The sequence below is a fragment of the Cyanobium sp. LEGE 06113 genome (assembly GCF_015207615.1).
Window position 1 is genome coordinate 719859 of sequence record NZ_JADEWM010000001.1, and the last position, 46109, is coordinate 765967.

Here is a 46109-nt window from a genome sequence, read left to right on the forward strand (position 1 = left end):
GCTGCACCCCGATCGGCCCGCTCTCAGCCCCCAGCTCCTCCACCTTCTGCAGGCCGTGGCCCAGCTCCAGGCTGGTGGCATTCACCATCTCGGTGAACAGCAGGGCATCGGGGGCCCAGCGCCGCACCAGCCCCCGGAAGATCCGATCACTCACCCCCGCCAGGGGCGACTGCAGCACCCGGCAGCGCAACCGCCGCGGCGTGCCGTGGCCGGCCAGCAGCAGCAGTTCAGGGGCAGGGGCGGCGATCATGGCGAGGATTCTGGGATGAGGCCGTGCTTCCCCCCGCCGCTCCTGCCCAGGCCGCCCCGACGGCCGAGGCCTACCCCCTCAGCCGGGCGCTGCTGGAGGCGGTGCTGGCCGACCGCCTCAGCGATCGCTTCGTGTGTGAGCTGATCTGGCCGCGCCTGGGGTATGGGCCCGATGGCTCCGGCACCTGGAGCGCGGGCCCGGCCACGGGGGCGGACTGGCGGGAGTCGTTCCCCCTCGCCCCGCAGCTGATCGCCGAGCGCCCCGCCAGCGTTCGGCTCACCCGCTCGATCGCCAAGCCCCACAAGCAGCTGCTCAAGCAGCAACTGGGCTTCGGCGGCTACCGCATCGGCGAGCTCTACCCGCGCCGCACCCGCCGCGCCACGGCGGTGACCTGGTTGCTGGCTCACCTGGCCGAGCGCGGCGAACCGCTGCCGGAGCTGGGGCCGCTGCCGCCGCTGCTGGACGCCCCGGCCGATCCGGTGCGCGGCCACCCCGGCGACCCGCCGATCTCCTGAGCGCCCTGCCGGCTGAGTGGCACGGTCAGCAGCCGACCTATCTGTACTGTCAAGGCAGGACAGTCGTTGCGATAAGACTCTTGGCCTTACCGGTCGTCGCCATCATCGGCCGCCCCAACGTGGGCAAATCCACCCTGGTGAACCGGCTCTGCCGCAGCCGCGAGGCGATCGTGCACGACCAGCCCGGCGTGACGCGGGACCGCACCTACCAGGAGGGCTTCTGGGGCGACCGCAGCTTCCGGGTGGTGGACACCGGCGGCCTGGTGTTCGATGACGACAGTGAATTCCTGCCCGAGATCCGCGAGCAGGCCAACCTGGCCCTGGCCGAGGCGGCCGTGGCCCTGGTGATCGTGGATGGCCAGCAGGGCTGCACCGGCGCCGACCAGTCGATCGCCGAGTGGCTGCGGGGCCAGGGGGTGCCGGTGCTGCTGGCGGTGAACAAGTGCGAGTCGCCCGATGCCGGCCTGGCGATGGCGGCGGACTTCTGGGGGCTGGGCCTGGGCGAACCCCATCCGATCTCGGCCATCCACGGCGCCGGCACCGGCGACCTGCTCGACGCCGTGATCGGCCACCTGCCCCCCACCGAGCAGGTGGAGAGCGAGGAGCCGATCCAGCTGGCGATCATCGGCCGCCCCAATGTGGGCAAGTCCAGCCTGCTGAACGCCGTGTGCGGCGAAAACCGGGCGATCGTGAGCCCGATCCGCGGCACCACCCGCGACACGATCGACACCACGATCGAGCGGGAGGGCAAGAGCTGGAAGCTGCTCGACACCGCCGGCATCCGTCGCCGCCGCTCGGTGAGCTACGGCCCCGAATACTTCGGCATCAACCGCAGCTTCAAGGCGATCGAGCGCAGCGACGTGTGCGTGCTGGTGATCGATGCCCTCGATGGCGTCACCGAGCAGGACCAGCGCCTGGCGGGCCGCATCGAGGAGGACGGCCGCGCCTGCGTGGTGGTGGTGAACAAGTGGGATGCCATCGAGAAGGACAGCCACACCATGCCGGCGATGGAGCGCGAGCTCCGGGCCAAGCTCTACTTCCTCGACTGGGCGCCGATGCTGTTCACCTCGGCCCTCAGCGGCCAGCGGGTGCAGGCGATCTTTCCGCTGGCCCTGCTGGCGGTGGAGCAGCACCGCCGCCGCGTCACCACCTCGGTGGTGAACGAGGTGCTCACCGAGGCCCTGAGCTGGCGCTCGCCGCCCACCAGCCGCGGCGGCCGCCAGGGCCGGCTCTACTACGGCACCCAGGTGGCGGTGCGGCCGCCCAGCTTCACCCTGTTCGTGAACGAGCCCAAGCTGTTCGGCGACACCTACCGCCGCTACGTGGAGCGCCAGATCCGTGAGGGCCTGGGCTTCGAGGGCACGCCGATCAAGCTGTTCTGGCGTGGCAAGCAGCAGCGCGACGCCGAGCGCGATCAGCTGCGCCAGCAGAATCGCGGCCGCTGAGCCTCCTGCCTTTGGACCTCCTCCGCCAGATGCCGATCGGCCAGTTCGTGGCCGAGGAGGGCGGTGAGGGCGGGCGTGGCAGCTGGCTGCGGCGGCTGGATCCCCGCCTCAAGCTGGCCTGGACCATGGCCTTCCTGGTGACGCCGATCCTGGCCGGCCCGATTTGGCGCCTGGCCCTGGTGGGGCTGCTGCTGCTGATCACCGCGGTGTGCGGCCTGCCCTGGCGGCTGTGGCGCCGCAGCCTGCCGTTGCTGCTGGCCCTGTGTCTGCTGGTGGGGGGGCTGGCGACCTGTTGCCGGCGGGTGGGGTGGGCGCAGCGGCCCTGCAGCGGCCTCCGGCCGAGGTGCGGCTGCTGCCTGGATCACCCCTGGAGCCACCACCGCAGCGGGCCGGGATGCCCTGGGAGCTGGTGCGCTGGGGGCCGATCAGCCTCGGCCCCGTGAGCCTCGGCCCGCTGGTGATCAACCGCCGCTCCGCCGAGCTGGGTCTCAACGGCGCCACGCTGCTGTTCACCCTGGTGCACAGCGCCAACCTGCTGCTGCTCAGCACCCCACCGGAGGAGCTGGTGTGGTCGTTCGGCTGGCTGCTGGCCCCCCTGGCGCGGCTGGGCTGGCCGGTGGAGCGGCTGGGGTTCACCCTGCTGTTGTCGTTGCGCTTCCTGCCGCTGGTGCAGGAGGAACTGCAGAACCTGGTGCGCTCCGTGGCCACCCGGGCGGTGAACCTGCGCCGGCTCGGCTGGCAGCTCTCCCTGGGGCTGGTGCTGGGGGTGGGGGAGAGGCTGCTGGCCAACCTGCTGCTGCGCTCCGAGCAGGGGGCCGAGGCCCTGCTGGCCCGGGGCGGAACCTGGCAGCCGCCCTGGCAGCTGCACCGCCTGGCGCCGCCGGCGCGGGCCGCCAATCTGCTGGTGAGCCTGGGGCTGGGATTGTTCCTGGTCTTACGATGGCGTGTCGGTGCTCTTTAATACCTGCAGATCAGAAGGCTGAGTGACCACCGAGCGCTATCTCAATCACCCCACCTTCGGGATGCTCTACCGAGTGGCGCCAGTGCCCGACGGCAGGGATCTCTACGCCACGCTGTATGCCCAGCGGATCTTCTTTGTGGTGACCCTGCAGCCCAGGGGCGCCAGTTTTGAGGTGGTGCCGTTGATGGATGCCCGTCACTTCGCCGAGCAGAACCTGGCCCGGGTGCGCCGGGATGGCGCTGAGGCCCATGCCCACTGGCGACAGCTCTTTGACCAGACCTTCATCTGAGCCACTGGCCTCTGAGCCTTTGGCGGCGCGGCTCGAGGCGATCACCGCTGCGTTGCCTCCCGGCTGCCGTCTGCTGGCGGTGAGCAAGGGCCATCCGGCCGAGGCGATCCGGGCCGCCGTGGCGGCGGGGCAGCGCAGCTTCGGCGAGAGCCGGCTGCAGGAGGCCAGCGCCAAGCAGGAGGAGCTTGCCGACCTGGCCCCACTCGACTGGCACTTCATCGGCCGGCTGCAGGCCAACAAGGCCCGGGCGGTGCTCCGCCGCTTCGGCACGATTCACTCGGTGGACAGCCTGGCCCTGGCGGAGCGGCTGGCCCGCATCGCCGGCGAGGAATCCCTCAACCCGGCGGCGCTGTTCCAGGTGAAGCTGCGGCCCGACCCCTCCAAGACCGGCTTCAGCCCAGAGGAGCTGCGCGCCGCCTGGCCACGCCTGGCGACGCTGGCGCCGCTGCGGCCGGTGGGGCTGATGACCATCGCCCCGCAGGGCCTCGGCCACGAGGAGCTTCAGGTTCTGTTTCAGGCCTGCGCGGCCCTGGCCACGCAGCTGGGCTTGCCCGAGCGTTCGATGGGCATGAGCGGTGATTGGCACGAAGCGGCGGCGGCGGGCAGCACCTGGGTGCGGATCGGCAGCGCCCTGTTTGGTGTGCGACCGTCCCAACGGCTTGCCATCACTGACGTGGGACGCTATTCAGGTTGAAAGCACCCCAAGAGGTTCGCTCCGTGTCGTTGTTCTCCCGCCTGCGTGCCGTCGTCTCCGGCGATGACTACCTCGAAGGCGATTACGACGAGGACCTCGATTACGACGGTGGCGACGCCCAGGACCCCCCTCCGATCCAGCGCAGCAGCGCCCTGGCGCTCAGCTCCGATTTCAGCTCCGACGACCCCTTTGCCGGCAGCAATGTGATCGGCATGCCGGGGCTCTCCTCCGCGGCGGCGGAGGTATCGCTGATGGAGCCCCGCAGCTTCGACGAGATGCCCCGGGCGATCCAGGCCCTGCGGGAGCGCAAGACGGTGATCCTCAACCTCACCATGATGGAGCCCGATCAGGCCCAGCGGGCCGTGGATTTCGTGGCCGGCGGCACCTTCGCCATCGACGGCCACCAGGAGCGGGTGGGCGAGAGCATCTTCCTGTTCGCCCCCAGCTGCGTCAGCGTCACCACCGCCAGCGGTGAAGAGGTGTCTGCCCCCACCACCATCTCCCGGGAGCTGGCCCAGGACCAGGAAGCCGCTCCCTCGCCGGCCTGGGGCCGCCAGGACAGCGCCCTCTAGAGCGTTCGATCACCCCGCTGCCGTTGCACCCGGTGCCGCTTGCTTCCGGTTCCCTGCTCCCCAGCCTCGGCGTGGTTGGATTCGGCACCATGGCGCGTGCCTGGTGCTCCCCCTGCTGGAGGCAGGGCTGCTGGAGGCCCCGGGCCTGAAGGCAGTGGTGGCCAGTCAGGCTTCCGCCGCCCGCCTGCAGGAGCGCCATGGCCTGGCGGTGGGCACCGATCCGGCGGCGGCCTGGGCGGCACCGGTGCTGCTGCTGGCCGTGAAACCCCAGCAGCTTGAGGCCGTGGCGGCCACGGCTCCGCCCGGGGCCTCGGGGCTGTTGATCTCGGTGCTGGCCGGCGTGAAGCTGGAGCGGCTGCAGCGCCTGTTCCCGAGCTGGCGCTGTGTGCGGGCCGTGCCCAACACCCCCTGCCAGGTGGGCTGTGGGCTCACGGGCCTGGCCCTGGCCCCCGAGCTGGAAGAGCCGGAGCGGGCGTTGGTGCGGCAGTTGTTTGCCCAGGTGGGGGAGGTGCATGAGCTGCCCGAAGTTCAGCTCGATGCCTTCCTGGCCCTCACCTCCTCCGGGCCGGCCTTCGTGGCTCTGGTGGCGGAATCCCTGGCGGATGGGGCCGTGGCCGCCGGCCTGCCCCGGGCCCTGGCCCACCACCTGGCCCAGCTCACCCTGGCGGGCAGCGCCGCCCTGCTGGAGCAGCAGGAGCTCCACCCAGCCCAGCTCAAGGACCTGGTGAGTTCACCGGGCGGCACCACCATCGCCGGCCTGCGCCAGCTGGAGCGCGGCGGGCTGCGCTCAGCCCTGATCGAGGCGGTGCTGGCGGCGGCGCAGCGCAGCCGCGAGCTGGGCTGAGCCCTCAGGAGCCAGCGGGCTTGCTGCCGAGGCGCGGTTCGGTGCCGGCCAGCAGGCGGCCCAGGTTGCTGCGATGGCGCCAGATCACCAGGGCACTGGTGAGCAGGGCCAGCAGCAGGTAGGGCCAGCGCACACCGGCCCCCTGGCCCTGGAACCAGCCCAGCATCAGCAGCGGCAGGGCCACGGCGGCCAGCACGCTGGAGAGCGACACGATGCGGCTGAGGCTGAGCACGGCGAGAAACACCCCGAAGCTGGCCAGCCCCACCGGCCAGGCCAGGCCGAGCAGCATGCCGAGGGCCGTGGCCACCGCCTTGCCGCCGCGCCAGCCCAGCCACACGGGCCAGCTGTGCCCGGCCAGGGCCGCCAGGCCGCAGGCCACCACCCAGCTGTCGATGGCCCAGGCGGCGGGCCCCAGGGGCTGGCCCAGGGGCTCCAGCACGGCCTTGGCGAGCAGCACCGCCGCCGTGCCCTTGAGCACGTCGATCAGGAACACCGCCAGGGCCGGGCCCTTGCCCACCACCCGCAGCACGTTGGTGGCGCCGGTGGAGCCGGAGCCCTCGCGGCGGATGTCGATGCCCTTCAGCCAGCGAGCGGCCAGGTAGCCACTGGGGAGGGAGCCCAGCAGGTAGCCCGCGAGCAGCAGGGGCAGGGCAAGGGGCAGGGTCATCGGATCGGCAGGGCTGGCTGGGGGAGGGAGAGGCGGCTCAGTAGATCTCTTCGTCGCGCATCAGTTCGCCCGGGCCGGGGGCAAAGGCCAGCCAGAGGGGGAACTGCAGGATCGGGATGTCCACCACCTGCTCAGCGGCATCCACCAGGATCAGGGGCAGCTCGCCGCGCTCCTCCAGCCGGTCGGCCCGCTCGATCAGGGCATCGGGGCGCTCGAACAGCACGATGCCGCTGCTGGGGCCGAAGTCTTCGCGGTCGAGTCCCAGGGCCTCCTGGAGGCCGCGGCGCCACTCGCCCAGCCGCTCGGGCTGACTGGCCAGCACCAGGGTCTGGAAGCGATCGCCGTAGAGCTCCCCGAGGATCGCGATCGCGGCGGCGCTCACCAGGGCATTGCGGCCGCGGCTGCCGCCGCTGGGCTGGGCGCCGCGACCGCCCTGATCCAGAAACCAGTTGTCGAGGCTGGCGGCGGCTTCGGCATCGAGGCTGCGGCGCAGCTTCCAGGCGGGCGCGTAGAAATCGGGCTGGCCCTGGAAGCCGGCGAGCTGCTCGCGGATCAGGCCCTCATCGGCGCTGAACTGGCCTGCGGCGGCCACCGCGGGACCGGGCGGCGGGGGGCTGGCCTGGGCCGCCTGCTCGGCATCGAGAGCCGAGGGGGCCACCAGCAGTTGCTGGGGCACCAGGTCCACCTGTTCGGCGGCCACGGCAAGGTCCTGCAGGGCGCCCACCAGGTAGTCCTGGAAGCCCTTGAGCCGGCGGGCCATCCCATCGGCCTGGCCCGTGACGCTGCTCTGAATCTCGCGGTTGATCTGCTCCTGGCGGCTCTCCAGCTGGTGAATCTCGTCCAGGAGCTGCTGGCGCCGATGACGCAGTTCCTCCAGGGCCAGCTCCTGCCAGGCCGGCGCGTCCGCACTGGAGCCGAGGGAGGCGCTGTCAGGGGGGCCGCTGGCCGCCTGCTCAGTGGGGGCGGGCTCAGCCGGGTCAGGCCCTGGCGGGGTGACGCCGCTCTCGGAGGCGGCGGTGGGGATGGGCTCCTCAGGCATCGGACGCGGAGAGATGGCTCAGGTGACGGTCCAGTTGTCGGCGCAGGGCCCCAGCATCGAACAGCAGGGGCAACAGGTGAATGCTGCGCTCCTCGCGGAAATAGAACACCACGGGCAGGCCCGGCCAGAACAGCTTCCAGGCCAGCCAGCTGGCATAGGGAAAGCGGCGCAGCTCGGTGTTCTGGCGCCACACCACCAGGGAGTCGGCCTGAAACTCGAGCCGCAGCAGAGCGGTCTGCAGCAGCAGGAACAGCCCCAGCAGGCCCACCCCCAGGCTCAGCCACAGGGCCCCACCCCAGAGGGGCAGCAGCGCCAGACAGCCCAGCGCCAGCACCAGCACGCCCCCGGCCACGCCGTAATGGCGCGGCAGGCTCGTGGCTTCAGGCTCTGGAGCTGGGGCCGAGGCCGCAGAAGGGGGAGTGGTCATGGCGGGGTCATTCGAGGCGGGGTCATCCAAAGAGCACTGAGGTGAGCACGCCGTCCATCAGCGCCACCGTGACCAGGATCATCACCACGGCGCCGGTGGTGGTGGTGCCCACCTCCTTGGGGCCGCCCCGGGTGGTGAGGCCCCAGCCGCAGGAAATCACGGCGATCTGCAGCCCGAACACGAGGGCCTTCACCAGCATGAAGGGCAGATCCTCCGGCTGCATCCAGGTGCGCACGGAGTTCCAGAACACGCTGGGGGGAATGTTGTAGAGGAAGGCACTGCTGGCCTGCCCCGACCAGATCCCCACCCCGAAGAACAGCAGGCACTGCACCGGCGCCATCACCACCATCGCCAGCACCCTCGGCACCACCAGGTACTGCACCGGGTCGGTGCGCAGCATGGTGATCGCATCGATCTGCTCGGTCACCTTCATGGTGCCCAGCTGGGCGGCGTAGGCGGTGGCCACCTTGCCGGTGAGCAGGGTGGCGGTGAGCAGGGGCGCGATCTCGCGGGAGAGTCCCATGGCCAGCAGGCCCCCCACGGCAGCGCTGGCGCCCTGCTTGGAGAGCTCGGCCACCACCTGGATGTTGAACACGGTGCCGGCAGCCAGGGCTGTGATCACCACGATCAGGAAGCTGCCCGGGCCGGCTTCCAGCAGCTCGTTCATCAGGTCGTTGACGCCGATGCGGCCGCGGGCGATGGCGCTCACCGCCTGGCCCCCGATCAGGCCGCTCACCGCCAGCCGCCGCAGCCAACGCGGGGCCCGCAGCCAGCTGGGCAACCCAGGCGAACGGGTCAACCGCAGGGAACGCACCAGGGCAGAAGCACGGGTCATGGCTGAAGAGGGAGCCGCTCCGGCCAGCGACGCATCACCACCAGCCCCAGCACCACCAGCACCGCTGGGATCAGGCCCATGCAGAGCCGGATCGCCACCAGCGCACTGGCGGGCTGAAGGGCATCGCGCACCGCCTGGTAGCCACTCAGGCTCATCATGTTGCCGAAGAAGAACAGGGCCAGACTGATGCAGATCTTCTGGGCCAGCACCATCCAGGCGCTGTACTGGCCGGCCGGTTTTTCAGGATCAGCGTCGATGGCATCCGGTAGGAGCGCCCAGGGGATCAGGTAGGCCGTCGAGGCGCCGAGGCCAGCCACCATGATCGTGGCCAGCAACGCCGCCAGGCGCAGACCGTTGGCCAGGGAGCCCAAGGGGGCGATGCCGGCTTGCATGGCCGGCAACACCATGGCGGAGAGGCAGGCGGCGATCCAGAGCCAGGTGCCCAGATGGAGGGCCCGCAGCCGCCCGGAGCGATGGCACACCGCCGTCCACACCCAGAGGCCCGCCAGGGTGCTCACCATGAAGGGCAGCAGGATCCAGTTGCTCCAGCTCTCCGGCAGACCGATCACCACCGGCAGGTAGATGAGAGCAGCGGTCTGCATGATCTGCAGGGCGCACCACAGCAGCAGGTAGAGGCCCAGAACGCGCAGGAAGCGGCCGTTGGCGCGCACCCGCTTCAGCAGGCGGCGGGTGGTGCCGGCGTGCTGCAGTGGCCGCTGGCAGTGGCGGGCTGCCGGGGCCAGGCCCCAGCCGCACAGCAGGGTGGAGCTGGTGACCAGCAGGCCGGTGAGCACGCCCAGCTGCAGGTAGCTGGCGGGGTTGTGGTGGTCGCGCAGCAGCAGGCCACCGAGCACGATGCCCACCAGGCTGGCGATGATCGAGCCGGTGAAGCGTGAGGAGTTGAGCCGCGTGCGCAGCGACACATCCGTGCTGAGTTCCGCCGCCAGGGCGGCATAGGGCAGGTTCACCCCGGTGTAGAAGCTGTTGGCCAGCATCGAGATCAGCAGGAACACCGCGAACTTCACCCACTGGTTGCCGGGCGGCAGCCACCACATCGCCGCCATCGCCACGCCCAGGGGCAGGGCACTGCCGAGGATCCAGGGGATGCGCGGTCCCCAGCGGCTCTGGGTCTTGTCACTGAGCCAGCCCACCACCGGGTCGTTCACCGCATCCCAGAGGCGGCCGATCATCAGCACAAGGCCCGCCATCCAGGAGGGCAGCCCGGCCGCTGCTGTGTAGAAGATGAACAGGTAAAAGCCGATCAGCGAGGCGGCCATGCCGGTGCCGGCGTCGCCCAGGCCGTAGGCCCAGAGCAGGCGCTGACGGGCCGCTCCGCGCAGATCCGCGGCATCCGTGAGGGGCACCGGTGGGGCTGGCGCTTCGCTTGCGGTGGGCGCCAAGGGCTGCAGGGGAGGGGACGCGGAACGCAGGCCATAATGGCGGAGCCCGACAGGGCCAGAAGCAGTACAGACGTACTGATGCGGGCGTAGTTTAGTGGTAAAACCTCAGCCTTCCAAGCTGATGATGCGGGTTCGATTCCCGCCGCCCGCTTGCCGCTCCACGCCTTGCCGCTCCACGCCTTGCCGCTCCACGCCTTGCCGCTCCACGCCTTGCCGCTCCACGCCTTGGTGATCCGTTCCCTTCCGCGCTGCTGGCTTCTGCTCAGTTCGGTGCTGCTCTGGCCAGCCCTGGCTCCGGTCGCGGCCCGCTCAGGAGAGTCTCCCCTGGGCAAGGCCTCCCCGGCTGAGGCGCCCGCAACTCAGAACAGCCTTCAGGATTCGCTGCGGCAGCGGCAGGCGTTTCCCTTCCAGCCCGACTGCGATGGCAACACCCAGGAGATCGTGGCCTGCCTCTGGCAGCAGCGCAACCAGGCCGATGTGAGCCTGGAGGGCCTGCTGGGCCAGGGCGCCATGCTCGAGCCGTGGCGCTCCAGCCGGCGCCAGGTGTGCGAGCAGACCACCCGCCCGGTCGAGGGCGGCAGCATCGGGCCGATCGTGTGGCTGGGCTGCGAAAACGCGCTCAACGCCACCTTGATCGAGCAGCTCAGCGGGGCGCCGGCGCCCTGAGTCCAGCGCTTGGCAGATCACGTCCTGATCCATGCCGTGACCTTCCCCCTGCCTGGCTCAGGCTCTACGCCTGATGGCCATGGAATCGGGCTGGTGTTCAGAGCCCGCTTCGGGGTCACGCGCACTGGCCTCTGCAGAGGCCATGGAAGACGTCATCACGCTGTTGCGATGCCAAGCAAAGAGTAGTCAGAGAAAGCGATATCGACTATGCCGCTGTCGAGCATTTGCAGGCTGTGCTGAGCCAGGAAGGCGGCCAGCTCGTCAGGGTTGGCAACCTTCTGAGTGGCCAGTATCCGGCTATCCTGCCTTACCGGAAGCCCAGTAGATGTGTTGACCGCCATAGTCTTTGGCCTGTGGCCGAGAAGGGTGGTCAACATTGCCTCCACAAAGTCGGCACAGCAAGATGGCTCGATAATCGTCTCGTAATCAGAAAATAAGATGCTGGTCTTGTGATCGATTGCCAGCTTCAGAGACAATGATAGAAAGTCATGGATGTGGGCCGAATAAGACTGAAACGAATCGGCAGAGAAAACCACGTGCTGGTCTGCGGTCTGCATGCCACCCCACGAACCAAGGCGGGTTGCAATCACATCCGAAAGAAACGAATGGAGCCGGTTTCGGGTATGGATCACCAGAGCGTCAGATCGCGCCACTACTCTCTCAAGCGCCTCGGCGGACAAGTGTGCCGGGAAAACCTTGAACACCAGTGCCTCGGAGTTGGGTTTCAACTCCGAAATGGCATCAATCAAGGCGAGAGGATCGTGACGATAGACCTCCCTTGAGTATCCTTGAATGAACTCAGAGCACGCCCTAAGGGCTCGATCACGTTGCAAATGGCGTGTTGCTATGGCCGGGTTGACATGGAAGATCTCAAGAAGAGCTGTTACTCGAAATTGTCCAATTTTGCGAATCAGCAATGAGGATCCCGTTCTCGGATACGAGATGACCGTGATGATCTTCATGGCCTTCGTTCAAGAAGTCGCTGTCCCCAAGCCAGCCAGTCAGCCCAGGCCATCCCGTTCAGACGTTGAGATTGGGACAGATGACGCTGGTGTTCGGCTGTGGATCGCTCTGCCAGTTTCCGAGCAGGTCCAGCAGTTCCGTTCTGAACTGGCGCAACTCCCGCAGGCGTTCATCCACCAGATCGATCTGGCGCTGGAGCTGCCGCTGGATGTCGCCACACGGGAGTTGGCCGGCATCGTGGACCGCCAGGCATCCCTGAATGTCATCAAGACTGAGCCCCAGGGTCTTGAGCCGCCGGATGAACTCCAGACGGCGCAGGCTGTCTTCTGCGAACAGCCTGTAGCCGCCGGTGCTACGGCCCACCGCTGGCAGCAGACCGAGCTCTTCGTAGTAACGGAGCGTCTTCACGGGCAGGCCGCTGCGGCTGGCCAGCGCGCCGATCTTCATGCCTGCAGGTGCCGGCGCCACACATGGAGAACGGCCGGCCCGTGGTGTGGTAGCCGCGCGGGAGGTGACGGGGGCGCAGGCCACAGGAAGCAAACTGTCCATCTCAATGGAGACTGTAGCCCTCGCTGAGCGGCTTTCCGCCCCTGGCTTTGAGCAGCCTGGCCTTGACTCTCCAGCCAACTAGAGCCCATAGGTTAAAGGCACTGTCACCCGCAGCGCCCCAGCCCTTCCTCCAGCCCCCGCGATGAGCACCCCGTCCGCCAGCCCTCCCTGTTGCCATGCCGAGGATCCAGCCGGCGCGGCCGATGGCATGGAGCGGGAGCTGGCCCGGGAACGCACCGAGCTGCGCCGCAAGGTGAGTGTGGCGGTGGTGCTCACCGCCCTGGTGATGCTCGCCAGCCTGCCCCACATGCTCGGGGTCCACAGCCTGCCCTTCCTGCCGGGCTGGTTCACCAGCCCCTGGACCCAGCTGATCCTCACCACGCCGGTGCTGTTCTGGTGCGGCCGGGGCTTCTTCAGCGGCGCCGCCTCGGCCTTTCGCCAGCACAGCGCCGACATGAACACCCTGGTGGCGGCCGGCACCGGCATCGCCTGGCTCACCTCGCTGTTCAGCACCGTGTTCCCCCAGCTGCTGATCGCCGAGGGCCTGCCGGCAGACGTCTACTACGAAACCGCCGCCGTGATCCTCACCATGGTGCTGCTGGGCAACCTGATGGAGGCCCGCGCCCGGGGGCAGACCTCCGAGGCGATCCGGCGCCTGCTGCAGCTCCAGCCCCCCACGGCCCGGGTGCTGCGTCACGGCCAGCCAGTGCAGATCCCCGTCTCACAGCTGGTGGTGGGCGATCTGGTGCAGGTGCGCCCGGGCGAGAAGCTGCCCACCGATGGGGTGGTGAGCGAAGGCAGCTCCTGGGTGGAGGAATCGATGCTCACCGGGGAGCCCACGCCTGTGGCCAAGGCGGTGGGCGATGCGGTGATCGGCGCCTCGATGAACCGCAGCGGCAGCTTCACCTTCCGGGTCAGCCGGGTGGGGACAGGCACGGTGCTGGCCCAGATCGTGGAGCTGGTGCGCCAGGCCCAGAGCTCCCGCACCCGGGTGCAGCGGGTGGCTGATCAGGTGGTGAGCTGGTTCGCGCCGGCGGTGATCGCCCTGGCCATTGCCGCCTTTGTGATCTGGTTCCTGGTGAGCGGCAATGCGGTGCTGGCGATGCTGTTTCTGGTGAGCGTGCTGGTGATCGCCTGTCCCTGCGCCCTGGGCCTGGCCACCCCCACCTCGATCATGGTGGCCTCCGGCAAGGGGGCGGAGAACGGCCTGATCTTCCGCAGCGCCGAGGCCCTCGAAACCGCCGGCACGCTGCGCACCATCGTGCTCGACAAGACCGGCACCCTCACCCGCGGCCAGCCGGAGGTGACCCAGTTCGAGCGACTCGACGGTGGCGCGCTGCCGGCTGACACCCTGCTGGCCCTGACGGCCGCACTGGAATCCCGCTCGGAGCATCCCCTGGCCGAGGCGATCGTGGCCTATGCCACACACCAGCTGCAGCCGGGCGATCTGCCGGCGGTGACGGACTTCGAGGCCGTGGCGGGACGCGGCGTGCAGGGGGTGATCGCCGGCCAGCAGGTGCGGGTCGGCACCCCCCGCTGGCTCCCCGAACTCGGCATCGACACCGCGGCCCTCGAGCCCCTGGTGGAGCGCCTGGAGGCCCTGGCCTGCAGTGTGGCGGCCGTGGTGGTGGACGGACGGATCGAGGCCTGCTTCGGGGTGGCCGATCCGCTCAAACCCAGTGCCACGGCAGCGGTGGCGGCGCTGCGGCGGCTGGGTCTGCAGGTGGTGATGCTCAGCGGTGACGCCCGCCGCACCGCCGAGGTGGTGGCCGCCCAGGTGGGGATCGAGCGGGTGGTGGCCGAGGTGCGTCCCGCCGACAAGGCCTCGGTGGTGCAACGGCTGCAGGCGCAGGGGGAGGGCCCGGTGGCGATGGTGGGCGACGGCATCAACGACGCCCCCGCCCTGGCCCAGGCCGACGTGGGCCTCGCCATGGGCACCGGCACCGATGTGGCGATCGCCGCCAGCGACGTCACCCTGATCTCCGGCAACCTGGCCGGCGTGCCGGCGGCGATCGAGCTCAGCCGCCACACCATGGCCAACATCCGCCAGAACCTGTTCTTCGCCTTCGCCTACAACGTGGCCGGCATCCCGATCGCCGCCGGTGTGCTGTTCCCCCTCACCGGCTGGCTGCTGAGCCCGATGCTGGCCGGCGCTGCCATGGCCTTCAGCTCCGTGTCGGTGGTGAGCAATGCCCTGCGGCTGCGCCGCTTCCGGCCTGCGCCCCTGCCGAGGGCTGCCTGATGACACTCCCAGCCCTGATGTCGCTCCTGCCTGGCCTCGCTGCCGCTGCCACCAGCGCCTCCACCGCCGAGCCGCTCTGGCGCAGCATCGAGCAGCCTGTGCTGCTGAAGGTCCTGGTGGCCGGCGCAGGGGTGGCACTGATCATCTGGGAGCTGTGGTGGTTCCTCGGCCGCCATGGTGGTGGCGTGGCGGCCCGCGAGGGGGAGCACGGCCTGCAGGAGATCACCATCACCGTGGACGGCGGCTATGCCCCCTCGCGGATCCGGGTGAAGGCCGGCCAGCCGGTGCGGCTCAGCTTTCACCGGATCGATCCGAGCGGCTGCGTGGCGAAGGTGATCTTCCCCGATTTCCACCAATCCCTCGATCTGCCCCTGGATGCCACCACCTCCGTGGACTTGCCGGCCAGGGCTGCCGGCAGCTATCCCTTCCACTGCGGCATGAACATGGTGCGGGGCAGGCTCGAGGTGGAGTAGTCAGCCAGGCCCACCATCATGACCAGCGCCACATGAACGCCCCCCTGCCGCTCGGCCTGGCCGCTCAGAGGGCAAAGAGCTTGTCGTACTGCGAGTACTCCGGCTTGCGCAATCCCTCCACCGCCAGCATCCGGCGCAGCTCGATGATCTCGGCCCGCTGGGCCACGATCACAGCCCGCGCGAAGCGCCGGATCGTGGTGTTGGTGCTTTTGGCCAGGGCGTCGTGGGCCATGATCAGCGCCCCGCCGTGGTGGTGGATCATGCCCTCGAGGAACCACACCACCCGGTTCTCCAGGGTGGGTCCGGCGCCCATCATCCGCATGCCCTCGATCTGGGCCTGGCTCATGCGGGTGAGGCCGGAGAGGCTGTTGGGATCGCCGCCAGGCGCCAGCGCCACGGGATACACCGGCGCCTGGGGATACCAGGCCTTGCGCCACAGCCCCATGGCGCGGATTTCGCTGGCCTGATCCCGCCAGATCGTGTTGCCCAGGGCCCCCACACCGGGCTGGTCAATGCCGAAGACGAATTCACTCATGCGCAGGGCGCCGGTGTGGTGCTGCACCATGCCGTCGAGGAAGCGCAGGTCGTAGGTGGCGCCGGCGGGGCCCACGTCATGGGCGTGGCCTGGGGTCGTCATGCCTGGCATGCCGTCCATGCCGTGATGACCCTCGTGGGGATCCACCTGGGCCAGGGCCGGGGAGGAGAGCAACGAAGCCAGAGCCAGTGCGGACACTCCGAACCGAAAGGCGGATCCAACCATGGGGAAAGGGGACAACGAAGCGGTTCAGTCCACCGTATGGTCTCCATCCAGCTGGAGAGTCAAGGGAGGCAAGCGCTCCACGCCAAGGCGCCTGCCCCCTTCGCCAGCGGCAGCGAGAATGGGCTGCTGAGCCGCTTCCCCCGATGACGCCCCTGCCCCCCGAGCCCGACGACCAGGATGCCGACGACAGGCTGGTGGATCGGGGCTTGCCCCTCGGCATGCGGCTGCTGGCCCTGGTGGGGGCGTTGTCGTTCGTGATGCTGGGCCTGAACAGCCTGCTGCCGGTGTTGCAGCCACCGCCCACACCGCCCTCAATGCCGGATCAGCGCGAGGGCAACCTCACCTGAGCGGATGCCCTCTGCCCCTTCGCCCCCTGCCGCTTGAAAGACCCGGCCGTCTGGGACCAGCTGCTGCAGCGCTATGTGGATGGCGACGGCAGGGTGGATTACGCCGGCTGGCAGAGCAGGGATGTGGCCACCCTCCGCGCCTGGCTGGCCGCCCAGACGGCCCACACCGAAGGGCCCCAGGAGCAGCTGGCCCACTGGATCAACCTCTACAACGCCTTCACGGTTCAGGCCGTGCTGGAGGCCTACCCGATCGCCTCGATCCGCCCCAGCCTGCTGGGACTGCCGAACTGGGTCGGTTTTCTGCGCTTCTTTCAGCGGCCGCTGCACCGGCTGCAGGACGGTTGCTTCAGCCTGGCCCAGATCGAAAATCAGCTGTTGCGCCAGCTGGGGGATCCGCGCATTCACTTCGCGATCGTGTGTGCCTCGGTGGGTTGTCCCTTGCTCCGCCAGCGCGCCTACCGCACCGACGCCGTGGAGCAGCAGCTCGAAGCTGACCTTCACCGCTTCATCCACAACCCCGCCAAGGTGCGCTTCGAGCGGGAGCGCAACATCCTCTGGGTCAGCCGGATCTTTCAGTGGTACCGGACTGACTTTCTGGCGGTGAACGCCTCTCTGCCCGGCTACATCCTGCCCCGGTTGGGAGATGGAATTCCCCCAGGTCCAGAGCCCCAGGTGCGGTTCCTGCCCTACGACTGGAGCCTCAATCAGCAGAGGGGCTGAGTCGGCGCCCTCTCAGCGAACGTCGTCATAGAAGCGCCGCAGGTGCCGAGGTGGCAGGCCCAGGCCCCAGAGGATGCCGATGCCGAGATAGGTGGCGATGGCCTTGCCGGCCCCCCAGGCCCGCACCCGACGATCGGAGCTCACCACCACCCGGCGGATCAGCCGGATCCTGCCCTGCTTCAGCAGCCTCAGGCAGAGGTCACCGTCTTCCAGCAGGGGCAGGGCTTCATCGAAACCTCCGCCCTTCCAGAAGGTGTGGCGCCGGGTGATCATCACCTGATCGCCAAACAGCAGCCTCAGCCCCCGCAGGAACTGCAGCGGCCGAAACAGCAGCGGCGCCAGATAGGTTTTCAGCAGGTTCAGCCCCGACACGCCCCAGCAGGTGCGCTGGCCTGAGCGCATCAGGGAGACAAAGCCGGCGCAGGCCACCGAGGGATCGGCCAGGGCGCGTTCCGCCACCTCCACCAGATCCGTGGGGATCAGGGTGTCGGCATGCAGGAAACAGAGCAGCGCCCCACTGGCCTGGCGAGCCCCCTCATTCATCTGCACCGCCCGGCCGGTGGCCGGCGACTGGAGCACCCGCACCCCCGCTGACGCCGCAATGGCGGTGGTGTGATCGTGGCTGCCGCCATCCACCACCAGCACCTCCCAGGCCGGCGGGTCGAGGGCCTGCAGCCGCTCCAGGGTGGCGGCCAGGCAGGTGGCCTCATTGAGGGTGGGAATGATGATCGAGAGGCGCTGCATGGGGAGTGCGCTCAGGGCCGGCCCACCAGGCCAAAACACGGGCTCAGGGGGCCCAGGCGCCGGATCACCCCCTCGTAGAGGCCCAGGCTGATCAGCAGGGAGCCGGCGCAGATCAGGGCAAATTTGGCGCCGATGGCGAGCGGCAGCGGCACCACCCACCAGCCCAGGCCCACCAGCACCGGCTGGTGCAGCAGGTAGAGCGGCATGGCGGCCTTGCTGCCGTAGCTCACCAGCGGATGGGGTGCCTTCAGGAAGCGGCGCGCCAGGGCGACCAGGGCCAGCACGGCGCACCAGCTGTTCCAGCCGCGAAAGGCCTGGAACAGCTGGGCGGCAGCAGACTCATCGCCCGCAGCGGGCGTGGCGCCGCTGAGCGTGAGGGCCAGGAACACCGCCATGCCCACCATCGCCAGCGCCACCAGGAGCCGGCGGCGCCGATCCAGCACCACCCAGAAGCCGCCCTGGTGGCAGAACAGGTAGCCGTAGACGAAATACAGCAGGTAGAGCAGCAGATTGGCCCAGTCGTCGTAGAGGTTCTGGAAGCCCGGCCAGCGGGGCCGCAACAGGGCCTCCGAGAGCATCAGGGGCAGGGCCAGCAGCAGCAACGAGCCCAGGCTCACCCGCCAGCCTGCACCGCCTTCAGGTGGGCTGGGGCTGGCCTGAGCACTCAGCCGGCCCAGCAGCGGCAGGCAGAGCAGGGTGATCACCAGCAGGTAGGCCAGAAACCAGAGGTGGGCCCACTCGAAGTGACCCGTCGGCCGAATCCCATCGAAGAAGTGGGGGTAGAAGCGCAGGTAGCCCAGGGCTGAATCCACGCTCTGCAGGTCGTGCACGTACACCTGGGGCGGCACCAGCACCAGGATGCCCACCCCCAGGGGCAGCAGCAGCCGTTGCAGGCGTTCGCGCAGGTAGGCCCCCGCACCGCGCGATCGCAGGGAGTACCAGCTCGCCGAGCCCGCCAGAAAGAAAAAGAGGGGCATGTGCCACTGATGCACCAGCACCAGAAAGCCCCCCAGGGCAGCGCTGCTCTCGGGGTTGCTCACATAGAACGTGCCCAGATCGCCCGCGTAGAACACCGCTGCGGCGTGGAAGGGAATCAGCAGCAGCACGGCCAGCACGCGGGCGCCGTCCAGGGCATGGCAGCGGGGCGCAGGGGAAGCAGCCGCAGCTGGACCGCTCACGGGCCCGTCAGGCCGGGGCTTCCGCCGCCAGCGCAGGACCGAACAGGCGGTCGGTGGCCTTCACATACCAGGCGGCGGCCTGCACCTGAACGATGTAGGCCAGGGCGATGATCAGGGCGATCTCGGAGCCTCGGGCCCGAAGGCCGTCATCGCCAGGGCCAGGGCGATCGAGAGGTTGCGCATCACCGTGCCGTACACGAGGGCGATGCCGTCGCTGCGGGGAAAGAAGCGGCGCGCCACGAGGGTGCTGAGGGCGAAGTTGATGCCGTAGAGCAGCAGCAGCGGGATCAGCATGCGCACCAGCAGCAGGGGCTGGCCCACGATCAGGGGCGCCTTGAGCGCCATGGCCACGGCCACGATGCCCACCACGCCCAGGGTGGAGAAGGGGGCCAACCGTGGCTTGATCACCTTCCTGTAGTGCTCCGCGCCCCTGGCGGCGATCAGCGCCACGCGGGTGATCTGCCCCAGCAGCAGCGGCAGGAACACGATCAGCAGGATCTGCTGGAACACCCTGGCCATCGGCACGTCCACCGCTGTGCCCATCAGCACCCTGGCGTAGAGCGGTGTGGCCAGGGACCCAAGCACCAGCCCCACCACGGTCATGCGCACCGCTGCTTCCAGGTTGCCCTTGGCAAACCCCGTCCAGGAGATGGTCATGCCGCTGGTGGGCAGCAGCGCCGCCAGCAACAGGCCCAGGGCCACCAGGGGTTGGCTGGCGAAGAACAGCCGGCCGATCGCCAGGGCCACGAACGGGATCACCAGAAAGTTGATCGCCTGGGCCGTGAGCTGCAGCCTGAGGTCTCTGCCACCCAGCAGCAGCGGCAACCGCAGGTCGATCAGCATCGGATACACCATCAGGAAGGTGAGGGGCATCACCAGGCTCACCAGCCAGGCCGAGGGCAGGGTCACCCCCCAGGCCAGGCCGAGCAGCATGGCGGCTGGGATGGCCCACACCAGGCGCCGCTGCAGGGCCATCAGCAGGGCGAAGGGCCAGGGGGCGGTGGCCATGGCGGCTGCAGCGCATCGAAGTCATCACTCTACGCGTTTATGCGCATAATCAGGTGTTATTGGGTCACGGCACTGCGGCGCAGGCGAATTCACTCCAGCGCCGTTCCACCAGTTCAAAGCAGGTCGGTGGCGCCGTGGGCAGCTTCCTGAGCAGGGCGATCAGCTCGGGGCCATGGCCACTCAGCAGCACCACCAGCTCCCTGGCCGGGTCGTAGCTGTCGAGGGCCCCCAGGCTCGGACGGATCGCTGCCGGTCCCAGCCCCTGGTGGCGCAGCTGGGCGGTCACCTCGCTTCGCGCCACATAGCGCCGGCTGAACCGCACGCCGTCGAGGCGCCAGTCGTGCTCAGGTTCGAGCGGAGCGGCCAGGTGGCAGATCAGCAGACCCCGGCCGCTGAGCCGATAACCATCCCAGGCGGCATGGCCGATCAGCAGGCTGTTCTGCTCCAGAAAGCGCGGTTCCCAGGCCCCTGAGCAGGCGGATTCCTGCCCATGCCAGGACCTCGGTCCCCGCCACGGCTGCCCTGGCCAAGCCGGCAAGTCAGGCCACGGCATCGACCTGCTCCGGACAGGGCACCAGGCGCTCAGTCTCCCGATCCCAGAGCTTGAACTGGGCGCAACTGAGCATGTCGCCGAGTCGCAGACAGGGCACAGCCGCCAGCAGACGGGCATTGGCCTGGTGGGCGGCGCGCAGGTTGTAGTTGGGAATGCGCTCCGAGAGGTGGTGGATGTTGTGGTAGCCGATGTCAGCCGTGAACCAGCGCAGCCAGGCCGGCATCTGCAGATAGCTGGTGCCTTCCAGAGCTCCCTGCATGTGGCTCCAGCCCTCGGTGTTGTGGGCGTAGCTGCCCTCAAAGATGTGCTGAACGAAAAAGATCCACAGGAACAGGGCTGCCGAGAAGGTGAGGGTCACGCCGTAGAGCCCCAGCACCAGGCCGAATCCCCAGCGCTGGCCGGCCGCCACCACCAGGGCGATCAGCACCACGTTGTTCAGCAGCAGATCCCAGAACTCGGCCGAGCGCGGCACGGCCTGGGCCCGGACCGCCCGGGAGATCTCCTTGAGAAGCGCCAGCCTGGGCTGGATGGCGAGGTAGTAGAAGCCACCGGGGAGGGCCATCAGCGGATGGCGCAGCAAGGCGTAGGTGGCCTGCTGCCTGGCACTCAGCTGGGCGTAGTCGTCGGTGGTGATCAGGTCGGTGACGCCGCGATAGCGCTCCCAGTCGCCATTGGTGCGGTGGTGAAAGGCGTGGTCGTTGGACCAGGCCAGCTGGGGAATGGCATTCACCAGCCCCAGGATGAAGCCCCCCACCCGGTTGAGCCAGCGGCTGCGGAACAGGGAATGGTGGCCGCAGTCGTGCATCAGGGAGAAGCAGCGCAGCGAGAACAGCACCAGGGGAATCACCAGCAGGGGCACGGCCCAGGGCGCCCGCTGGGCGAGATGGATGGCCAGGGCCCAGCAGGCCAGGTAGGGGCCCACGGCGCTGAGGATCTGATAGGCGCCGCGCCAGTTGCTGCTGCGGGCATAGGGGGCCAGAACGAAGTCGGCTGGCCGGAGATCGGTGGTCATGCAGGAGGGCGAGGGGGGCATCACGGCACGAGCGGATCAGCCGGCGCGGACACCAGAGGCTGGCGCCGGCCCGGTCCGGCCCTGGAGTGCTTGTTGGGGACGTGAACGTCTGCGGCGCGTCTCAGCGCTCGGGCAGGCCCTGGCAGGCTGAAGGCGGGTGGCTTCCAGGGCTGGAAAGAAAGGCTTGGCTCATCGTGGAACCCGGTCCGCGCCGGGGGAGAGGGGTGATCACAACGGCGAGCGTTCTGACTGAGGGGTGCTCCCAGGAGCGAACCCCATCACAGCTGCGGGACAGCGCCGGACTCGCAGAGGGTCCAAGAACCCCCTCCCCACCGGACTTTCCTCCTTGCGTCCAGGGTGTGAACCACTGGAACCGTCACGGCCAGTCTGGTGCAGATGTCAGCCAACTGACGCCTCTGCGGCGTTCAGCGGGCAGCGAAGGCGATCGGGCCGAGGATCAGGGCCGCGCCAGCGACGGCGAGCAGCAGGGCCACGGCGGCGGTCCAGCGGCTGGGCAGCTGCCGCAGCACGAGATAGCTGCTGCCGCTCACCAGCACCGAGGCGGAGAAGGAACCCGCCCACCACAGCGCTGAGGCGGCACCGGCCGGAGCCTCCTGACCATGGAGCATGGCGTGCACGGCCACGGCTGCAGCGATCAGGCACCGCAGAGCTCCAGGGCCGGCGCCAGCGGCGACTTCTGGCTGCGCAGCACCAGCAGGGCCACGGCGGGGATGGCCAGGGTCGCCAGCAGCTCGGCACCAGGCAGCCCGCCGCCCATGGCGCCGAACACGCCTCCAGCCAGGGCGCCAGCCAGCCCCCAGAGCAGCAGCTCGGCCGAGAGGTAGGAGGCCGCGGCGCCAACGGCGATCAGCAGCAGCAGGTGGTCGGTGCCCGCCAGTGGATGCAGGAAGCCTCCCACCAGGCCGCCTGAGGCCACGTTGTGGGCCTGGGCCGGCTGGCCGAGCAGCAGGGTCGTGGCGGTGGCCAGGGCCACCAGAAGGCCGAGGGAGCGGCTGGAGCGGAGGTGTTGCATGGTTTCTCCCGGTTTCCGCGCCGGGCAGGAAAGAACTCAAAGCGGCGAGCGTTCTGACTCAGGAGCAGGTCTCTCCATCACAGCTGCGGGACAGTGCCGGAGTTGCACCGGACTTTCCTCGTTGCCTTCCGGGCCAGAGGCTCGGAAACCACTCCGCTCCCATTGTGCTCCTGCTGCGGCGATTCGGCCGCAGACCTGATCCCACAGACCTGATCTCTGGGATTCAGGTCTTCCTCGCGCCAGCCCTGCTCCAGCCTCCAGCGGCGGCGACGCTGGCCAGTTGCAGCCAGCGGGCCGCCGGGGAGCGTCCTTCTCGCTCACGGGCGGCCCGCAGCAGGGGGCGCCAGGGGGGGAGCTCGGTCAAACGCTCACGCCCTCAAAGAGCCACGCCCTCACGCCGCTTGGCCGGAGCGCCGCTGGAACGCCAGCCCCGCACCACCCACAGCCGCTCCGCCTACAGCCAGCGCGCCAAGACCTCCTGCCACGGCCAGGAACCCCAGCGTCTGCAGGGCCAGCAGGAACAGGCCCAGGGCCGAGGCGGCCTTGATCTGGATGCGGGCCTTGATCAGCAGGGTGAGCAGCAGCAGCACCGTGGCCTGCAGGCCGGCGCTTGGCGGCGAGGGCCGCGGTGCTGATGAGGCTGAAGGGGCAGGGAAGCAGCATGGCTTGAGGGCAGTGCCCCCCATGCTGGCGGGTGGGCCCTGCCGGGCGTTGCCCCTGTTCAGCTGAAGCCCCCCAGCCGGATGCCGGCGCCCACCACCACGAAGGCGATCGCCAGGGCTGTGATGGCGCGGATGTGCCAGGTCAGGGGGCCCAGCCTGGCGTCGCTGAGGTTGGGGATGAGGCGCAGCCGGGCATCCAGGGCCAGGGCCACGGTGGCGGCCAGCAGCAGCAGCTTGGTGCCGACCAGCACGGCGATCGGGTTCGCCGGGTTGAACAGCCCCTGCAGGCCCGGCAGGTAGATCCAGGCCATGGCCAGGCCGGTGATCACCTGGATCGCCAGGGCGGTGAGCCCCAGGGGCTCAAACACCTCCTCGTAGGCCCGGATCGGCGCGGCGCTGGCCTGGCGCAGGGCCCGGGGCAACACCCCCAGATCCAGCACCAGGTGGCCGCCGGTCCACACCGTGGCGGCCAGGGCATGCACGATCACCAGCCAGGAGAACAGAGACATCGCTCAGGGCAACAGCGGCCCGCCGGTTTGGCGGCTGATGGCCACGATCCCAGGCCGGGGCACCCTGCCGGGCACGCCCGAGGGCCAGTTCGAGCCGGTTGGCACCCAGCGCTCCTGCTCGAAACCCGCCCCGTCGCGATCCACCAGGGCGGTGGTGTGGCGGCTGACCTCCTGGGCCCTGCGGCTGCCGTGCACTTCACCGGGGTGCTGCACGGCCAGGAACAGGGTGTGCTCAGCACTGTCGAAGCACGGCCCGGTGAGCTCGCACTCCATGGGCCCGGTGGCGAAGCAGAGGGCCTCGCCCCGGGCCGGCCCGCGCCTCGGCAGCACCCAGCAACTGTTGTTGCCGAACGCCTCGGCGGGGCTGGCCCCGGAGGAGCGGTCGGTCACCACCCAGATGTTGCCGGCCCCATCCACCTCCAGGTTGTCGGGGTTGGCGAAGCCCATGCCTCCCTCCCAGGGCAGGCCGCCCACCGCCACCATCTGCCAGCGGAAGCCGCCGGCGCTGGCCGTGCTCTCGCTGAGCCGCATCACCCAGCCATGGGGCCAGGTGGGCTCCCCGGCCGGGCCGGAGAAGATGGCGGGGTCGGCCCGACCCTCCCGATCGGCTCCCCCCGCCGTGAAAGCGATCAGCAGATCGCCCGTGGCCGGATCGATCACGGTGTCTTCCGGGCGGGCGGCGGCGGTGGCCCCCACGGCGTTGGCGGCCAGATGGGCATCGATCAGGATCGCGCCGAGCTGGGCGTCCCCTGTGCCGGGGTAGAGGGAGGCCAGGGTGCTGAACTGCTCGCGGTAGCGCTTCACCTCGGCATCGCTGCTGAGGTCCACGGCGCCGGGCTGGCGGCGGTCGGGATCGGGCAGCCGCGTGGCCTGGCTCAGGCCCCAGCGCTGGTAGTGGCTGGGGAGCTGGGGCGCCAGGGCGGTGGAGGGCAGCAGCGGAATCCAGCGCCCCTGGCGCCGGCGCCGAACTGGGCCACCTCCAGGCGCCCGGCGCTGAACAGGGCGGAATTGGCCGGATCCAGGGGGTCTCGGACCCGGCCCGCGCTCACGAAGCGGTAGAGGTGGCCGCCGTGGCGGTCGCAACCGGAGTACAGCACCAGGGGCTGGCCCGCCTCGGCCTTCACGGCCACGGCCTCATGGCGGCAGCGCCCCAGGGCCGTGTGCTTCACCGCAGGCCGCTGGGGCCGGCGTGGATCCACCTCCACGATCCAGCCGTACTTGTTGCCCGCCAGGGCGAAGGGGTTGCCCAGGCCGCGGAGCCTGCGGCCGTCCCAGTGGAAGGGGAGCTCAGACGGATCCAGGGAGGAGCCATCGGCGTACACCGCCTCGCACACCTGCGTCTGGATGTTCTCCTCGGCGCTGAGCACGGTGCCCCAGGGGGTGGTGCCGCCGGCGCAGTTGGCAAAGGTGCCGATGATCCGCTCGCCGAGGCCGTCGTCGTAGCCGAGACGGCGCTCGGCGCGGAACACCGCCGCCGCCGGCCCACTGGCGCGCAGGGCCTGGGCGGGATCCTGCAGGCCACTGAGGCCGCTGATGCGGCGGTCGAAGCGCCCTGGCTGGCGGCGCCAGCGGCCTTCGGGCCCCTGCTCCAGGCCCGCCACGCCGATGCCGAGATCCTCAAGGGCAGCGCCGGCCACCTCCTTCACCATGGCCAGCAAGGAATCGCCACTGGCCAGGGCGGTGGCATCCACCCGGGAGTTGCGATCGGCCAGGGCCGCCTGGAGCTGCTCCAGGGGCAGGCTGAGGCCGCGGGCTTCACCCAGCCCCTCCGCCCAGGGAAGGGGGCTGATGTACTCGAAATTGACGGTGAGCAGGGCCTGCCCCGGCGCCAGGGCCAGGTAGGCGAGGTGGTCGTTGTTGTATCCGAAGCTCCCATCCCCCAGCGGATCCCCCCACACCGCCAGCAGATCGGCCCGGTAGCCAGCCGGCACCACGAGGCGATCCTCCAGGCGCACCTGGCCGTAGTGGCGGCGCTGCTCCGCGGCGCTGAGGCCATCGAGGGGCAGGGGCAGCGGCGTGGGCACCGGCTGAAAGGGCAGCCCGCCGCTGCGGCCACTGCCGCGGATCGGGCTTGGCGAGGCGCGTCCTGGCCTGGCCCGCCCGGCCTGGGCCGATCCGGCTGTCGCCAGGCCGAGCAGCACCAGCAGGGAGCGACGGTTCATGACGGCCAGTCTCGGGCCAGACCGTGGTCGTCCAGGCGACAGCCGCTTCGCAACGCCCCCTCTTCACGGCTCCCCCAGAAGGATGCCAGGATGAACACACTTCGTAACATCGCCATGACCATGGGCGAACTGTTTCTCGAGTCGATGGCCACCGGGGTGATCACTCCTGAAGAGCTGAACTGGCTGGCCAGGCGCCAGACGGAGTTTTCCCGGGTGGAGGAGGCCGCGGCCCTGCGCCTCGGCAGGCTTCTGGATCAGGGCGTGATCCAGCTCGGCTGCCGGTTGCCGCGGCTGGCCTGAGGGTTCGCCGCCATGCTGGATCCCCAGGGGGGGCTGTACACCCAGAAACCGGAGCTCAGCTCATGTCCGCGTCACTGGCTTTCGTGCTGGCTCCTGAGTCGGGCCTGCCTCCTGATGGCGACACCGACTGGGAGCAGCTGAGCCTGGCCCAGCGCCACGGCATCCGCCAAGCGGCGGCCTTCCGGCTCTATGCCCTGCCGGAGGCTGCACCCCCGGGCCTTGCCGAGCCTGGCTCAGGCCTGGAGGCACTTCCATTCAACGGCACCATTCCCGAGGGGCTGCCCCAGGCTCCTGCGACCCAGCTCTATTGCGATGCGGTGATCCCGCGCTTCGATCCGCCGCAGTTGTGGCTGGCGGTCTACGCGCTGGAGGACGACCGCACCAAGGCCGTCGCCCTGGACCGTTTCCCGCTGCACCAGGCAGAGAACGAAGCCTGCTGGTTCTATCCCACCGACGACGGCACCTACCTCTGCTGGGAGCGGGCTGAGGCCATCACCCTGGCGCCAGGCTTCATCGCTGATCCTTCCTGCTGCCCCTCGGCCTCGGACTACCGCCGCAGCTCCCTGCATCTGTTGTGGTCCCTGATGGCCGACGACCCGGACCTCACCTGCGTGGGGATCACCTACGCGGGGGTCCGCCTCGAATGGCCGGTGCTGAGCGATGAGCCCGCGGCTGCCGCCTCCTGGACCGCCTTCGCGGTGGACAGCGCCGCCAGCCCCCATTACCGCCAGATCGCCACGGTGCGGGCCCATGGCCCTCAGAGCAGCGATTCGCAGGCCTCGCCTTCGCCATTGCCATCCCGGCAGTGGTGACGGCGCCGCAGGGGGCAGCCCAGAACTGTGAGCAGGCGCACCATGGAGCCATGGTCCAGGCCCCGGGTGTGAGGGCTGGGCGCTCAGGCTCCCTGACCGGCGCTGACGGCAACTGCCTGGGGCTGGGCAGCCGGACGGCCGTCGCGGGGACCATCGACCGACTCGCGCACCAGTTCAGCGGTGATGGCGCCGTCAAAGGAAAGGCGCCCAGGGCCGAGCAACAGCAGGGCCAGGCTGCCGCCGAGGTACAGCACCACCAGCTCCAGCACGTAGATGTTGAGCCCGGCGGTGAGGATGTGGTGATAGGCGGCCACGGCCATGGTGCCGGTGATCGCCAGGGCTCCCAGCGGTGTGAGCAGGCCCAGGATCAGCAGCCAGCTGCCCACCACCTCCGAGAAGCCGGCCACGTAGGCGAGCAGCAGGGGGAAGGGCAGGTGCAGCGGCGCCACATAGGTGTCGGCGAAGGCCTGGGGATTGGCGAGCTTGTCCTGGCCGTGGTGAATCATCATCAGGCCGATCGCCAGCCGCAGGGCCAGCAGGCCGAGGTTGGCGGCAGTGCCCTTCTCGAGCACATAGCGGCTCAAACCGCCCTGCACAGCCGGACGTTGCAACAGGCGGGTGAGCGGGCCGGCGGTCTCGGCCGGGGCGAGGTCGGGCCGGTTCAGGCGCAGCAGCCAGAGGGCCATCAGGGAGCCGGTGAGCCCGGCGAAGCCCTCGAGGAGTTGGGCGGTGGTCATCGTTCAAGGGAGATCTCCCCAAACTCTGGCAAGCTGGGTAACGAAACGTGAAGTGTTGACTGAGAAAGGGGCAGGGCCGGAAAACCGCCCCCCGTTTCGGGCCCCGCGGCGCCCCAAAAGGCTCCAACCACTGTTACTATTTCTTCACGTTTCGCAACCAAGCGCAACCATGACTGACTCCGCTTCTCGCTTCGGCTTCGTGGCCTTCGCCGAAACCTGGAATGGCCGCCTGGCCATGCTCGGCTTCGTGATCGGTCTTGCCACCGAAGTTCTCACCGGCCAGGGCATCCTCGGCCAGATCGGCCTCGGCTGATCCCGGCTCCAAGCCCCCAACGCAGCAGCGGCGCCGTCCCCAGGGACAGCGCCGCTTTTTGCTGGTTGTCTGGATGCAGACCGAAGCAAACAGATGGGAGACGGCATGCCCCCATCCGGAATGGGGCCCCTTGAGGCCAGGGACGGCTCAGGAGGCCTGTTGATAGAGGGCTTCGAGGCGCTCGCGGTTGAGGTCCACGTAGAGCAGGCGCTCACCGGGCTGGGGAGCCTCCGGGTGGCGGCTGCGGATCGTCGGCCGCTCTGCACCCCTGCTGAAGCCCTGGCTCATCAGCGCGAAGGAGCTGCACAGCAGCACAGCAGCAGCTACCGCATAGAGAAGGGCAAAGACCATGACACTCAGCTCGGAACGACCACCAACCTAGTGTAAAGAAGTGTTAACCGTGACAGATTGTTAAGCCTGCTGCCGCTCCCCTGCGGCGGCGTCCTGGTCCCTGGCGCTCAATCCAGCTTCACCCCCTCCAGGCGGCGGCGCGCCACCAGCAGCATCAGGCTGCGGCTCTCCAGGGGGATGCCGGCCGGCGTCCAGATCCCCGGACGGGCCGGCAGGTCCTGGCCGGCCGGCAGAGCGGTGTCGATCACCCGCAGCCAGCCGGAGGTGGAGACCGGCAGGTCGAAGTGCACAGCTTTGCTGTAGGCGTTCATGGCACACCACAGCAGCGGTCCCTGGGTGGGGTCGTTGATGCTCCAGGCCACGGTGTGCGACCAGCTGGCCCAGTCCGGCCGGGTGATCTCCACGCCGTGCCACTGGCGCCAGCGCTGCTGGTGATCGTCGTGGCGGCTCTGGGGCCGCTCCTGCAGCGGCAGTTCGGGGTTGATCAGGTCCACCAGATGCCGTCTCAGGCTCAGCAGCCGCCGCACGAAGCGGCGCAGGGCCAGATCGCTGCTGTCGGGCTGCCAGTGCATCCAGCCGAGGGGGTTGTTCTGGCACCAGGTGTTGTTGTTGCCTCCCTGGCTGCGTCGCACCTCATCGCCCATCAGCAGCATGGGCACGCCTGGAGCCAGCAGCAGGGTGCTCAGCAGGTTGCGCAGCTGCCGCTCCCGCAGCGCCCTCACGGCAGGGTCGCTGCTGGGGCCCTCCACGCCGTGGTTCCAGCTGTTGTTGTGGTTGTCGCCGTCCCGGTTGTCCTCACCGTTGGCCAGGTTGTGCTTGCCGTTGAAGCTCACCAGATCGGCCAGGGTGAAGCCGTCGTGGGCCGTGAGGAAGGTGATGGCCTGACCCGGGTGGGCCGGCATCAGGTTGTAGAGGTCGGGGCTGCCGCTCAGCCGCTGGCCCACGGCCCAGGAGCAGTTTTCATCGCCCTTCCAGAAGCGGCGCAGGTCGTCGCGGAAGCGGCCGTTCCAGGTGGACACCCGCCGGGCTGGGAAGTCGGCCAGCTTGTAGAGGCCGCCGCAGTCCCACGGTTCGCTGATCAGCTTCAGGTCGGCGAGGTCAGGGTCGGCCTCCATGGCCTCGAACAGCGGTGGCCGGGCCAGGGGCGCCAGGTTTTCGCCCCGGCTCAGGGCGATGCCCAGGTCGAAACGGAAGCCATCCACGCCCAGCTCCGTGGCCCAGCAGCGCAGGGATTCCAGGATCAGGTGCTGCACCAGCGGCCGGTTGGCGGCGATCGTGTTGCCGCAGCCGCTCACGTCCTGGTACTCGCCCAGGGCGCTCTGCTGGTAGTAGAGGCGGTCGGCGAAGCCGCGCCAGCTCAGGGTGGGGCCGTGCTGGTTGCCCTCACTGGTGTGGTTGTAGACCACATCCAGCAGCACCTCGATGCCCGCCAGGTGGCAGGCCTTCACCAGCTGCCGCACCTGGTCGCGGGCGCCGAGGGGATCGTTCCCCACCAGGTAGTCCGGGTGGGGGGCCATCCAGCTCAAGGGGCTGTAGCCCCAGTGGTTCTGGCGGCCCGGCGGCGCGTCGCCGGGATCGAAGGCCATCACCGGCAACAGCTCGATCGCGGTGATGCCCAGCTCCCGCAGCTGGGGCAGGGTGTCGATCAGCCCCAGCAGGGTGCCCTGGCGATCGGACGTCACCGGACAGCCGGCCCCCTGGGTGAAGCCCCCCACATGCAGCTCGTAGATCACGCTGCGCTGCCAGCTGTGGCGTGGGCGGGGCGCGGCTTCGAAATCAAAGCGGTCGCGCTCGGTGACCACGCCCCGCAGGCAGCAGGAGCTGTTGGGGGCGGCGCCGACCGCGGCGTCGCGGCGATAGCCCTGCCAGCCGGCGATGGCCCGGGCGCAGGGATCTAGCAGCACCTTGGACGGGGCAAAGCTGTGGCCGCCAGGCTGGAGGGGGCCGAACACCCGGTAGCCGTAGCAGCAGCCCAGCCCCAGGCCCTCCACCTCCACATGCCAGTGATCGCCGGAGCGGTGGCGGCCATCGAGCGCCACGACGCGACTGGGTTCGAGGGCGTCCGGGTGGCTGAACAGCAGCAGCTCCAGCCGGGTGGCCCGAGGAGCCACCACCGAGAAGTTCACCCCGCGGGAGGTGAGGGAGGAACCCAGCGGGCCCGGGCGCCCGGGATGGATGGCTCCGGGACGACTCCGGCGGGTCGCCACGGGCGCCGCTGGGGCCGAGATGGATGGGGCAGACAACGGCTCGGGCCAGCTTGCCCAACAAACTAGACAGACCTTCCCGGCTCAGGCCACTGTCAGCACTTGCCCTTCCAGCTGAGCCCGGCCGCCCTCCCCAGGCGGTGCGGCCCGGCCTGTGGCTGTTCGCCCCCAGCCGCGACAGCCAGGGGGGCAGCAGCTGGCTGCTGGAGGCCAGCGCCACTGGCCTGAGCTTTGATCTGCTGATCGACTGCCCCGGCTACAGCCAGGCCAACCTCGACTGGCTGAGCGCCCGCGGACCTGGGCTGCTGGTGCTCACCAGTCGCGAGGGCCACGGCCGCTGCCGCCGCGTGCAGCAGGCCATCGGCTGGGAGGTGCTGGTGCAGGAGCAGGAGGCCTACCTGTTGCCGGGGGTGGCGCCGCTGCGCAGCTTCGGGGCGACGTGTGAGCTGGCGCCGGGGGTACGCCTGCTCTGGACGCCTGGGCCCACGCCGGGTGCCTGCGTGGTGCATGCCCGCGGCCCAGAGCTGGATGTGCTGTTCTGCGGCAGGCTGCTGGCCCCCGTTGGCCCGAATGCGATCGCCCCGCTGCGCACGGCGCGCTGTTTCCACTGGCCGCGACAGTTGGCCAGCCTCGAGGCGCTGCGGGGCTGGTTGCCGCCAGGCTCCCCCGAGTGGATCGCCTGCGGCGGCGGCCTGGGTGCGCTGCGCGGCGCCAAACTCGTGACGGAGGGGGCCGTGGCGTTGCGATCGGCACCCTGATTTGGGCGATTCAGCACCAAACGGGCACCAGATCCGTTGCAGCAAGGCGCTTTTCTGTTGCAGTCCCCGGGCAGCACCCATACCATTGGCGCGCTGAACCCGGTCCGCCGGGGCGGCCACCCTGCCGAGGCCTCCCAACCTCCCCGTCCCGGCGCCGCCCCAACAACGCTCTGATCGCTGCCCCAGAGGCCACCCCCGCTCCTATGAACAAAGCAGATCTCGTCAACCTCGTGGCCGCCCGCACCGAGCTCACCAAGACCGACGTGTCCCAGGCCATCGACGCCGCCATCGAGACCATCATCGATTCGGTGGTGGAAGGCAACAAGGTGTCGATCCTTGGCTTCGGCTCCTTCGAGCCCCGCGAGCGCTCCGCTCGCCAAGGCCTCAACCCCAAGACCGGCGAGAAGATCAAGATTCCAGCCAAGCGGGTGCCCGCCTTCACCGCCGGCAAGATGTTCAAGGACCGCGTTCAGGGCTGAGGCCGCTTCCCCGCCACGTCGAGGCCCTGATCGCTGCCGGCCTGCGCCGGCGGGATCAGGGCTATCGCGGTCGCTTTGCCCCCTCCCCCAGCGGCCCGCTGCACCGCGGCAACCTGCGCACGGCACTGCTGAGCTGGCTGGAAGCACGCCTCGCCGGCGGCGAATGGCTTCTGCGCATCGATGACCTCGACACGCCCCGCAACAGAGCCGGCGCCGAGGCCGCCATCCTGGCGGACCTCACCTGGCTGGGCCTGAGCTGGGATGGGCCGCTCTGGCGCCAGAGCGAGCGCCGTGGCCTCTATTCCAGTGTGCTCTCGGCGCTCCGCCACGACGGCCGGCTCTACCCCTGCCGCTGCAGCCGCAGGCTCCTGGCCGATGTGTCGGCCCCCCACGGCGACTGGGCCGTGTACCCGGGCTTCTGCCGCCAGAGCCAGGTGGACTGGGGGGCCGTGGCGGGGCGATGGCCCAGTTGGCGGCTGCGGCTCTCCGCCGGTCCCATCGCCTGGCAGGAGGCTGCGGCCCTGGTGCCGGTGTCAGCACCGGGGCGGCTGGATGGAGCCAGCCAGGTGGGCGATGTGGTGCTGCGCCGGGCCGACGGCTTCATCACGTATCACCTGGCCACGGCGGTGGATGAGCTCACTCTCGGCATCGGGACGGTGGTGCGCGGCGAAGACCTGTGGAGCTCCACCGCCGCCCAGGTGGCCGTGATGCGCGAGCTGGGCGCCCCACCTCCCGCCTATGCCCATGTCCCCCTCTGGCGAGAGGAGAGCACGGGCCAGCGGCTGAGCAAACGCAGCGGAGCCGAGGGGCTTGAGGGCCTGCGGGCCAGGGGGTTGGATGCGGCCGGCGTGGTGGGGCTGCTGGCTGCCAGCGCCGCTCTGGTGCCGCCGGGATCGCGGCTGAGCGCCGCGGAGCTCCTGCAGCATCTGGCCACGAGGGCGACAGCCGCTCAGGAGCGCACTTCTTAAGGAAGCTTTCGGGAGCGTGGTGTGCGAATCCACGCACACTGGTGATGTTCCCCAGCGGCTGGCACGAGGCCGAGTTGATCAACACCCCAGCCCGGCAGCTCGCGAGCGCCGGCATGACTGAACGGCGTGTCTGCGAAGCCCTGTCCACAGGGATGTGCTGCCAGTGCGGCGGCAGTGGCGTGCTGCGGCTGGATGGCCAGCGCTATCGCACCTGCATGGCCTGTGTGGGACAGGGCAGGCAACGGCCCAGGTCGCTGCTGGCCGCCGAGGTGCTGCAGATTCCGCTGCCCCGGCTGCAGGAGCCGATCAGCGGGTCGGCTTCTTCTGCTGCTGCCTGATGAAGAAGGCGGCGGTGGCCACGACCACGGCCAGGGGGGCTGCGGTCAGCAGCAGCAGGATCACGGCCGTCCAGTCGGTGTACATCGCCGCCAAGTCACTGGATCCCATCATCCCAGCCAGGATTCCCCTGCGTGCCGTCCCCGTGCCTTTGTGATGCGACTTCTCTCCCGCGCCCTGCTCGGAGCACTCCCCGCTGCCGCCGCCCTGGGCCTGGGCTTGGGTCCCCCCTCGGCGGCCAACGTGGTGTTCGATGACTGTCAGCCCACGGCGGACGGTGGCGTCACCTGCGACACCCGCCCCACCGGCGAGACTCGGGTGGATGACGAGGCGGCCCGTTTCGGCCTCTATGACGCCGCCAGCCCCGGCTGGAACGAATTCGAGCCATTCGAGGCCGATGACGAGATGTTCGGCGGCAACGAGACCTGAGCCCCGATCGGCGCCCGGCGCTGACAGCGCCCTGATCCCCTGCTAGGCCTGGATTGGCGATCGGTCCAGGTCATGGCAGCGACGCTTCTCCCGCCTAGCCCAGCCGAAGGCACCCCACCGGCCCCCGACGCGCGCATCAGCCGCATCGTGCGGCGCCATGGCGCCAGGCCCGGCGAGCTGATCGAGGTGCTGCACCGGGTGCAGGAGCTGCTGGGCTGGTTGCCGCCCCAGGCCCTGGCCCAGGTGGCCCGGGAGCTGCAGCTGCCCCAGGCCCGCGTCTACGGGGTGGCCAGCTTCTACCACCTGTTCCGCCTGAGGGCCCCCACCGCCCACCGCTGTTGCGTGTGCCTGGGCACCGCCTGCTTCGTGAAGGGCGGAGCGGTGCTGGCGGCGCAGCTGGAGCGGCGGCTGGCGCTGCGGCTCGATGATCCCGCCGGCAACGGCGCCTGGAGCCTGGAGACCGTGAGCTGCCTGGGGGCCTGCAGCCAGGCGCCGGTGCTGGTGGTGGACGGGGGGCTGGAGGCGAAGCTGCCGCTGGATCAACCCGAGCGGCTTGAGCAACGGCTGGCGGGCCTGCTCCCGGAGGCCCTCGCTGCCCCCACACAGGCAGGAAACTGATGGCGGACCCGGTCCAGCTGCGTTGCTGCGGCGCCAGTGGCTGCCGCGCCGCCGGCAGCGAGGTCCTGCGGCAGGCCCTCGAGCAGGCGGCCCCCGCTGGCGTGGGCGTCAAGAGCGTGGGCTGCCTGCGCCTCTGCGGCCGCGGCCCCCTGGTGGCCATCGATCGGCCAGGGGAGAGCTCTGGCCCTGATGCTGGCCCTGGCCCTGGCCCTCCCGGCGACTCCCTGCTGTTCGGGGAGCTCCAGCCCAGCGAGGCCGAAGCGCTTGTGGCCTTGGCCCTGGGCGAAGGGGGCGGCGCCCTGGCGGACCGGCAGCTCGACCTGCGCCAGCCGTTCTTTGCCCTGCAACACCCCGTGGTGCTGGAGAGCTGCGGGCTGATCGATCCCACCAACTTGGATGACGCTCTGGCCCATGGGGCTTACGGCCAGCTGCGGCGGCTGCTGCAGGAGTGCAGCCCCGAGCAGGTGCGCGAGCAGGTGAAGCGCAGCGGCCTGCGGGGCCGGGGTGGCGCCGGCTATCCCACGGGCCTGAAGTGGGACACCGTGGCCCTGCAGCCTCCCGGCCCCCGCCTGGTGGTGTGCAACGCCGACGAGGGCGACCCCGGCGCCTTCATGGACCGCAGCGTGCTGGAGGGCGACCCGCACCGGCTGATTGAGGGCCTGGCGATCGCCGCGTTTGCGGTGGGCGCCGAACAGGGCTTTGTGTATGTGCGGGCCGAGTATCCGCTGGCGATCGAACGGCTGCGGCTGGCCCTGGAGCAGGCCCGCCGCCACGGACTGCTGGGGGCCCCGATCGATGGCAGTGGCTTTCAGCTGCAGCTGGAGCTGCGGGTGGGGGCCGGTGCCTACGTGTGCGGCGAGGAAACGGCGCTGCTGGCCTCGATCCAGGGGGAGCGCGGCACGCCGCGGCCGCGGCCGCCCTTCCCAGCCGAGGTGGGCCTCTGCGGGGCCCCCACCCTGATCAACAACGTGGAGACCCTGGCCGCGATCCCTGCGATCCTGCGCCGCGGCGGCGACTGGTATGCCGCCATCGGCACCGAGGGCAGCAAGGGCACCAAGGTGTTCTCCCTCTCGGGGGCGGTGCTGAACCCTGGCCTGGTGGAGGTGCCGATGGGCACCAGCCTGCGCACGGTGGTGCAGACCATCGGCGGCGGTGTGCCCGGCGGCACCGGAGCCCATGGCGGCGTGAAGGCCGTGCAGACCGGCGGCCCCTCGGGCGGCTGCATCCCGGCCCCTCTGCTCGACACGCCGGTGGACTACGAGCGCCTGCGAGAACTGGGTTCGATGCTGGGTTCAGGCGGCCTGGTGGTGATGGGCGAAACCACCTCGATGCCGGAGCTGGCCCGCTATTTCATGGGCTTCAACGTGAACGAGAGCTGCGGCAAATGCCTGCCCTGCCGCGCCGGCACCGTGCAGCTGGCCCAGCTGCTGGATCGCTTCGTGGCGCGGCGGGCGACCCTGGCCGACCTCGAGCGCCTGGAGGAGCTCTGCCACATGGTGGGCGCCACCAGCCTCTGCGGCCTGGGCAAGGCGGCGCCCAACCCGGTGCTCAGCACCCTGCGCTACTTCCGGCAGGAGTACCTGGCGGCCTGCCTGCTGGAGGTGACCCCATGAGCGTGCTCACCCTCACGGTGGATGGGCTGGAGGTGGCGGTGCCCGATGGCGCCTCGCTGCTGGAGGCGGTGCGGGCGGCCGGCGCCGAGCTGCCCACCCTCTGTCACCTGGAGGGGCTCACCCCGGTGGGGGCCTGCCGGCTCTGCCTGGTGGAGCTGGAGGACGGCGGCCGCCTGCTGCCCGCCTGCACCACCGCCGCCGCCGAGGGCATGGCGGTGCACACCGACACGGCCCAGCTGCGCGGCTACCGGCGCATGGCCGTGGAGCTGTTCTTCGCTGAGGGCAACCACGTGTGCGCCGTCTGTGTGGCCAGCGGCAGCTGCGAGCTCCAGGCCCTGGCGGTGGCCGTGGGCATGGACCACAGCCGCTTCCCCTACCAGTACCCGCCACGGCGGGTGGATGCCTCCCACCCCCGCTTCGTGATCGACCACCACCGCTGCATCCTCTGCACCCGCTGCGTGCGGGTCTGCGACGAGGTGGAGGGGGCCCATGTGTGGGATGTGGCCCAGCGCGGCGCCCAGTGCTCGATCATCGCCGGCTTCGATCAACCCTGGGGCGAGGTGGAGGCCTGCACCTCCTGCGGCAAGTGTGTGGACGTGTGCCCCACCGGCGCCATCTTCCACAAGGACGACACCACCACCGAGAAGCAGGTGCACCCGCCCCGGCCCCAGCTGCTGCGCCGCGCCCGGGAGCAGCAGCTGGGCAGGCACCCGTGCCCGTGAGCTCGCCATGACCACCCCGTCTCCGAAACTGCGCTTCGCCACGGTGTGGCTGGCCGGCTGCAGCGGCTGCCACATGTCGTTCCTCGATCTCGACGAGTGGCTGTTCGAGCTGGCGGCCCACGTGGATGTGGTGTACTCACCGGTGGCCAGCGACGCCAAGACCTATCCCGACAACGTGGATGTGTGCCTGGTGGAGGGGGCTGTGGCCAATGCCGACAACCGCGAGCTGGCCCTGCAGCTACGTGAGCGCACCCGGCTGGTGGTGTCCTTCGGCGACTGCGCCGTGACCGGCAACGTGCCGGCCCTGCGCAACCTCTGGAGCGCGGTGGACGGCGGCAGCCGCCAGAGCGTGCTGGATCGCGGCTACCTGGAGCTGGCCGACACCGGCGCCCAGCACCCCCATGCCCCCGGCATCGTGCCGGAGCTGCTGGAGCGGGTGCTGCCGCTGCATGAGGTGATCCCGGTGGACCTCTACCTGCCGGGTTGCCCGCCGTCGGCGCAGCGCATCCAGGCCGCCATCGAACCGCTGCTGCGGGGCGAGATGCCGCCGATGCAAGGCAAGGCGATGCTGCAGTTCGGCTAGCTGCCCGCAGGAATCCCCATGACCCGCACGATCACGATCGATCCGGTGACCCGCATCGAGGGGCACGCCAAGATCACCCTGCATCTCGATGAGGCGGGCTGCCTGGCCGATGCCCGCTTCCACGTGGTGGAGTATCGCGGCTTCGAAACCTTCTGCGAGGGCAGGCCGTTCACCGATATGGCCGGCATCACGGCCCGCATCTGCGGCATCTGCCCGGTGAGCCACCTGCTGGCGGCGGCGAAAACGGGCGACAAGCTGCTGGCGGTGCAGCCGCCGGCGGCGGCGCGCCAGCTGCGGCGCATGCTCAACCTGGCCCAGCTCTGCCAGAGCCACGCGCTGTCGTTCTTTCACCTCAGCAGTCCTGATTTCCTGCTGGGCTGGGAGAGCGATCCGGCCCGCCGCAATGTGTTCGGCCTGATGGCGGCCGACCCCGATCTGGCGCGCGCCGGCATCCGGCTGCGGCAGTTCGGCCAGCAGGTGCTGGAGCTGCTGGGGGGTCGCAAGATTCACTCGGCCTGGGCGGTGCCCGGGGGCGTGCGTACGCCCCTGAGCGCCGAGGCCAGGGCGTGGATCCTGGAGCGGCTGCCGGAGGCCAAGGCCACGGTGGCCACGGCGCTGAAGCTCTACAAAACCCTGCTGGACGGGCCGCTGCAGCGGGAGCAGAGCACCTTCGGTGACTTCCCTTCGCTGTTCATGGGCCTGGTGGGGCCGGGCGGGCGCTGGGAGTGCATCGACGGCCTGATCCGCTTCACCGGCAGCGACGGCCGGATCGTGGCCGATGGCCTCAGCGAAGACGACTACGCCAGCTTCCTGGGCGAGGCCGTGGAGAGCTGGAGTTACCTGAAATTCCCCTACTACAAGCCACTGGGCTATCCCGAGGGCATCTACCGGGTGGGGCCGCTGGCGCGGCTGAATGTGTGCGACTCAATCGGCACGCAATGGGCCGATGCCGAGCTGGCTGAGTTCCGCCAGCGCAGCGGCACTGAGGAGAGCGGCGGCCGCATCGTGACCTCCTCGTTTGCCTATCACCACGCCCGGCTGGTGGAGATCGTGGCCTGCCTGGAGGGGATCGAGCAGCTGGTGGCGGATGACAGCCTGATGGGCGGCCGCATCCGCGCCCGCGCCGACCTCAACGCCAACGAAGCGGTGGGCGTGAGCGAGGCACCGCGCGGCACCCTGTTTCACCACTACCGGGTGGATGACAATGGCCTGATCACCCGGGTGAACCTGATCATCGCCACGGGCCAGAACAACCTGGCTATGAACCGCACCGTGGCCCAGATTGCCCGGGAGTTCATCCCCGAGCCGGTGGCCGCCGGCGCCGAGATCCCCGAACCCCTGCTGAACCGGGTGGAGGCGGGCATCCGCTGCTTCGATCCCTGCCTCTCCTGCAGCACCCACGCGGCGGGACAGATGCCCCTGCACATTGAGTTGCGGGATGCGGAGGGTGGGTTGGTGGCGGAGAGGCTGCGGGGGTGAGGGGTGGCATCGGGGGGCAAGCTCCACGGTTGAAGAGCCTTTCTCCGAAGGACCATGCCCTTCCCGGGGATGGCAGCAGTGCTTGGCTGTGTAGCCCTGTGAACGGTCTTCTGCGGGCCCGCATAAGACGCGAGGAGCTAGAGGTGGCCAGCCAGGAGCCGCTGAGGTACAAGGGCTTTTGTAGTGTTGACCGGAGATTGAGGGGCTCTTATGTGGCTGCAGACAGATGAGGATGGTGTTTATACGGGTCCGTCCAAAAGGCGTTAGAGAGATCTAGAAGAGTGGACGCGGCCGCCTAGTGCCGTTTAACATTCGATGACAACCCGCAACATCACGCTAGACAGGGCAGCGACGCCGTTGTAGTGTTAACATAACTTCATCAACTCAGGCTAGTGGGTGGCAAATCGAATTCCCATAAATCCAGCGGTTCTTACCTGGGCCAGAAGGACAGCAGGCTACAAGATCGATGATCTTGTAGCCAATAAGCAGTTCTCAAAGATTGCCAAATGGGAATCTGGAGATGAAAGTCCTACATATTCACAGCTAGAAAAGTTGGCCGAGAAGTTTCACCGGCCGATTGTTGTATTCTTTTTCCCAAAACCTCCTCCTGAAGAGCCTGTTGAAAAAGCTCTCCGATCAGTCTCTGAAAGTTCAGTTGAGAACTTAAATCCTGTTATTCATTACCTTTTCAGAAAAGCAAAGGTTTTTCAGCTGAGCCTCGCGGAGCTGTTTGAAGGCCAAGAAGAGATACAGAAACATCGTCTGTCGTGGCTTACTCAAGCAGGAGCCATTGAGAGCTCGTCATTCGCCGAAAGGTTTCGGTCGATCTTAGATGTGTCAATTGAAGAGCAGCAGTCATGGCAAGGTAGTGATGATGCATTTAAGGAGTGGAGACGTAGACTTGCATTGCGGGGAGTCTTTGTGTTCAAAGATGCATTTAAAAACACAGAAGTATCTGGATTCTGTGTTTATGATGATCTGTTCCCGATTATATTTATAAATAATAGTCATCCTAAGAATAGGCAGATCTTTACTCTTTTCCACGAGCTGTGCCATTTGCTCTTAAAGCAGAGCTTCTTGGATATTATGACAGAGCAGTCGTGGCTTGCCAATCAAGTGCATCTTGGCAAGGAGGAGTCACTTTGCAATAGTCTTGCCTCAGAGATTCTCGTTCCTGTTGAGCATCTAATTTCGCAAGTGGGTTCTCTCCCTGTAGACAATACTCTTGTCGACCAGCTTGCTGACTCCTACCATGTAAGCAGCGAGGTAATTGCCAGAAAGTTACTAGACCAAGGCCTAGTCTCTAGAAGGTCTTACGAGGGAATGATTCACGAGTGGTATAGTATACGCGAACGCGCTGCGGCTGAAACTGATAAGTCTAGTGGTAATTACTACAACACAAAGTCCTCTTATCTTGGCGACTCATACATTTCTGTTGTCCTTAGGAACTACTATCAAGGCAAGATTGATATAGTCCAAGCATCTGATTATCTTGACATCAAGCCAAAGTCCTTCCCTGGGCTTGAGGAGAAGTTCTTAGAGAGAGCAAAGGTTGATGTATATCTTTGATACGAACTCGTTTCGAGAACTCTTTCGGTTCTATCCACGAAGATTTCCGCAGCTATGGAAGCACTTTGATGAATTGGTTAGTCAAGGAGAGATTTTCTCAGTAAGGGAAGTCTTGAAAGAGATGCAGGCTTCGGGTACAGATCATCTTGATACACAATGGGCAATCCAGAATAAGGATCTCTTTAGAGAACCTTCAGTGGCTGAGGCACTATTTCTGAGAGAGATCTACGGAATTGATCATTTTCAGCAAGGCCTTGAGCGGAAGAAACTGCTTAAAGGCGGGCCATTCGCTGATCCATTTATAATAGCAAGGGCAAAGGTTCACAACGGCACTGTGGTGACTGAAGAAAAGGAAAAGGCCAATGGGACGAAAATACCGAATATATGCAAGCACTTCGGTGTACCATGCACCAATCTTGAAGGCTTTATGGAATTGGAAGAATGGGAGTTTTAGCGCATGATTTGTTTCAACAGACTTGGTGACTACTCTCTAACAACCAGATTCAGAAGACGGGAGCGGGGTTGTCTATTAAGGCGATGCGTCCCTGCCCGCTTCTGATCTGGAGCGTTAGATGCACAGCCACTCAGGCCGGACTAGCAACTGAAGACACAGGGAAATAGAAGTGTTGAATACATACCGTCGCTGCAGTGCCTTGATCTGACTGAAATGGGCTTGATTATGCACCGCCACCCCCCATTCGTTCATGGAGGCCAATTGATGGCTAGCATGGTAAAATCAACCTTAACAGATCTAGCGCAACTCCCCTAAAACTGGTTCCTCAATGGCACTGCAGCGCCTAACAGCAAAGAATCTCACCGTCTTCACTAAGGCTGACTTGACCTTTGGCAAGGGGCTAAATGTAATTGTTGGCGAGAATGGCGCCGGCAAGACACACCTTTTAAAACTGACTTATTCAGTGATTGCAACTTTCTGGGAAGAAGGAAGGAAGCCGAGTCCAACTACACCTACGAAGACTCATCTGCAGGTCAAACTCGCAGACAAGCTAGTCAATGTCTTCCGCCCGGAGGCACTCGGGCGATTGGCTCGCAGAAAGCCTGGACGAGAAAGATGTGATGTAAGCCTTAAGTTCACAGACAGCAAGCACAACATATCCTTTAGCTTTGCCACCAACAGTAAGACCGAAGTTGCACTTGAAGTGACACCAAGTTCTTGGCTAGAAGTGTCTGCCGCCTACTTCCCGACACGGGAGCTGCTCACAATCTTTCCCAACTTCGTCTCAGTTTACGAGGGACACTATCTTGAGTTTGAAGAGACTTGGAGGGATACCTGCTTAATGTTAGGCGAGCCTCTACAGAGAGGGCCTAGAGAAAAGCGCATTCAAGAACTCTTAGCGCCTATCGAGGATGCTATGGGGGGAAAGATTGAGCTCGATAAAGTTGGGCGCTTTTATCTCAGCACTCCAAATGGTCGACTGGAGATGCCTCTAGTCGCAGAGGGCCTGCGGAAGCTGGAATGCTTGCAAGGTTGGTTGCGACTGGAAGCTTGCTGGACAAAGGCTTCTTGTTTTGGGATGAGCCGGAAGCGAATCTCAATCCTATGCTAATTAAACAAGTAGCAAAAAGCATTCTGTCTCTAAGTTCATCAGGCATTCAGGTCTTTTTGGCAACTCACAGTCTATTCTTGCTGCGAGAGATCGAGATCCTTACATCTCAACAGCCCTTTGATGAACTAAGCGCAAGGTTCTTCGGGTTGCATAAAGACACTGATGGATCTGTAAGCGTATCTCAAGGTGACTCAATAGATGAGATCGGAGATATCACCTCGCTTGACGAAGAACTTGCCCAGTCCGATAGATTTATCGAAGAATGACCTCGCCATGACTGTGCATCATGTAGATGGGTTAGTATTCGACTTCCCTTCGCCTTGGCTAGCAAGCAAGTATGACGAATGGAGTTTCTATCGCAATCAGTTTTTGCGCATGCGGCCTGGCATTAAAGCAGTAGACTTAATTGCGCTCAATCCCGATACAGCATGGATGATTGAGGTCAAGGACTACAGAGTTCATCGCAGAACGAAGATAGTTGACATCCATCAGGAGTTCGCCGAGAAAGTCCTGCACACACTTTCAGCACTGCTGCCTGCAAAGGCTAACGCCACTGACCTCACGGAAAGGAGGTTTGCCGCTGAGACTCTCAGACGAGGCCGGCTTAGACTTGTACTACATCTAGAGCAGCCGGCAAAACATTCAAAGTTGTTTCCAAGAGCCATCAACCCCGTAAATGTACAACTAAAACTCAGACAAGTGCTCAAGGCTATTGATCCTCATCCTATCGTTGCAGAGACTGGAAGGATGCATGGCCTAGTCTGGTCTGTTGCGTAGTGCGCCATTAAGCATTATCCCGCTTCTAGTGGGCAACGGGAAGCACCCTTGGCTTGATAGGCATCTAACATCAAGATTCAGCGGGCGTGCGCACTGAGGTCTCAGTTAAATCTTCAAGACTCATCCACGCCGCTGATCTTGAGCGTTAGATGCACTGGGCGTGCGACTGGAAATCGCTAGAATGACAAGCGAGAAGTTGTTCGCATCTGATTGCTAAATGCCCGAGATAGCCAAAGACACAATTACTTTACTCAGCTATTTGTTGCCAGGCTTTCTTGCGGCGTGGGTTCTTTACGGCCTAACCTCAAATCCAAAGCCGGGCCAGTTTGAAAGGGTAATAGGAGCCCTAATCCTTACATTCTTTATTCATGTCATGCTCCCAGTTGCACGGGGAGTCCTCGTATTCCTAGGTAGGTACGTGTATGCACTGAGACCTTGGGATTCCACGTCTCAGAATTTGTGCAAACTCATTCTAGCTATAGCCACTGGCGTTTTATTGGCAATTTACACTAACAACGACGGCGCCCACAAATGGCTCAGAAGACTTGGATTAACTACACGAAACTCATTTCCTTCTGAATGGGTAGGCGTATTTTCAAGAAAGATTACATATGTTGTTCTGCATCTCAAGGATGGCAGACGTCTTTATGGTTGGCCTCGTGAATGGCCGAATCAACATGATAAGGGCCATTTTTATATTCAGGAGCCATCATGGGTACTGCAAGATGAAAGCCAAATCACCTTGGAAAATGTCGATGGCCTCTTGGTCCCAAGTTCTGCCGTAGAATGGGTTGAGTTCATGGTTGCGCCCCAAGAGCCGCAAGATGCGTAGAGGTTCTAACCCCCCGCCACCATCCAACCGTCCCTCCCAGGGAAGCCAGCCGCAGGCTAGACCGGTTAACCCACCAACTACAGGGTACAAGCCACCTCCGCCAGCAAGCCCTCCTCCCGCAACCAATAAGTAGCTTTTGAGGAGAACAAGGGTTTGATGTTATTTCTGGATACATCAGGCTGCGATATGCGGGCATCTAACAATGCCATTCACCTGAGCCGCCTCCTAATGATTCCTGTTTGGCCCTGAACTTACGGCGGCCAGGTGATGGCAAGCGTTGGACCGACCGGTAAGCGAGACCCCCGTGCCAGTCCGCGGCCAAGCAGCTAAAGTGATTTGAGGAGGTGTCTTCAATGTCTAGACAGTTTGATGTAATAATCGAAAAGGATTCAGAAGGGTTCTTCGTGGCGACGGTCCCTGCTCTCCCTGGTTGCCATACGCAAGCCAAATCACTGGATCAATTGATGGAACGTATCAAGGAAGCTATTGAGCTTTGCCTTGAGGTTGCAAGCACTGAGTGTGAGACACTTGATTTTGTAGGAGTACAGCGAGTTACAGTAGAAGTGTGACGAGGTATTCTGCAATTTCAGGAGATGCCTGATGGATGTATTGGGCTACTTCCCGCCGCCGATCTTGAGCGTTAGAAAGATGCGAACAACCATTTCAGCCGTGGCTATGCTGAGTGGGTGGATCAGGAACTGAGTTTTGTCCCCAACCGTTTTCAGGGAAGGCGAATTTCGTTTCTTCTTCTTTTCACGCGAGGAGAGTCGCCCTCATGTCCATGTCAGTCATCCTGATGGTGAGGCGAAGTTCTAGCTCAGTCCGACCGTTGAACTGGCTCGGAATATCGGGCTAAGCTCTTCAAGAGTTAAAGAAGCAGAACGCCTGACTAAGACTCGTCAACAGGAGATCATCAATGCCTGGAACAACCACTTTAAAGGCTGAGGTCACAAATGTTTCTGGACACTGCGTCTGGATCCTCGTCGATGACGAAGAGCTGGCTCTTCCCTATTCAGAATTTCCTTGGTTTGAATCGGCGACAATCCATCAGATCCTCAATGTCTTAAGGCCGACTGCTGATCATTTGTATTGGCCTGATATTGATGTCGACTTATCAGTCGATTCCATACGCCACCCTGAATGGTTTCCGCTGATGGTAAAGAGCACTTCCCAACCCGGCCATGCACCTGACCCGCCCCCATCAATTCCCTGAAGCCCAACGAGATCCGGAGGCAGAAGCTCTCTGCGGCCAGGTGATGGCCAGCGTTATTATGTTTCCTCCATGTTAAGGTATAGATAATGAATAAATCGGAACAGTTTTGGGATGGCGCTTCCAAAAACTATGACAAGACCGAAGAGCGATTTGAGTACATTCATAGTAGATCTAGAGAAAACACCAAGAAATTTCTAAAAGATGGCGATCTTGTTCTTGACTATGGCTGCGGTAGTGGAACTACAGCTTGTCAGTTTGCCGGGCAGGTTAAGGCGGTTCATGCAATTGATATATCATCGAAGATGATTGAGTTGGCTCGGGGAAAAGCCGCTGCCGCGAAAGCTCAGAACATACGCTTCGAACAAACGGATATTTTTAACAGCAAATATTCGAACGAATCATATGATATCATTCTGGCTTTTAATATGTTTCATACAGTACCTAACCCACAGGATGTAGTGCTCCGGGTATATGACTTACTAAAGCCAAATGGTTTATTTATCTCTGTAACACCTTGCTTACGCCAGAAGATGTCATTTTTAGTCAATCTACAAATCCAGTTTGTGAGTATCTTGTGTAAACTGGGACTAATTCCAATACCTATAAGAAGGATTACTAGCTCTGAGGTCGACAGATTACTAGAAACTGGCAGGTTTATAACGGTTGAATCTGAAGATATATATAAAGATGCATCGAGCTATTATGTCGCGGCAAGGAAGTTGCGAAAAACATACAAAGGCAAGTAAGAAGGGCACGCTAACGCGCGCCTAATCTCGCGGCGTTAGGGAGCAAGACCATGGACACGACTCACCGCGAGATTGTCGATTACTGGACTGGTCACCAAAGCGAATGCGGTCTGCCCGTCGACTGGGCGAAGGCAGAACAGTTGTGTTGGCGTTGCGCACATAAGCGAAAACTTCAGCATGGCCACATCATTCCGCGCTCTCTTGAAGGGGACGAAAGCCCTAGCAACCTAGTACTCTTGTGAGCTCAGTGCCATAAAGAGGCCCCCAATGTCGCAGATCCGGAATTCATGTTGGTCTGGCTTCGTGCACACGCTGTTCTCTTTTGTCGTACGTACTGGCAAGAACGTGGAACTAAAGAATATGAACTGATTTATGGCGAAAAGCCGTTCGCGGTGCTTGCTCACGGCGATGAGCTCTTGCAAAAAGTAAAGGATATTGCCGAGGAGATATTTCCAAAGACGAGTAGACATTGGGGACAGGGAAAGATCAACCCTGCCACTTGGGCCTGGGTTTTCCGTCAGGTCAATCAAAGGCTGCGTGATAATGCCTAACAAACCCCTGGAGAGGACAGGCCGCCACCAACTGCTCTCTGTGAGCCCAATCTACCTGCCTGCCACTCAGGGGCAGTGTTCGCCACCCCAGGCAGCTCCCAACCCATCAACTCGCCCTGAGTTGCCATGTCCAGGACCATCCAAGCCGGCCTCGTCTACTTCGCCATGGTGCTGGGCGCCGGAATTGCTCTTGGCCTGGTGAGGGTTCCGTTCCTGGTGCCACGCATCGGCGAGCGCTGGGCGGAACTGTTGGAGATGCCCATCATGGCGATCGCCATCTACCTGGCGGCAGGCGCGATCCTTCGCCAATTCCCTGAGATTGGCTCTCCTCGTCGGTCGATCATTGCCGGTGTGCTGGCCTTGGCCTTGATGGTTGCCGTGGAGTTGGCCCTGGCCGCCCTTATCCGAGGCATGGCCCCCGCGGAGTTCATCGCCAGCCGAGACCCGGTGTCGGGATCGGTCTATCTCGTTCTGCTGCTGGTGTTTGCCGTGATGCCCTGGCTTCGGCTGTCCCGTGTCAATCAGGTTGACGGGTGGCGTCAATCTGGTTGACCGGTAGAGAGTGGTTGTTCGGAAGCCCGCTGGAGCCTGAGATCGCAGCGGGGATCGGGATCGTGACCAGGCTGTCGCGGCGC

Annotated in this window: 59 protein-coding genes, 1 tRNA gene, 3 pseudogenes and 2 riboswitches (1 of these 65 only partly in view); of the genes and pseudogenes, 38 read left to right on the plus strand and 25 right to left on the minus strand. The window is 66.3% G+C overall.

Annotated elements, in window-relative coordinates:
• Window positions 1-250, minus strand: the 5' portion of a protein-coding gene (gene dusB, locus IQ220_RS03710; protein ID WP_193912766.1) for a tRNA dihydrouridine synthase DusB. Its footprint begins 788 nt before the window's first position; the window shows 250 of its 1038 coding nt (coding positions 1-250); its start codon is at window positions 248-250; its stop codon lies beyond the left edge, outside the window.
• Window positions 251-273: 23 nt separating this feature from the next.
• On the opposite strand from dusB, the gene IQ220_RS03715 reads away from it, so the two are divergent.
• From IQ220_RS03715 to proC, 7 genes and pseudogenes are all read left to right on the plus strand, one after another.
• Window positions 274-765 carry a DUF1823 family protein gene (locus IQ220_RS03715; RefSeq protein WP_193912764.1) on the plus strand — a complete coding sequence of 164 codons (492 nt, stop codon included), beginning with the start codon at window positions 274-276 and terminating at the stop codon, window positions 763-765.
• Window positions 766-845: 80 nt separating this feature from the next.
• A complete protein-coding gene (der, locus tag IQ220_RS03720; protein WP_186697133.1) occupies window positions 846-2210 on the plus strand; it encodes a ribosome biogenesis GTPase Der in 1365 nt (454 codons plus the stop codon).
• An 11-nt stretch (window positions 2211-2221) separates the two neighbouring features.
• Window positions 2222-3171, plus strand: a pseudogene (locus IQ220_RS03725) (CbiQ family ECF transporter T component).
• A 22-nt stretch (window positions 3172-3193) separates the two neighbouring features.
• Window positions 3194-3460, plus strand: a complete 267-nt coding sequence (locus IQ220_RS03730) for a PipX family protein (RefSeq protein WP_186697135.1) — start codon at window positions 3194-3196, stop codon at window positions 3458-3460.
• The gene (locus IQ220_RS03735; protein ID WP_193912762.1) at window positions 3420-4154 is read left to right on the plus strand and encodes a YggS family pyridoxal phosphate-dependent enzyme; all 735 of its coding nucleotides are present in this window, start codon (window positions 3420-3422) and stop codon (window positions 4152-4154) included. The genes IQ220_RS03730 and IQ220_RS03735 overlap by 41 nt, the downstream gene beginning before the upstream one ends.
• 23 nt (window positions 4155-4177) lie before the next feature.
• Window positions 4178-4726 (plus strand): cell division protein SepF, encoded by a 549-nt coding sequence (locus IQ220_RS03740; protein ID WP_193912760.1) that lies wholly within the window; start codon window positions 4178-4180, stop codon window positions 4724-4726.
• An 89-nt stretch (window positions 4727-4815) separates the two neighbouring features.
• Window positions 4816-5570, plus strand: a pseudogene (gene proC, locus IQ220_RS03745) (pyrroline-5-carboxylate reductase).
• Window positions 5571-5574: 4 nt separating this feature from the next.
• Here proC and plsY read toward each other — a convergent pair.
• The 5 genes from plsY to IQ220_RS03770 all read right to left on the minus strand — a co-directional run bounded on the left by plsY (window position 5575) and on the right by IQ220_RS03770 (window position 9938).
• Window positions 5575-6237 carry a glycerol-3-phosphate 1-O-acyltransferase PlsY gene (plsY, locus tag IQ220_RS03750; RefSeq protein WP_193912758.1) on the minus strand — a complete coding sequence of 221 codons (663 nt, stop codon included), beginning with the start codon at window positions 6235-6237 and terminating at the stop codon, window positions 5575-5577.
• Window positions 6238-6274: 37 nt separating this feature from the next.
• Entirely contained in the window at window positions 6275-7276 is a 1002-nt protein-coding gene (locus IQ220_RS03755; RefSeq protein WP_193912757.1) for a DUF3086 domain-containing protein, read from the minus strand.
• Window positions 7269-7703: a DUF3119 family protein gene (locus IQ220_RS03760; RefSeq protein WP_193912755.1), complete on the minus strand. Its 435-nt coding sequence runs from the start codon at window positions 7701-7703 to the stop codon at window positions 7269-7271. Before IQ220_RS03760 ends, IQ220_RS03755 begins: the two co-directional genes overlap by 8 nt.
• Before the next feature lie 22 nt (window positions 7704-7725).
• Window positions 7726-8472, minus strand: coding sequence for an ABC transporter permease (locus IQ220_RS03765; protein ID WP_193913116.1), 747 nt, complete (start codon window positions 8470-8472; stop codon window positions 7726-7728).
• Window positions 8473-8534: 62 nt separating this feature from the next.
• On the minus strand, window positions 8535-9938 hold the full coding sequence (locus IQ220_RS03770) for an MFS transporter (RefSeq protein ID WP_370566284.1): 1404 nt from the start codon (window positions 9936-9938) through the stop codon (window positions 8535-8537).
• A gap of 80 nt (window positions 9939-10018) precedes the next feature.
• Here IQ220_RS03770 and IQ220_RS03775 point away from each other — a divergent pair.
• Window positions 10019-10089 (plus strand) — tRNA-Gly (locus IQ220_RS03775).
• A complete protein-coding gene (locus tag IQ220_RS03780; protein WP_193912753.1) occupies window positions 10089-10604 on the plus strand; it encodes a lysozyme inhibitor LprI family protein in 516 nt (171 codons plus the stop codon). The genes IQ220_RS03775 and IQ220_RS03780 overlap by 1 nt, the downstream gene beginning before the upstream one ends.
• 155 nt (window positions 10605-10759) lie before the next feature.
• Here IQ220_RS03780 and IQ220_RS03785 read toward each other — a convergent pair whose 3' ends face one another.
• Entirely contained in the window at window positions 10760-11566 is an 807-nt protein-coding gene (locus IQ220_RS03785; protein WP_193912751.1) for a hypothetical protein, read from the minus strand.
• Window positions 11567-11624: 58 nt separating this feature from the next.
• Entirely contained in the window at window positions 11625-12014 is a 390-nt protein-coding gene (locus IQ220_RS03790) for a heavy metal-responsive transcriptional regulator (protein WP_193912749.1), read from the minus strand.
• Window positions 12015-12258: 244 nt separating this feature from the next.
• Between IQ220_RS03790 and IQ220_RS03795 the strand changes: the two genes are divergently transcribed.
• Window positions 12259-14358: a copper-translocating P-type ATPase gene (locus IQ220_RS03795; RefSeq protein ID WP_370566283.1), complete on the plus strand. Its 2100-nt coding sequence runs from the start codon at window positions 12259-12261 to the stop codon at window positions 14356-14358.
• Between the two features lie 17 nt (window positions 14359-14375).
• A complete protein-coding gene (locus tag IQ220_RS03800) occupies window positions 14376-14831 on the plus strand; it encodes a cupredoxin domain-containing protein (RefSeq protein WP_193912747.1) in 456 nt (151 codons plus the stop codon).
• A gap of 64 nt (window positions 14832-14895) precedes the next feature.
• Here IQ220_RS03800 and IQ220_RS03805 read toward each other — a convergent pair whose 3' ends face one another.
• Window positions 14896-15591: a DUF305 domain-containing protein gene (locus IQ220_RS03805; protein ID WP_193912745.1), complete on the minus strand. Its 696-nt coding sequence runs from the start codon at window positions 15589-15591 to the stop codon at window positions 14896-14898.
• Window positions 15592-15734: 143 nt separating this feature from the next.
• Between IQ220_RS03805 and IQ220_RS03810 the strand changes: the two genes are divergently transcribed.
• Together IQ220_RS03810 and IQ220_RS03815 are read left to right on the plus strand one after the other, a co-directional pair.
• Window positions 15735-15938: a hypothetical protein gene (locus IQ220_RS03810; RefSeq protein ID WP_193813906.1), complete on the plus strand. Its 204-nt coding sequence runs from the start codon at window positions 15735-15737 to the stop codon at window positions 15936-15938.
• A gap of 33 nt (window positions 15939-15971) precedes the next feature.
• Window positions 15972-16658: a DUF547 domain-containing protein gene (locus IQ220_RS03815; RefSeq protein WP_193912743.1), complete on the plus strand. Its 687-nt coding sequence runs from the start codon at window positions 15972-15974 to the stop codon at window positions 16656-16658.
• A gap of 12 nt (window positions 16659-16670) precedes the next feature.
• Here the strand turns inward: IQ220_RS03815 and IQ220_RS03820 are convergent, their stop codons facing one another.
• The 12 genes and pseudogenes from IQ220_RS03820 to IQ220_RS16385 form a co-directional block, all read right to left on the minus strand.
• Window positions 16671-17402, minus strand: a complete 732-nt coding sequence (locus IQ220_RS03820; protein ID WP_193912741.1) for a TIGR04283 family arsenosugar biosynthesis glycosyltransferase — start codon at window positions 17400-17402, stop codon at window positions 16671-16673.
• Between the two features lie 11 nt (window positions 17403-17413).
• Window positions 17414-18580, minus strand: coding sequence for an acyltransferase family protein (locus IQ220_RS03825; RefSeq protein ID WP_193912739.1), 1167 nt, complete (start codon window positions 18578-18580; stop codon window positions 17414-17416).
• A gap of 111 nt (window positions 18581-18691) precedes the next feature.
• Window positions 18692-19588 (minus strand): arsenic resistance protein, encoded by an 897-nt coding sequence (locus tag IQ220_RS03830; RefSeq protein ID WP_228008781.1) that lies wholly within the window; start codon window positions 19586-19588, stop codon window positions 18692-18694.
• 64 nt (window positions 19589-19652) lie between these two features.
• A complete protein-coding gene (locus IQ220_RS03835; RefSeq protein ID WP_193912737.1) occupies window positions 19653-20126 on the minus strand; it encodes a hypothetical protein in 474 nt (157 codons plus the stop codon).
• A 1-nt stretch (window position 20127) separates the two neighbouring features.
• Window positions 20128-21174 (minus strand): fatty acid desaturase, encoded by a 1047-nt coding sequence (locus IQ220_RS03840; RefSeq protein WP_228008780.1) that lies wholly within the window; start codon window positions 21172-21174, stop codon window positions 20128-20130.
• A 196-nt stretch (window positions 21175-21370) separates the two neighbouring features.
• A riboswitch (cobalamin riboswitch) is annotated at window positions 21371-21546 on the minus strand.
• A 32-nt stretch (window positions 21547-21578) separates the two neighbouring features.
• The gene (locus IQ220_RS15525; RefSeq protein WP_228008779.1) at window positions 21579-21797 is read right to left on the minus strand and encodes a hypothetical protein; all 219 of its coding nucleotides are present in this window, start codon (window positions 21795-21797) and stop codon (window positions 21579-21581) included.
• Between the two features lie 11 nt (window positions 21798-21808).
• Window positions 21809-22186 (minus strand): HupE/UreJ family protein, encoded by a 378-nt coding sequence (locus IQ220_RS15530; RefSeq protein ID WP_228008778.1) that lies wholly within the window; start codon window positions 22184-22186, stop codon window positions 21809-21811.
• Between the two features lie 25 nt (window positions 22187-22211).
• Window positions 22212-22354, minus strand: a riboswitch (cobalamin riboswitch).
• An 88-nt stretch (window positions 22355-22442) separates the two neighbouring features.
• Window positions 22443-22550, minus strand: a pseudogene (locus tag IQ220_RS03850) (pyridoxamine 5'-phosphate oxidase); the annotation flags it as partial.
• A 28-nt stretch (window positions 22551-22578) separates the two neighbouring features.
• Window positions 22579-22872 carry a hypothetical protein gene (locus tag IQ220_RS03855; RefSeq protein ID WP_228008777.1) on the minus strand — a complete coding sequence of 98 codons (294 nt, stop codon included), beginning with the start codon at window positions 22870-22872 and terminating at the stop codon, window positions 22579-22581.
• A gap of 35 nt (window positions 22873-22907) precedes the next feature.
• A complete protein-coding gene (locus IQ220_RS03860; protein WP_193912735.1) occupies window positions 22908-23357 on the minus strand; it encodes a CopD family protein in 450 nt (149 codons plus the stop codon).
• Between the two features lie 3 nt (window positions 23358-23360).
• On the minus strand, window positions 23361-24299 hold the full coding sequence (locus tag IQ220_RS16380; RefSeq protein ID WP_370566316.1) for an alkaline phosphatase PhoX: 939 nt from the start codon (window positions 24297-24299) through the stop codon (window positions 23361-23363).
• Entirely contained in the window at window positions 24233-25519 is a 1287-nt protein-coding gene (locus tag IQ220_RS16385; RefSeq protein WP_370566282.1) for a PhoX family phosphatase, read from the minus strand. The genes IQ220_RS16380 and IQ220_RS16385 overlap by 67 nt, the downstream gene beginning before the upstream one ends.
• Before the next feature lie 90 nt (window positions 25520-25609).
• Here IQ220_RS16385 and IQ220_RS03870 point away from each other — a divergent pair, with 90 nt between their 5' ends.
• Both IQ220_RS03870 and IQ220_RS03875 read left to right on the plus strand, forming a co-directional pair.
• Complete coding sequence (locus IQ220_RS03870) at window positions 25610-25819, plus strand: hypothetical protein (RefSeq protein ID WP_370566281.1); 210 nt, start codon at window positions 25610-25612, stop codon at window positions 25817-25819.
• A 62-nt stretch (window positions 25820-25881) separates the two neighbouring features.
• Window positions 25882-26631: a hypothetical protein gene (locus tag IQ220_RS03875; protein WP_193912734.1), complete on the plus strand. Its 750-nt coding sequence runs from the start codon at window positions 25882-25884 to the stop codon at window positions 26629-26631.
• Between the two features lie 83 nt (window positions 26632-26714).
• On the opposite strand, the gene IQ220_RS03880 is transcribed toward IQ220_RS03875, so the two are convergent.
• Window positions 26715-27368: a DoxX family protein gene (locus IQ220_RS03880; RefSeq protein ID WP_186697160.1), complete on the minus strand. Its 654-nt coding sequence runs from the start codon at window positions 27366-27368 to the stop codon at window positions 26715-26717.
• 169 nt (window positions 27369-27537) lie between these two features.
• Between IQ220_RS03880 and IQ220_RS03885 the strand changes: the two genes are divergently transcribed.
• Window positions 27538-27681 (plus strand): chlorophyll a/b-binding protein, encoded by a 144-nt coding sequence (locus IQ220_RS03885; protein ID WP_186697161.1) that lies wholly within the window; start codon window positions 27538-27540, stop codon window positions 27679-27681.
• A gap of 147 nt (window positions 27682-27828) precedes the next feature.
• On the opposite strand, the gene IQ220_RS03890 is transcribed toward IQ220_RS03885, so the two are convergent.
• Both IQ220_RS03890 and IQ220_RS03895 read right to left on the minus strand, forming a co-directional pair.
• Window positions 27829-28032: a hypothetical protein gene (locus tag IQ220_RS03890; protein WP_186697162.1), complete on the minus strand. Its 204-nt coding sequence runs from the start codon at window positions 28030-28032 to the stop codon at window positions 27829-27831.
• Between the two features lie 107 nt (window positions 28033-28139).
• Window positions 28140-30209 (minus strand): isoamylase, encoded by a 2070-nt coding sequence (locus IQ220_RS03895; RefSeq protein WP_193913105.1) that lies wholly within the window; start codon window positions 30207-30209, stop codon window positions 28140-28142.
• Window positions 30210-30376: 167 nt separating this feature from the next.
• On the opposite strand from IQ220_RS03895, the gene IQ220_RS03900 reads away from it, so the two are divergent.
• The 4 genes from IQ220_RS03900 to IQ220_RS03915 all read left to right on the plus strand — a co-directional run bounded on the left by IQ220_RS03900 (window position 30377) and on the right by IQ220_RS03915 (window position 32779).
• Entirely contained in the window at window positions 30377-30994 is a 618-nt protein-coding gene (locus tag IQ220_RS03900) for an MBL fold metallo-hydrolase (RefSeq protein WP_370566280.1), read from the plus strand.
• Between the two features lie 203 nt (window positions 30995-31197).
• The gene (locus IQ220_RS03905) at window positions 31198-31473 is read left to right on the plus strand and encodes an HU family DNA-binding protein (protein ID WP_186697163.1); all 276 of its coding nucleotides are present in this window, start codon (window positions 31198-31200) and stop codon (window positions 31471-31473) included.
• Window positions 31470-32441, plus strand: coding sequence for a tRNA glutamyl-Q(34) synthetase GluQRS (gene gluQRS / locus IQ220_RS03910; RefSeq protein ID WP_193913101.1), 972 nt, complete (start codon window positions 31470-31472; stop codon window positions 32439-32441). The genes IQ220_RS03905 and gluQRS overlap by 4 nt, the downstream gene beginning before the upstream one ends.
• Before the next feature lie 44 nt (window positions 32442-32485).
• The gene (locus IQ220_RS03915; protein WP_193912732.1) at window positions 32486-32779 is read left to right on the plus strand and encodes a hypothetical protein; all 294 of its coding nucleotides are present in this window, start codon (window positions 32486-32488) and stop codon (window positions 32777-32779) included.
• On the opposite strand, the gene IQ220_RS03920 is transcribed toward IQ220_RS03915, so the two are convergent.
• A complete protein-coding gene (locus tag IQ220_RS03920) occupies window positions 32748-32888 on the minus strand; it encodes a hypothetical protein (protein WP_186700891.1) in 141 nt (46 codons plus the stop codon). The two genes, IQ220_RS03915 and IQ220_RS03920, sit on opposite strands and share 32 nt — an antisense overlap.
• 45 nt (window positions 32889-32933) lie before the next feature.
• Here IQ220_RS03920 and IQ220_RS03925 point away from each other — a divergent pair, with 45 nt between their 5' ends.
• The 18 genes from IQ220_RS03925 (at window position 32934) to IQ220_RS04000 (ending at window position 46026) form a co-directional block, all read left to right on the plus strand.
• On the plus strand, window positions 32934-33206 hold the full coding sequence (locus tag IQ220_RS03925; RefSeq protein ID WP_228008775.1) for a hypothetical protein: 273 nt from the start codon (window positions 32934-32936) through the stop codon (window positions 33204-33206).
• A 72-nt stretch (window positions 33207-33278) separates the two neighbouring features.
• Entirely contained in the window at window positions 33279-33824 is a 546-nt protein-coding gene (locus IQ220_RS03930; protein WP_193912730.1) for an NAD(P)H-dependent oxidoreductase subunit E, read from the plus strand.
• On the plus strand, window positions 33824-35437 hold the full coding sequence (locus tag IQ220_RS03935; RefSeq protein WP_193912728.1) for a NuoF family protein: 1614 nt from the start codon (window positions 33824-33826) through the stop codon (window positions 35435-35437). Before IQ220_RS03930 ends, IQ220_RS03935 begins: the two co-directional genes overlap by 1 nt.
• On the plus strand, window positions 35434-36159 hold the full coding sequence (hoxU, locus tag IQ220_RS03940; protein WP_193912726.1) for a bidirectional hydrogenase complex protein HoxU: 726 nt from the start codon (window positions 35434-35436) through the stop codon (window positions 36157-36159). The genes IQ220_RS03935 and hoxU overlap by 4 nt, the downstream gene beginning before the upstream one ends.
• Window positions 36160-36166: 7 nt before the next feature.
• On the plus strand, window positions 36167-36742 hold the full coding sequence (locus tag IQ220_RS03945) for an oxidoreductase (RefSeq protein WP_193912724.1): 576 nt from the start codon (window positions 36167-36169) through the stop codon (window positions 36740-36742).
• Window positions 36743-36760: 18 nt separating this feature from the next.
• On the plus strand, window positions 36761-38221 hold the full coding sequence (locus IQ220_RS03950; RefSeq protein WP_193912722.1) for a Ni/Fe hydrogenase subunit alpha: 1461 nt from the start codon (window positions 36761-36763) through the stop codon (window positions 38219-38221).
• Window positions 38222-38617: 396 nt separating this feature from the next.
• Entirely contained in the window at window positions 38618-39790 is a 1173-nt protein-coding gene (locus tag IQ220_RS16390) for an ImmA/IrrE family metallo-endopeptidase (RefSeq protein ID WP_193912720.1), read from the plus strand.
• Complete coding sequence (locus IQ220_RS03960; RefSeq protein ID WP_193912710.1) at window positions 39777-40244, plus strand: PIN domain-containing protein; 468 nt, start codon at window positions 39777-39779, stop codon at window positions 40242-40244. Before IQ220_RS16390 ends, IQ220_RS03960 begins: the two co-directional genes overlap by 14 nt.
• Window positions 40245-40572: 328 nt before the next feature.
• Window positions 40573-41355: an AAA family ATPase gene (locus IQ220_RS16395; protein ID WP_228008774.1), complete on the plus strand. Its 783-nt coding sequence runs from the start codon at window positions 40573-40575 to the stop codon at window positions 41353-41355.
• A complete protein-coding gene (locus IQ220_RS15540; RefSeq protein WP_228008773.1) occupies window positions 41265-41621 on the plus strand; it encodes an AAA family ATPase in 357 nt (118 codons plus the stop codon). The genes IQ220_RS16395 and IQ220_RS15540 overlap by 91 nt, the downstream gene beginning before the upstream one ends.
• 166 nt (window positions 41622-41787) lie before the next feature.
• The gene (locus tag IQ220_RS03970) at window positions 41788-42132 is read left to right on the plus strand and encodes a hypothetical protein (RefSeq protein ID WP_197686652.1); all 345 of its coding nucleotides are present in this window, start codon (window positions 41788-41790) and stop codon (window positions 42130-42132) included.
• 217 nt (window positions 42133-42349) lie between these two features.
• Window positions 42350-42964, plus strand: coding sequence for a DUF6338 family protein (locus IQ220_RS16400; RefSeq protein ID WP_228008772.1), 615 nt, complete (start codon window positions 42350-42352; stop codon window positions 42962-42964).
• Between the two features lie 353 nt (window positions 42965-43317).
• A complete protein-coding gene (locus tag IQ220_RS16405) occupies window positions 43318-43533 on the plus strand; it encodes a type II toxin-antitoxin system HicB family antitoxin (protein WP_193913097.1) in 216 nt (71 codons plus the stop codon).
• A gap of 136 nt (window positions 43534-43669) precedes the next feature.
• Window positions 43670-43780, plus strand: a complete 111-nt coding sequence (locus IQ220_RS16410) for a DUF4160 domain-containing protein (RefSeq protein ID WP_228008771.1) — start codon at window positions 43670-43672, stop codon at window positions 43778-43780.
• A 100-nt stretch (window positions 43781-43880) separates the two neighbouring features.
• A complete protein-coding gene (locus IQ220_RS03985) occupies window positions 43881-44177 on the plus strand; it encodes a DUF2442 domain-containing protein (protein ID WP_193912706.1) in 297 nt (98 codons plus the stop codon).
• Between the two features lie 86 nt (window positions 44178-44263).
• Window positions 44264-44923, plus strand: coding sequence for a bifunctional 2-polyprenyl-6-hydroxyphenol methylase/3-demethylubiquinol 3-O-methyltransferase UbiG (locus tag IQ220_RS03990; protein ID WP_193912704.1), 660 nt, complete (start codon window positions 44264-44266; stop codon window positions 44921-44923).
• A 287-nt stretch (window positions 44924-45210) separates the two neighbouring features.
• Window positions 45211-45474, plus strand: coding sequence for a hypothetical protein (locus tag IQ220_RS03995; protein WP_193912702.1), 264 nt, complete (start codon window positions 45211-45213; stop codon window positions 45472-45474).
• 126 nt (window positions 45475-45600) lie between these two features.
• The gene (locus tag IQ220_RS04000; protein WP_193912700.1) at window positions 45601-46026 is read left to right on the plus strand and encodes a hypothetical protein; all 426 of its coding nucleotides are present in this window, start codon (window positions 45601-45603) and stop codon (window positions 46024-46026) included.
• Window positions 46027-46109: the final 83 nt, after the last annotated feature.

Coding starts and splice junctions, on each gene's coding strand:
- plsY (WP_193912758.1), bottom strand. CDS start 6,237: ATGACCCTGCCCCTTGCCCTGCCCCTGCTGCTCGCGGGCTACCTGCTG.
- IQ220_RS03990 (WP_193912704.1), top strand. CDS start 44,264: ATGAATAAATCGGAACAGTTTTGGGATGGCGCTTCCAAAAACTATGAC.
- IQ220_RS03995 (WP_193912702.1), top strand. CDS start 45,211: ATGTTGGTCTGGCTTCGTGCACACGCTGTTCTCTTTTGTCGTACGTAC.
- IQ220_RS03820 (WP_193912741.1), bottom strand. CDS start 17,402: ATGCAGCGCCTCTCGATCATCATTCCCACCCTCAATGAGGCCACCTGC.
- IQ220_RS03915 (WP_193912732.1), top strand. CDS start 32,486: ATGTTCCCCAGCGGCTGGCACGAGGCCGAGTTGATCAACACCCCAGCC.
- IQ220_RS03930 (WP_193912730.1), top strand. CDS start 33,279: ATGGCAGCGACGCTTCTCCCGCCTAGCCCAGCCGAAGGCACCCCACCG.
- hoxU (WP_193912726.1), top strand. CDS start 35,434: ATGAGCGTGCTCACCCTCACGGTGGATGGGCTGGAGGTGGCGGTGCCC.
- IQ220_RS03810 (WP_193813906.1), top strand. CDS start 15,735: ATGACGCCCCTGCCCCCCGAGCCCGACGACCAGGATGCCGACGACAGG.
- IQ220_RS03905 (WP_186697163.1), top strand. CDS start 31,198: ATGAACAAAGCAGATCTCGTCAACCTCGTGGCCGCCCGCACCGAGCTC.
- IQ220_RS03805 (WP_193912745.1), bottom strand. CDS start 15,591: ATGGTTGGATCCGCCTTTCGGTTCGGAGTGTCCGCACTGGCTCTGGCT.
- IQ220_RS03855 (WP_228008777.1), bottom strand. CDS start 22,872: ATGGGGGGCACTGCCCTCAAGCCATGCTGCTTCCCTGCCCCTTCAGCC.
- IQ220_RS16385 (WP_370566282.1), bottom strand. CDS start 25,519: ATGAACCGTCGCTCCCTGCTGGTGCTGCTCGGCCTGGCGACAGCCGGA.
- IQ220_RS15540 (WP_228008773.1), top strand. CDS start 41,265: ATGCTTGCAAGGTTGGTTGCGACTGGAAGCTTGCTGGACAAAGGCTTC.
- IQ220_RS03890 (WP_186697162.1), bottom strand. CDS start 28,032: ATGGTCTTTGCCCTTCTCTATGCGGTAGCTGCTGCTGTGCTGCTGTGC.
- IQ220_RS16405 (WP_193913097.1), top strand. CDS start 43,318: ATGTCTAGACAGTTTGATGTAATAATCGAAAAGGATTCAGAAGGGTTC.
- IQ220_RS03935 (WP_193912728.1), top strand. CDS start 33,824: ATGGCGGACCCGGTCCAGCTGCGTTGCTGCGGCGCCAGTGGCTGCCGC.
- IQ220_RS16400 (WP_228008772.1), top strand. CDS start 42,350: ATGCCCGAGATAGCCAAAGACACAATTACTTTACTCAGCTATTTGTTG.
- IQ220_RS03950 (WP_193912722.1), top strand. CDS start 36,761: ATGACCCGCACGATCACGATCGATCCGGTGACCCGCATCGAGGGGCAC.
- IQ220_RS03925 (WP_228008775.1), top strand. CDS start 32,934: ATGCGACTTCTCTCCCGCGCCCTGCTCGGAGCACTCCCCGCTGCCGCC.
- IQ220_RS03870 (WP_370566281.1), top strand. CDS start 25,610: ATGAACACACTTCGTAACATCGCCATGACCATGGGCGAACTGTTTCTC.
- IQ220_RS03945 (WP_193912724.1), top strand. CDS start 36,167: ATGACCACCCCGTCTCCGAAACTGCGCTTCGCCACGGTGTGGCTGGCC.
- IQ220_RS03790 (WP_193912749.1), bottom strand. CDS start 12,014: ATGAAGATCGGCGCGCTGGCCAGCCGCAGCGGCCTGCCCGTGAAGACG.
- IQ220_RS03785 (WP_193912751.1), bottom strand. CDS start 11,566: ATGAAGATCATCACGGTCATCTCGTATCCGAGAACGGGATCCTCATTG.
- IQ220_RS03875 (WP_193912734.1), top strand. CDS start 25,882: ATGTCCGCGTCACTGGCTTTCGTGCTGGCTCCTGAGTCGGGCCTGCCT.
- IQ220_RS03830 (WP_228008781.1), bottom strand. CDS start 19,588: ATGGCCACCGCCCCCTGGCCCTTCGCCCTGCTGATGGCCCTGCAGCGG.
- IQ220_RS03800 (WP_193912747.1), top strand. CDS start 14,376: ATGTCGCTCCTGCCTGGCCTCGCTGCCGCTGCCACCAGCGCCTCCACC.
- IQ220_RS03735 (WP_193912762.1), top strand. CDS start 3,420: ATGCCCACTGGCGACAGCTCTTTGACCAGACCTTCATCTGAGCCACTG.
- IQ220_RS15530 (WP_228008778.1), bottom strand. CDS start 22,186: ATGCAACACCTCCGCTCCAGCCGCTCCCTCGGCCTTCTGGTGGCCCTG.
- IQ220_RS03840 (WP_228008780.1), bottom strand. CDS start 21,174: ATGCCCCCCTCGCCCTCCTGCATGACCACCGATCTCCGGCCAGCCGAC.
- IQ220_RS04000 (WP_193912700.1), top strand. CDS start 45,601: ATGTCCAGGACCATCCAAGCCGGCCTCGTCTACTTCGCCATGGTGCTG.
- IQ220_RS03960 (WP_193912710.1), top strand. CDS start 39,777: ATGTATATCTTTGATACGAACTCGTTTCGAGAACTCTTTCGGTTCTAT.
- IQ220_RS03760 (WP_193912755.1), bottom strand. CDS start 7,703: ATGACCACTCCCCCTTCTGCGGCCTCGGCCCCAGCTCCAGAGCCTGAA.
- IQ220_RS03755 (WP_193912757.1), bottom strand. CDS start 7,276: ATGCCTGAGGAGCCCATCCCCACCGCCGCCTCCGAGAGCGGCGTCACC.
- IQ220_RS03860 (WP_193912735.1), bottom strand. CDS start 23,357: ATGTCTCTGTTCTCCTGGCTGGTGATCGTGCATGCCCTGGCCGCCACG.
- IQ220_RS03880 (WP_186697160.1), bottom strand. CDS start 27,368: ATGACCACCGCCCAACTCCTCGAGGGCTTCGCCGGGCTCACCGGCTCC.
- IQ220_RS03885 (WP_186697161.1), top strand. CDS start 27,538: ATGACTGACTCCGCTTCTCGCTTCGGCTTCGTGGCCTTCGCCGAAACC.
- IQ220_RS03985 (WP_193912706.1), top strand. CDS start 43,881: ATGCCTGGAACAACCACTTTAAAGGCTGAGGTCACAAATGTTTCTGGA.
- IQ220_RS03970 (WP_197686652.1), top strand. CDS start 41,788: ATGATTGAGGTCAAGGACTACAGAGTTCATCGCAGAACGAAGATAGTT.
- IQ220_RS16395 (WP_228008774.1), top strand. CDS start 40,573: ATGGCACTGCAGCGCCTAACAGCAAAGAATCTCACCGTCTTCACTAAG.
- IQ220_RS03920 (WP_186700891.1), bottom strand. CDS start 32,888: ATGGGATCCAGTGACTTGGCGGCGATGTACACCGACTGGACGGCCGTG.
- IQ220_RS03795 (WP_370566283.1), top strand. CDS start 12,259: ATGAGCACCCCGTCCGCCAGCCCTCCCTGTTGCCATGCCGAGGATCCA.